Annotated in this window: 50 protein-coding genes and 1 tRNA gene (1 of these 51 running past the window's edge); 17 read left to right on the top strand and 34 right to left on the bottom strand. The window is 67.0% G+C overall.

The genetic code is table 11. The features are described from left to right. Positions 1–12 carry the 3' portion of an ABC transporter ATP-binding protein gene (locus G8760_RS24095; RefSeq protein WP_166355391.1) on the top strand. 1,752 nt of this gene lie to the left of the window's left edge, so the window shows 12 of its 1,764 coding nt (coding positions 1,753–1,764); the start codon falls outside the window, past its left edge; its stop codon occupies positions 10–12. A 444-nt stretch (positions 13–456) separates the two neighbouring features. Then, complete coding sequence (locus tag G8760_RS24090; protein WP_166355390.1) at positions 457–1,416, top strand: alpha/beta fold hydrolase; 960 nt, start codon at positions 457–459, stop codon at positions 1,414–1,416. A gap of 26 nt (positions 1,417–1,442) precedes the next feature. Here the strand turns inward: G8760_RS24090 and G8760_RS24085 are convergent, their stop codons facing one another. The 3 genes from G8760_RS24085 to G8760_RS24075 form a co-directional block, all read right to left on the bottom strand. After that, positions 1,443–2,138 carry a nucleoside triphosphate pyrophosphohydrolase gene (locus tag G8760_RS24085; protein WP_207782668.1) on the bottom strand — a complete coding sequence of 232 codons (696 nt, stop codon included), beginning with the start codon at positions 2,136–2,138 and terminating at the stop codon, positions 1,443–1,445. Then, the gene (locus G8760_RS24080; RefSeq protein ID WP_166355388.1) at positions 2,113–2,751 is read right to left on the bottom strand and encodes a SurA N-terminal domain-containing protein; all 639 of its coding nucleotides are present in this window, start codon (positions 2,749–2,751) and stop codon (positions 2,113–2,115) included. The genes G8760_RS24085 and G8760_RS24080 overlap by 26 nt, the downstream gene beginning before the upstream one ends. Positions 2,752–2,891: 140 nt before the next feature. Continuing rightward, complete coding sequence (locus tag G8760_RS24075) at positions 2,892–4,148, bottom strand: MFS transporter (RefSeq protein WP_166355387.1); 1,257 nt, start codon at positions 4,146–4,148, stop codon at positions 2,892–2,894. Positions 4,149–4,307: 159 nt separating this feature from the next. On the opposite strand from G8760_RS24075, the gene G8760_RS24070 reads away from it, so the two are divergent. After that, positions 4,308–5,288 carry an ArsR/SmtB family transcription factor gene (locus G8760_RS24070; protein ID WP_166355386.1) on the top strand — a complete coding sequence of 327 codons (981 nt, stop codon included), beginning with the start codon at positions 4,308–4,310 and terminating at the stop codon, positions 5,286–5,288. A 608-nt stretch (positions 5,289–5,896) separates the two neighbouring features. On the opposite strand, the gene mfd is transcribed toward G8760_RS24070, so the two are convergent. Both mfd and G8760_RS24060 read right to left on the bottom strand, forming a co-directional pair. Then, a complete protein-coding gene (gene mfd, locus G8760_RS24065; protein ID WP_166355385.1) occupies positions 5,897–9,508 on the bottom strand; it encodes a transcription-repair coupling factor in 3,612 nt (1,203 codons plus the stop codon). A gap of 174 nt (positions 9,509–9,682) precedes the next feature. Beyond that, positions 9,683–10,465, bottom strand: a complete 783-nt coding sequence (locus G8760_RS24060) for an SDR family NAD(P)-dependent oxidoreductase (protein ID WP_166355384.1) — start codon at positions 10,463–10,465, stop codon at positions 9,683–9,685. A 115-nt stretch (positions 10,466–10,580) separates the two neighbouring features. On the opposite strand from G8760_RS24060, the gene G8760_RS24055 reads away from it, so the two are divergent. From G8760_RS24055 to G8760_RS24035, 5 genes are all read left to right on the top strand, one after another. Further along, the gene (locus G8760_RS24055) at positions 10,581–11,234 is read left to right on the top strand and encodes an SDR family oxidoreductase (protein ID WP_166355383.1); all 654 of its coding nucleotides are present in this window, start codon (positions 10,581–10,583) and stop codon (positions 11,232–11,234) included. A gap of 106 nt (positions 11,235–11,340) precedes the next feature. Then, positions 11,341–12,651, top strand: a complete 1,311-nt coding sequence (gene cysC / locus G8760_RS24050; protein WP_166355382.1) for an adenylyl-sulfate kinase — start codon at positions 11,341–11,343, stop codon at positions 12,649–12,651. A gap of 207 nt (positions 12,652–12,858) precedes the next feature. Next, on the top strand, positions 12,859–14,259 hold the full coding sequence (locus G8760_RS24045; RefSeq protein ID WP_166355381.1) for a GumC domain-containing protein: 1,401 nt from the start codon (positions 12,859–12,861) through the stop codon (positions 14,257–14,259). Then, positions 14,256–14,705, top strand: a complete 450-nt coding sequence (pssD, locus tag G8760_RS24040; protein ID WP_166355380.1) for a PssD/Cps14F family polysaccharide biosynthesis glycosyltransferase — start codon at positions 14,256–14,258, stop codon at positions 14,703–14,705. The genes G8760_RS24045 and pssD overlap by 4 nt, the downstream gene beginning before the upstream one ends. Continuing rightward, complete coding sequence (locus tag G8760_RS24035; RefSeq protein ID WP_166355379.1) at positions 14,702–15,259, top strand: glycosyltransferase; 558 nt, start codon at positions 14,702–14,704, stop codon at positions 15,257–15,259. Before pssD ends, G8760_RS24035 begins: the two co-directional genes overlap by 4 nt. Here G8760_RS24035 and G8760_RS24030 read toward each other — a convergent pair. Further along, the gene (locus tag G8760_RS24030) at positions 15,225–16,196 is read right to left on the bottom strand and encodes a GDP-L-fucose synthase family protein (protein ID WP_166355378.1); all 972 of its coding nucleotides are present in this window, start codon (positions 16,194–16,196) and stop codon (positions 15,225–15,227) included. The genes G8760_RS24035 and G8760_RS24030 overlap by 35 nt on opposite strands. Before the next feature lie 238 nt (positions 16,197–16,434). On the opposite strand from G8760_RS24030, the gene gmd reads away from it, so the two are divergent. After that, positions 16,435–17,448, top strand: coding sequence for a GDP-mannose 4,6-dehydratase (gmd, locus tag G8760_RS24025; protein ID WP_166355377.1), 1,014 nt, complete (start codon positions 16,435–16,437; stop codon positions 17,446–17,448). A 747-nt stretch (positions 17,449–18,195) separates the two neighbouring features. Here the strand turns inward: gmd and galE (G8760_RS24020) are convergent. The 21 genes from galE (G8760_RS24020) to G8760_RS23920 form a co-directional block, all read right to left on the bottom strand. After that, entirely contained in the window at positions 18,196–19,179 is a 984-nt protein-coding gene (gene galE, locus G8760_RS24020; RefSeq protein ID WP_166355376.1) for a UDP-glucose 4-epimerase GalE, read from the bottom strand. A 20-nt stretch (positions 19,180–19,199) separates the two neighbouring features. Continuing rightward, complete coding sequence (locus tag G8760_RS24015; protein WP_166355375.1) at positions 19,200–20,714, bottom strand: oligosaccharide flippase family protein; 1,515 nt, start codon at positions 20,712–20,714, stop codon at positions 19,200–19,202. Further along, positions 20,711–22,039 (bottom strand): O-antigen ligase family protein, encoded by a 1,329-nt coding sequence (locus G8760_RS24010; protein WP_166355374.1) that lies wholly within the window; start codon positions 22,037–22,039, stop codon positions 20,711–20,713. The genes G8760_RS24015 and G8760_RS24010 overlap by 4 nt, the downstream gene beginning before the upstream one ends. Beyond that, positions 22,040–22,972, bottom strand: a complete 933-nt coding sequence (locus tag G8760_RS24005; RefSeq protein WP_166355373.1) for a glycosyltransferase family 2 protein — start codon at positions 22,970–22,972, stop codon at positions 22,040–22,042. Next, positions 22,969–23,400, bottom strand: a complete 432-nt coding sequence (locus tag G8760_RS30140; protein ID WP_166355443.1) for an adenylyltransferase/cytidyltransferase family protein — start codon at positions 23,398–23,400, stop codon at positions 22,969–22,971. Before G8760_RS30140 ends, G8760_RS24005 begins: the two co-directional genes overlap by 4 nt. 11 nt (positions 23,401–23,411) lie before the next feature. Then, positions 23,412–24,227, bottom strand: coding sequence for a CDP-alcohol phosphatidyltransferase family protein (locus tag G8760_RS30135; protein ID WP_211199006.1), 816 nt, complete (start codon positions 24,225–24,227; stop codon positions 23,412–23,414). Further along, on the bottom strand, positions 24,224–27,886 hold the full coding sequence (locus G8760_RS23990; RefSeq protein WP_166355372.1) for a fibrinogen-like YCDxxxxGGGW domain-containing protein: 3,663 nt from the start codon (positions 27,884–27,886) through the stop codon (positions 24,224–24,226). The genes G8760_RS30135 and G8760_RS23990 overlap by 4 nt, the downstream gene beginning before the upstream one ends. Positions 27,887–28,045: 159 nt before the next feature. Beyond that, entirely contained in the window at positions 28,046–28,852 is an 807-nt protein-coding gene (locus G8760_RS23985; RefSeq protein ID WP_166355371.1) for a hypothetical protein, read from the bottom strand. A gap of 57 nt (positions 28,853–28,909) precedes the next feature. After that, on the bottom strand, positions 28,910–29,638 hold the full coding sequence (locus tag G8760_RS23980; RefSeq protein WP_166355370.1) for an alpha-1,2-fucosyltransferase: 729 nt from the start codon (positions 29,636–29,638) through the stop codon (positions 28,910–28,912). A 343-nt stretch (positions 29,639–29,981) separates the two neighbouring features. Further along, positions 29,982–30,770, bottom strand: a complete 789-nt coding sequence (locus G8760_RS23975) for an alpha/beta fold hydrolase (RefSeq protein ID WP_166355369.1) — start codon at positions 30,768–30,770, stop codon at positions 29,982–29,984. Between the two features lie 184 nt (positions 30,771–30,954). Then, the gene (gene cysN / locus G8760_RS23970) at positions 30,955–32,244 is read right to left on the bottom strand and encodes a sulfate adenylyltransferase subunit CysN (RefSeq protein ID WP_166355368.1); all 1,290 of its coding nucleotides are present in this window, start codon (positions 32,242–32,244) and stop codon (positions 30,955–30,957) included. Continuing rightward, positions 32,244–33,152, bottom strand: coding sequence for a sulfate adenylyltransferase subunit CysD (gene cysD, locus G8760_RS23965; RefSeq protein WP_166355367.1), 909 nt, complete (start codon positions 33,150–33,152; stop codon positions 32,244–32,246). The genes cysN and cysD overlap by 1 nt, the downstream gene beginning before the upstream one ends. Further along, a complete protein-coding gene (locus G8760_RS23960) occupies positions 33,149–33,940 on the bottom strand; it encodes a 3'(2'),5'-bisphosphate nucleotidase CysQ (protein WP_246222671.1) in 792 nt (263 codons plus the stop codon). Before G8760_RS23960 ends, cysD begins: the two co-directional genes overlap by 4 nt. Positions 33,941–34,043: 103 nt before the next feature. After that, a complete protein-coding gene (locus tag G8760_RS23955) occupies positions 34,044–34,832 on the bottom strand; it encodes a DeoR/GlpR family DNA-binding transcription regulator (protein ID WP_166355366.1) in 789 nt (262 codons plus the stop codon). Between the two features lie 103 nt (positions 34,833–34,935). Beyond that, positions 34,936–36,165 (bottom strand): exopolysaccharide biosynthesis polyprenyl glycosylphosphotransferase, encoded by a 1,230-nt coding sequence (locus tag G8760_RS23950; RefSeq protein ID WP_166355365.1) that lies wholly within the window; start codon positions 36,163–36,165, stop codon positions 34,936–34,938. Positions 36,166–36,478: 313 nt separating this feature from the next. Beyond that, the gene (pth, locus tag G8760_RS23945; protein WP_166355364.1) at positions 36,479–37,066 is read right to left on the bottom strand and encodes an aminoacyl-tRNA hydrolase; all 588 of its coding nucleotides are present in this window, start codon (positions 37,064–37,066) and stop codon (positions 36,479–36,481) included. A 26-nt stretch (positions 37,067–37,092) separates the two neighbouring features. Then, entirely contained in the window at positions 37,093–37,737 is a 645-nt protein-coding gene (locus G8760_RS23940; RefSeq protein WP_166355363.1) for a 50S ribosomal protein L25/general stress protein Ctc, read from the bottom strand. A gap of 185 nt (positions 37,738–37,922) precedes the next feature. Then, a complete protein-coding gene (locus tag G8760_RS23935) occupies positions 37,923–38,864 on the bottom strand; it encodes a ribose-phosphate diphosphokinase (RefSeq protein WP_246222674.1) in 942 nt (313 codons plus the stop codon). A 32-nt stretch (positions 38,865–38,896) separates the two neighbouring features. Then, a complete protein-coding gene (gene glmU, locus G8760_RS23930; protein ID WP_207782666.1) occupies positions 38,897–40,357 on the bottom strand; it encodes a bifunctional UDP-N-acetylglucosamine diphosphorylase/glucosamine-1-phosphate N-acetyltransferase GlmU in 1,461 nt (486 codons plus the stop codon). A gap of 107 nt (positions 40,358–40,464) precedes the next feature. Then, positions 40,465–40,536, bottom strand: a tRNA-Gln gene (locus G8760_RS23925). Positions 40,537–40,559: 23 nt separating this feature from the next. Further along, positions 40,560–41,426: a helix-turn-helix domain-containing protein gene (locus tag G8760_RS23920; protein ID WP_166355361.1), complete on the bottom strand. Its 867-nt coding sequence runs from the start codon at positions 41,424–41,426 to the stop codon at positions 40,560–40,562. Positions 41,427–41,650: 224 nt separating this feature from the next. On the opposite strand from G8760_RS23920, the gene G8760_RS23915 reads away from it, so the two are divergent. After that, positions 41,651–42,682 carry an acyl-CoA desaturase gene (locus G8760_RS23915; protein ID WP_166355360.1) on the top strand — a complete coding sequence of 344 codons (1,032 nt, stop codon included), beginning with the start codon at positions 41,651–41,653 and terminating at the stop codon, positions 42,680–42,682. Between the two features lie 80 nt (positions 42,683–42,762). Here the strand turns inward: G8760_RS23915 and mgtE are convergent, their stop codons facing one another. Both mgtE and G8760_RS23905 read right to left on the bottom strand, forming a co-directional pair. Further along, on the bottom strand, positions 42,763–44,094 hold the full coding sequence (mgtE, locus tag G8760_RS23910; RefSeq protein ID WP_343074457.1) for a magnesium transporter: 1,332 nt from the start codon (positions 44,092–44,094) through the stop codon (positions 42,763–42,765). 120 nt (positions 44,095–44,214) lie between these two features. After that, a complete protein-coding gene (locus G8760_RS23905; protein WP_166355359.1) occupies positions 44,215–44,508 on the bottom strand; it encodes a hypothetical protein in 294 nt (97 codons plus the stop codon). Between the two features lie 311 nt (positions 44,509–44,819). On the opposite strand from G8760_RS23905, the gene G8760_RS23900 reads away from it, so the two are divergent. Next, positions 44,820–45,464 (top strand): TetR/AcrR family transcriptional regulator, encoded by a 645-nt coding sequence (locus tag G8760_RS23900; RefSeq protein WP_166355358.1) that lies wholly within the window; start codon positions 44,820–44,822, stop codon positions 45,462–45,464. Between the two features lie 48 nt (positions 45,465–45,512). On the opposite strand, the gene G8760_RS23895 is transcribed toward G8760_RS23900, so the two are convergent. Beyond that, on the bottom strand, positions 45,513–46,280 hold the full coding sequence (locus G8760_RS23895) for a methyltransferase domain-containing protein (RefSeq protein ID WP_211199004.1): 768 nt from the start codon (positions 46,278–46,280) through the stop codon (positions 45,513–45,515). A 211-nt stretch (positions 46,281–46,491) separates the two neighbouring features. On the opposite strand from G8760_RS23895, the gene G8760_RS23890 reads away from it, so the two are divergent. Beyond that, positions 46,492–46,986: a MarR family winged helix-turn-helix transcriptional regulator gene (locus tag G8760_RS23890; protein ID WP_246222670.1), complete on the top strand. Its 495-nt coding sequence runs from the start codon at positions 46,492–46,494 to the stop codon at positions 46,984–46,986. 18 nt (positions 46,987–47,004) lie between these two features. On the opposite strand, the gene G8760_RS23885 is transcribed toward G8760_RS23890, so the two are convergent. Genes G8760_RS23885 through trpS form a run of 3 tightly spaced genes read right to left on the bottom strand, consistent with a single transcriptional unit; the run spans position 47,005 to position 49,848 of the window. Beyond that, positions 47,005–48,126: a YihY/virulence factor BrkB family protein gene (locus G8760_RS23885; RefSeq protein WP_166355356.1), complete on the bottom strand. Its 1,122-nt coding sequence runs from the start codon at positions 48,124–48,126 to the stop codon at positions 47,005–47,007. Beyond that, positions 48,123–48,824: a 2'-5' RNA ligase family protein gene (locus tag G8760_RS23880; protein WP_207782664.1), complete on the bottom strand. Its 702-nt coding sequence runs from the start codon at positions 48,822–48,824 to the stop codon at positions 48,123–48,125. Before G8760_RS23880 ends, G8760_RS23885 begins: the two co-directional genes overlap by 4 nt. Before the next feature lie 4 nt (positions 48,825–48,828). Next, a complete protein-coding gene (trpS, locus tag G8760_RS23875) occupies positions 48,829–49,848 on the bottom strand; it encodes a tryptophan--tRNA ligase (RefSeq protein ID WP_166355355.1) in 1,020 nt (339 codons plus the stop codon). Between the two features lie 89 nt (positions 49,849–49,937). On the opposite strand from trpS, the gene pgm reads away from it, so the two are divergent. From pgm to G8760_RS23850, 5 genes are all read left to right on the top strand, one after another. Beyond that, complete coding sequence (gene pgm, locus G8760_RS23870) at positions 49,938–51,599, top strand: phosphoglucomutase (alpha-D-glucose-1,6-bisphosphate-dependent) (protein ID WP_166355354.1); 1,662 nt, start codon at positions 49,938–49,940, stop codon at positions 51,597–51,599. Between the two features lie 236 nt (positions 51,600–51,835). Further along, positions 51,836–52,936: a galactose-1-phosphate uridylyltransferase gene (gene galT / locus G8760_RS23865; protein WP_166355353.1), complete on the top strand. Its 1,101-nt coding sequence runs from the start codon at positions 51,836–51,838 to the stop codon at positions 52,934–52,936. After that, on the top strand, positions 52,933–53,898 hold the full coding sequence (gene galE / locus G8760_RS23860; RefSeq protein WP_166355352.1) for a UDP-glucose 4-epimerase GalE: 966 nt from the start codon (positions 52,933–52,935) through the stop codon (positions 53,896–53,898). Before galT ends, galE (G8760_RS23860) begins: the two co-directional genes overlap by 4 nt. Further along, entirely contained in the window at positions 53,895–55,007 is a 1,113-nt protein-coding gene (gene galK, locus G8760_RS23855) for a galactokinase (protein ID WP_207782663.1), read from the top strand. Before galE (G8760_RS23860) ends, galK begins: the two co-directional genes overlap by 4 nt. A gap of 146 nt (positions 55,008–55,153) precedes the next feature. Next, the gene (locus G8760_RS23850) at positions 55,154–56,134 is read left to right on the top strand and encodes a siderophore-interacting protein (RefSeq protein ID WP_166355351.1); all 981 of its coding nucleotides are present in this window, start codon (positions 55,154–55,156) and stop codon (positions 56,132–56,134) included. A gap of 59 nt (positions 56,135–56,193) precedes the next feature. Here G8760_RS23850 and G8760_RS23845 read toward each other — a convergent pair whose 3' ends face one another. Then, positions 56,194–57,024, bottom strand: coding sequence for a hypothetical protein (locus G8760_RS23845; protein WP_166355350.1), 831 nt, complete (start codon positions 57,022–57,024; stop codon positions 56,194–56,196). Between the last annotated feature and the right edge of the window lie 647 nt (positions 57,025–57,671).

Below are 57,671 nucleotides of genomic sequence, written 5' to 3'. Positions count from 1 at the left end.
CCCGGCCCGTAGTGTCGGCTGCCGGACCGCAACACTAGACCACCCAACACGTCGCCCACCCCGCTTTGTCACCTGATCTCCGTTTCCGCACCTGATCGTTCTCATGGCGACGATCAGGTGCGGAAGAGATGACGACGTCGCTGGTCGGCGAACCGAAACGTCGTCCGACGCCATCTCGCGATCCGGACCCAGAACGATCAGATGCACAACGCGGCTCTACACGTCGACTCGTGCACCTGATCGAAAGGTGTCCATATGCTGTGACGACGCGATCAGATGCTGCGTGTCCGTAGCCACCAGCGGCAAATAGCCCAGCGTCGACATCTGATCCTCTACCAGCCGGCGGTGCTGTTGGCACGGACGATGCTCGCACCCGACGACCGATGAGTTCCCACCGCCGTGGTTGTCCTCCTTCCATGGAGACAGATCCCGCCACGGAACCCGAGGAGGCGAGTGATGGGCAGGATCACGTCTAGCGACGGTACGTCGATTGCCTACAACCAAGTAGGAAGCGGGCCGCCCATCGTTCTCGTGGGTGGTGCGTTCGTCGATCGGTCGGAGAACGCGCCGCTGGCCACCGAGCTGGCCAAGAGCTTCACGGTGTACAACTACGACCGGCGCGGCAGGGGCGAAAGCGACGACACCCTTCCCTACGCGGTGGACCGCGAGATCGAGGACATCCAGGAGCTGATCGTCGAGGCTGGCGGCTGGGCGCACCTCTATGGCATCTCTTCCGGGGGTGCGCTGGTGCTCGAGGCCGCGGCGGCCGGGGTCTCGGTCGACCGGCTCGCCGTATATGAGGTGCCGTACAACCTCGCCGACGACGCGGCGTGTCTGGGAGACGGCCACCCGCCCGCTACCCGTCTGGCGACCATCACTAGGCCGACGCTGGTGGCCACCGGAGGCGCAAGCTCGGAGTCGTTCGTCGGCGGTGGCGGCGACTTCTTCGACCGCGCCGCGGATGCTATCACAGCCAGCCTCCCACGAGCGGAACGCCAGGTCATAGCCGGACAGACGCACATGGTCGACCCGAAGGCGCTCGCTCCCGCACTCGAACGATTCTTCTACGGCGCGATCGACGACGCGGTCCGTGAATACATCGATGCCATCGGTGCCGAGCAGCGGCCGCTGTTCGACCGGGTCCACCGGCTGATCCTTCAGACACACCCCGACGCCACGGTTGCGCTGTCGTACAAGATGCCCACGTACAAGGTTGGTCGCCGCCGGCTTCATGTCGGGGTGTGGCGTCACGGCGTGTCGGTCTACGGCTGGGGCCAGGGCACCGACGGCGGGTTCACAACCCGCCACCCGGACCTCGTGACCAGCAAGGGCACCATCCAGCTACGCGCCGACAACGCCATGGCAGTGCCGGACGACGATCTCCGCGACCTGGTGAGAGCCGCCCTGACGGATTGACACGAAAAGATCTCCGAGCGGGCCGACTAGAGAGCGGACTCGGCTTCGTGAACCGCGGCGACGTAGCGACGGGTGGCGTCCCGCAGCGCCTGCTCGGGGTCCACACCCACCGACCGGGCGGCCGCCACCACAGCCATGAGATGGTTACCGACGTCATCGGCGTCGGCCAGCTCCGGCACATCCGCGTCCGGCAGGCTCACCTCGACATCGGAGCGCTCCACCCGATGCATGAGCTTGGTCGCCAACGACAACGCAGGCTGCGCCAACGGAACGCCGTCGACGGCTGACGTGCGTTGCTTCTCGACACGCTTCATCGCTTCCCAGCGGCCCTCGACGTGGGCCGCGGTCGGCGCCTCGACGTCGCCGAACACATGCGGGTGCCGACGGATCAGTTTCGCCGCGATGCCACCAGCCACGTCGTCGATCGACCACGCTTCGGCATCGCGCTCCTCCGCGATCCGTGCGTGGAAGATGACCTGCAGTAACAGGTCGCCAAGTTCCTCGCGGAGGTCGGTGTCGTCACCTGCCTCGATCGCCTCGAGCGTCTCGTACGTCTCCTCGAGCAGATACGTGGCGAGGCTGCGGTGAGTCTGTTCGGCATCCCACGGGCAACCGCCGGGGGATCGCAGCCGGTCCATGACCGCGACCAACTCCAACAGCCGGTGACCCGGGGCCGACTGGTCAGGGACGGGCTGGTCAGTGGTCGTGGAGTCCACCATCATCCAGGTGGTCCTCGTCAACCGGTACCGACACCGACCCGGTGCCGGGCTCGAGGCCATCGATCCCCCACGTGCCGTACCGAGGGCTAACGTCGACGCCGATTCGCTCGACGGTGTCCTGCAGCAACAGCTGGACCTCGGCCTGGCTGCCTAACACCTGGGTGAGCCGCTCGGCGATGAGCGCCACCTGTACGTCGTCCCGGACCGAGTCTTCGGTGTAGCCCTGCTCGGCGAGGAAGGGAGTGATGTCGCTATCGGGGAACCCGGCAGCGAATTCGTCGAGGAAAGCGTCAACTTCGGACTCATGGATGGTGACGTCTTGCTCACGACCGGCCGCCTGGTAGACCTCCCGGTTGATCCAGCGGCTCAGCTCCTGACGTTGCAGCTCGGCGAGGTCGCCCCCGGGGTCGAGCGCCGGCAGCGGCAGTTCGAGTTCATCGATGGCGGTGTTACGCGACTCGACGATCTCGGTGACCCGGTCCTGCAGGTCGGACACACTCAAGCGGGAGTCACCCACCGACACGGCCATACCGACCTGGTCCGGGTCACAGGCCGGCAGCACGGCGACGACGGCCGCGGCGGCGGACACGGTCAGGACGCGACGAAAGGTCGACACAGCTGTTCCTTCTCAAACGTCGAAACGGGCCACTGGGCATCCTACTCACCAGGCCGGCGAACTCCGCTCAGAGGTCATGCGAACCACCCTTCGCGGCCTCGGCGCCGAGCCTAGGTCCACCATCCAGCCCGCCCACGGTTCTAGACCTTCTCGGCCGACTCGGGCAGCTCGCGGAGCCTGCGGACCGGCGAGAAGAACAGCGGCGCCCAGGCGAAGGCAAGGACCACCACTCCGGCCCACAGCGCCGCCCGCGCGCTGACCACTTCGCCGATGGCACCTGAGGCAGCGGCGCCCAACGCGAGCGCTCCGGTCAGCAGGAACCGCATGGTCGCGTTCTGGCGGCCGAGCAGGCCATCGGGGGTGACGCGTTGTCGGAAACTGACGAGTACGACGTTGTCGACACCCACCTTGTAGGCCAGCACCGACCATCCGGCCGCCGCCACCCAGAAAGCGGAGCCGTGATCCAGCATGGGCACGAACGCCGCCGCCGGCGCGACGGCTGCACCCAGCAGCCACAACATCCGTCCCAGGCCGAGCACAGCACCAAGCCTTCGTGCGGTCAGGGCACCGAGCAGTGCACCGACGCCACCCATCGCGAGGAACAGACCGAACCTTCCTTCGGCCAGTCCGAGGTCGCTGACGATGACGACCGGAAGCATCGTCAGACACATCTGCATGCCGAAGTTGGTCGCCGCACCGGCCATCGCTGCCGGCCGCAGGATGGGGTGGCGGAGCACGAATCCGAGTCCTTCACCGACCTGGCGCCAGAGTCCGTGCTCACGGTCCGGCCGGGGCGCTGGCTCGCGTTTGCCGATACCGGCCAAGAGCAGCCCGGACGCCACGTATCCAACGGCGGTGACCACCAGTGCGATCGGTGCGGTAGCCCATTGGACGAGGTAGCCGGCGCCGCCGCGCCCGGCGATATTGGCGACCGCGTCGAAACTGTGGAGGGCGGAGTTGGCGCTGACGAGCCGATCGCGGCCGACGACGTGGGGGAGATAGCTCTGGGCGGCTACGTCGAAGAAGACGGTGCCGATCCCGGCGACGAACACCACCACGTATAGATGAGGGAGGGTCAACGTGTCCATCGTCCAGGCGACGGGGACCGATCCCAACAGTACGGCCCGCACGACGTCGGCGACGATCATCACGCCGCGACGTCGGACTCGGTCGACCCATGCACCCGCCGGAAGTCCGATGAGCAGGAACGCGGCAGTGCTCAGCGTCGCCAGCAACCCGACCTGGCCAGGCGAAGCGTCCAGCGCCGACACGGCCACCAGCGGAACGGCGAGGTAGCCCACCTGGACGCCGAGCCGGCTCGCGGCGGCGGCGAACAGCAGCCGGAATGCGGGATCGCCGAACAGCGTACGGGCTGGCGCGGCCTCGGTGGTCACCATGGTTCTCAACCATCGATCCCCGCGCCGCCGTGCGATATAGATTTAGACTCAACTAAATCATCTAGCAACCGCCTCCCTCCATGATCATTGGCTTTTGGCTACCGGATCCGGTAGCCAGAAGCCAATGATCATGGGAGGGGACACCCTTGGGGATCTGTCATGCTCGAGCTCGCCTTCACACCACAGGACCTGGCGGCGACCCGGCTGGCCTTCTCACCGTTATGGGAGGCGGTCGCCAGCGTCCGCACCTTACAGAGGCCGGCGGCACACGCGTTGCACCTTCCCTGGGTCACCCGGACCCAACGACGATTGGCGACCTCGCTCACCGACGTCCAACCGTTCACCAGCCTCGTCCCGCCGCACCCACACCACCTGCCGGGTTTCCTGGCCCCCACCCCCACAACCCCCACACCCGACCTCGCCAGCGAGTTGGCCGCACTCCGCGACACGCCGGCGGCTAAGGTCCGGTCGTCGATCGAGGCCCTACGCCGGGTCCACCCGGAGCCGCACAACATACCGCTCGCCGACCAGCTCACCGATCATCCAGCGACCGGCCTGGCCACCCTCAGCTCGGCGATCGAGACCTACTGGACGCTGGCCATCGAACCGGACTGGACCCGGATCAGCAGCCTGCTCGAAGGCGACGTGCTCTATCGAGCTCGCGCGATGGCCGACGGCGGGGCACAACGGCTGCTCAACGAACTCGATCCGGCTATCCGCTGGGAAGATGACGTGCTGACGGTCGCACATCCATTGGTGTCCGACGCTCGACGGCTGGAGGGACGCGGACTAGTGCTGGTGCCGTCGGTGTTCGTCTGGCCGCGAGTGGCGTCGAAGACGAGCCAGCCCTGGCAGCCAGTCCTACGTTATCCGGCGCGGGGCGTCGCCACCCTTTGGGAGCAGGGCACACCGGCACCGGAGGCCCTACGAGCCGTCGTCGGCCGGTCACGAGCTCGGCTCCTCGTCGAGCTGAGTGCGCCGGCGTCGACCGCCGATCTCGCTCGACGTACCGCTCTCACCCCTGGCGGCGTCTCCCAACACCTCACCGTCATGCGGGACGCCGGACTGGTGGTGTCCCACCGAGTGGGTCGGGTCGTGCTCTATATGCGTACCGCGCTGGGGGATGCCCTGGCCGGTTAGGGCTCGCGTGGGTATTGGCGGCCCGCCGATCACCGGCGCGAATACGGCACGCCTGCCCGGCTTCCGCCGACATGATCAGATGCGTGAACCGTCGCCTGGCGTCCGGTAGTGCATCTGATCGTGTCGCGGTGGGCGCTAGGCGGATGTGCAGGGCTCGCGGGTGCCCGTTGTGAACGAGGGCAGGACCCTCGGCCGAAGGCTTGGTGCGCTGACCGCTTGTTGTGGTGGATGAAATGTCGCAATTGTGGAGGCCGTCAACGCACCACCCCGGGCCCTGGCATTCGGCTACCCCCGGGTGAGCCCCGGACAGCACCCTGGGCGAGTCGGCGGCCCCGGCGCCCCGCACCCCACCGCCGCGTCCGCCCCGCAGACGAACGCCGCATCCGATTGCAACGCCGCATCCGAATAGCACGGTGCTGCCCCGACCCGATCAGATGCACTACCGGACGTCATACGACGGTTTGCGCATCTGATCGCCGAGCGTCTCACATCGTGGAGACGATCAGACGCCGCTACCGCACGTCGACACTGGCCGTCGCCGCCCACCGTGCACCTGATCGTCGCCACAAGAACGATCAGGCGTCAAAACGGAGATCAGGTGCACAACGTCAGGGGGTGGGCTGGTGGGCGAGGATCTCGTCCACGATGCCTTCGACCCACGCCAGCAGCTCCATTCCGCGCAACGGTGGGCCGCCGATCGTCGCCGCCGCGGGCCGGGGCACCAGCACACTCTGAGCGGCCTCTTTGACCAGCGACTTCGGATGCAGCCTGCGTAGCCGGACCTGCTGCCAGTCGGCTAGCTCCACTTGCGCGAACCGGACGTAGTTGCCCTGCAAGGTGATCTCGGCCAGCCCGACGCGGCGTGCCTTGGCGCGGAAGCGGGCAATGGCCAGCAGGTTGTCGACGGGCTCCGGCGGCGCCCCGTACCGGTCTTCCAGCTCGTCGCGGACCGCCGATACCGCGGCGTCGTCGCTGGCTTCGGACAGCCGCCGGTATGCCTCCAGCCGCAGCCGTTCGCTGGCGACGTAGTCGTGCGGGATGTGCGCGTCGATGGGGAGGTCGACCCGGACCTCCGCGGTCCCCTCCTCCTGGTCACCGCGGAACTCCGCGACGGCTTCGCCGACTAGTCGGACGTAGAGGTCGAAGCCGACGTTGGCGATGTGCCCGGACTGTTCTCCGCCGAGCAGGTTCCCGGCGCCCCGGATCTCCAGGTCTTTCATGGCTACCTGCATTCCCGCACCCAGGTCGGAGTGCTGGGCGATGGTGGCCAGCCGTTCGTGCGCCTCCTCGGTCAACGGCGTCTCGCGGGGGTAGAAGAAGTAGGCGTAGGCGCGTTCCCGTCCACGCCCGACGCGGCCGCGCAATTGGTGCAGTTGCGACAGGCCGAGCCGCTCGGCTCGGTCCACGATCAGGGTGTTGGCGTTGGATATGTCCAGGCCGGTCTCGACGATGGTAGTGCACACCAAAACGTCGACTTCGCGCTGCCAGAACGCCTGGATCACCCGCTCCAAGACGTGCTCACCCATCTGCCCGTGTGCGGTCTCGACCCGGGCCTCGGGCACCAGTTGACGTAAGTGTGCGGCGACCTTCTCGATCGTCTCCACCCGGTTGTGCACGAAGAAGATCTGGCCCTCACGCATCAACTCACGCCGAATAGCCGCCCCGACCTGCTTCTCGTCGTACCCGCCGACGTACGTGAGCACCGGGTGCCGTTCCTCCGGCGGGGTGGCGATGACGGACATGTCACGGATGCCGGTGATGGACATCTCCAACGTGCGCGGGATGGGGGTGGCCGACATGGTGAGCACGTCGATGTTGGCCCGCAGGTGCTTCAGCTTCTCCTTGTGTTCGACGCCGAACCGCTGCTCCTCGTCGACGATCAGCAGGCCGAGGTCTTTGAATCGGACGTCGCCGGTGATCAGCCGGTGGGTCCCGATGACCACATCGACGCTGCCGTCGGCGAGCCCGGACACGATGCCGGCGGCCTCGGTGTCGCTCTGGAACCGTGACAACGCCTTCACGGTGATGGGGAACTGGGCGTAACGTTCGGTGAACGTCGAGTAGTGCTGCTGGCCGAGCAGGGTGGTCGGCACGAGCACACCGACCTGCTTGCCGTCCTGGACCGCCTTGAAAGCGGCCCGGACGGCTATCTCGGTCTTGCCGTAGCCGACATCGCCGCAGATCACGCGGTCCATCGGAACTGAACGCTCCATGTCCGCCTTGACTTCGTCGACGGTGGACAGCTGGTCGGTGGTTTCGACGTAGGGGAAGGCATCTTCCAGCTCGCGTTGCCACGGAGTGTCCGCCCCGAACGCGTGGCCAGGTGCTGCTTGCCGAGCCGCATACAGCTTGATCAGCTCAGCGGCGATCTCCTTGACCGCCTTCCGGGCCCGGCCTTTACGTTTGGCCCAGTCGGCGCCGCCGATCCGGTCCAGCGCTGGGGCGTCACCCCCGACGTATTTGGTGACTTGCTCGAGCTGGTCGGTGGGGACGTACAGCCGGTCCGCTGGCTGGCCGCGCTTGCCGGGGGCGTACTCGACGACGAGGTATTCCCGCACCGCCCCCTGAACGGTGCGGCTGGTCATCTCGATGTAGCGGCCGATGCCGTGTTGGTCGTGGACGATGTGGTCGCCGGGTTTGAGCTGGAGCGGGTCGACCTGGTTGCGACGGCGGCTGGGCATCCGCGCCGCGCCTTTCTCCGAGGCACGCTGCCCAGTGAGGTCGTCCTCGGTGAGCACCACCAGACGGGCCTGGTCGGCGACGAACCCGTGCTGGAGCGTACCGGTGGTCACGTGCACCACACCGGTGTCGAGGGCTGGGGGCAGTTCGTCCACCAGCCTGGCGCCGACGTCGGACTCTCCCAGCAGTTCGACGGTCCGGGCGGCGGTGCCGTGGCCTCCAGTGATGACGACGGCCCGCCCTCCGGTGGCCAACCACGCGCTGAGGTCAGCGATCGCGCGCTGCGTGTCGCCTCGGTAGGTGTCCGCCGGTCGGGCACCGATTTCGCGGGTCTCGACGGCGCCCTCGGCGACGATCGCTTCGCCGAGGTCGACCCCGTACAAAGCGGCGTCGAGGTCCTCTTCGGCGGAGGGTGCGGCAGCGCCCAACCCGAACGAACTCACACTCCACCACGGCAGTCCACGCCTCATGGCGTGTTCGCGTACCTCGCCCAGTGCGCGAAACGCGGCGGAGCCGAGGTCGATCGGAGCGGTACCACCGCCGGCCGCGGCGGCCCACGACGCGTCGAGGAACTCCTGGCTGGTGGCGACGAGGTCGTGCGCCCGGCTCCGGATCCGTTCGGGATCGCAGGCGAGCACATGAGTGCCGGTCGGCAACAGATCGACGAGCAACTCCATGTCGTCGACGAGGACCGGTGCCAACGACTCCATACCTTCGACGGCCACCCCGGAGGCGATCTTGTCCAGCATCTCGGCCAGCTCGGGGTGTTCGGTGGCGAGATCAGCGGCCCGTTTACGCACGGACTCGGTCAGCAGAATCTCCCGGCAAGGTGGCGCCCACAGGCCGTTCTCGGCAACCCCGGCGGAGCGTTGGTCGGCCACCGTGAAGAATCGGATCTCCTCGACGGTGTCACCCCAGAAGTCCACCCGGAGCGGGTGTTCCTCCGTGGGCGGGAAGACGTCGACGATGCCGCCTCGCACCGCGAACTCGCCACGGCGTTCCACCAGATCGACGCGGACGTACGCCGCTGCCGCCAACTGTTCGACGACGTCGTCCAACGCGATCTCGTCGTTGGCGCGCAATCGCACCGGGCGCAGGTCGGCCAGCCCCGCCACCTGCGGCTGCAACACGCTGCGGACCGGCGCGACGACGACGTTGATCCGGGTGTCGTCCGCTGCGGGGTGAACCAGCCGGCGCAGCACGGCGAGCCGGCGTCCGACGGTGTCGCTGCGCGGCGAGAGCCGCTCGTGCGGCAGTGTCTCCCACGCCGGATACTCCGCGACGGAGTCGGGTGGCAAGAGGCATCGCAGCGCCGTGACGAGGTCTTCGGCCTCGCGGCCGGTGGCGGTGACCGCCAGCACTGGGCGGCCGGCGCCGACGGTCTGGTCCGCCAGAGCCGCCGTGACGACGGGGCGCATCGAGGGCGGCGCGGTGAGGTCCAGGGCGGTGACGGACCCGGCTCGAGCGTCGGCTACCGCCGAGCGCAGGGCGGCGTCGCCGTCGTCGCCGAGCAGGGCATGAACGATGCTGGTGAGCGACATGGTCCTCGATGTCCGTGGGGGTGGTGGATGCGGTTGACGCCGGCTTCTGGGCGCGGGCTGCGGCGGGCACCGGGCGCGCTGAGGTGGCCCCGAATGCCGCGCGGCTGGGGTACCCGGCTCATCTTACGTCGTTCACCGTGGATGGTGCCCGTGCCTGTCGGGCGGCGCCACTGACTACTCGGGCTCGTCGAGCGCGGCCAGGAAGCCGGGGACGCCGGCGAGGAGTCCGCCGTCGACGCGAAGCACCGTGCCGGTGACCCATGAGGCGTCGTCCGAGGCGAGGTAGGCGACAGCCGCGGCGATGTCGGCCGGTTCACCGATGCGCCCGAGTGGGTACAGCTGGTCGAGGCGGGCCTGTAGCCCAGGGCTGTCTCGCAGCCATCCTTCCCATGCCCGGGTGCGCACCGTTCCCGGCGCCACCAGGTTGAACCGCACTCCCTGCGGTCCGTAGCGGATGGCCAGGTTCTGCGTCAGGTTGACTAGTCCCGCCTTCGCCGCGGAATAGGGAATGCTGCCGAAGGCCGCCAACCCGTTGACGGAGCCAACCGACACGACCGCGCCGCCATGGGGCGCCGCGACGAGGGCGGGCAGGGCCGCTTTGATACAGCGAACGGCTCCATACAGGGTCGGGTCGACCTGCTCGTCCCAGTCCGCATCGGTCAACTCCTCGAACGGCGGCCCGCCATTGATGCCGACGTTGTTGACCAGGGTGTCGAGCCGGCCGAAACGGTCCATCGTCGTGGCGATGGCGGCGTTCACCGACTCCACGTCGCGGACGTCGCACGACACGGCGGCGGCGGTGTCGCCCAGCGCACCCGCGGTCTCCTCGGCCACGGCACCGTCGACGTCGGCGATGACGACGTGTGCCCCCTCCTCGATCAGGCGACGGGCGATCGCCCGGCCAATCCCCCGGGCACCACCGGTGACAAAAACGACCCGGTCTCTGAACCGCTGCATGACAAGCCTGCCCTCCTGCACGCCACTGGCGGAGGGGGACGAGGACGCGATGCCGTCCAACGTCGATCACCACCGAATGGCACGCCGATCGCGATCATGTCATACGGTGTTCCGCATGCGGGTTGTGATTGCCGGCGGACACGGCCAGATAGCGCTGCGACTGGAGCGTCTGTTGACGCTGCAAGGACACGAGGCGATCGGATTGGTGCGCAACCCGGACCACGCCGCCGACCTCGCCGACGTCGGCGCTACCGCCGTCGTCCTCGATCTCGAACAGGCCACGGTCGCCGAACTCACCGCGGAGCTCAGTGGTGTCGACGCTGTGGTCTTCGCGGCCGGCGCCGGGCCGGGCAGCGGCATTCCGCGCAAAGACACCGTCGACCGCGCGGCCGCCGCCTCGCTGGCCGAGGCCGCCGAACGGCAGGCGGTGCGGCGGTATGTGCTGATCTCGTCGATGGGGGCAAGCTTCGACCCGCCGCCTGACACCGACGAGGTCTTCGCCGCTTATCTTCGGGCCAAACGCGCCAGCGAAGACGATCTCAGTACCCGTGATCTCGCCTGGACCATTCTCCGGCCCGGACGACTCACCAACGACGTCGGTACGGGGCTGGTGAATTTGCAGACCTCCGTCGAACCCGGCTCGGTGCCTCGCGACGACGTAGCGGCCGTCGTGCTGGGACTGCTCCACGAGCCGGCCACAGCTGGCACCACTCTTGAACTGGTCAGCGGCGACACCCCCGTCGCCGACGCCATCGCCCGCTTCGCGTGACTCCCCTCCCCATGATCATTGGCTTTTGACTACCGGATCCGGTAGTCAAAAGCCAATGATCATGGGGAGGGGAGTTCCGGCACACGACAATAGCTAGGCTGAGGTCATGATGGCCGATCCCACACCACCGACCGTCACGCCGGATCCGGTGACGCTGGCGCGGATCGAGTTAACCCTTCTTGGCATCGGACCGGCCATCGCATCGGTCCCGGTACCGCAGTCCCTCCGCGAACACGTCACCACGGGCGGCGAACTGATCGTGACCGACCTGGAGGGAGCGCCGGTCGCTCTGCTCCATGACGTCGCCGCACCAACCACCACCGATCGTGCGGACGCCGCCCCCGCGGCAGCGGGCGAGCAGCCGGCTGGTGTGGTCACCATCGCCGGCAGCGTGCGGGCCCTGTCGCACGACGACGAGCGGCCGACCGGACCGTATGCCGCGTTGCGCCGCGGTCCGGCCGAGATCCGCTTCGGCGGTTGGAGTGCCGTCGTCGGGCATCACCCGGTGGACGCGCACGCTCTCGCTGCGGCCCACGAGCGGCCGTTGCTGGTGGTGGTCATGGACGGCCCACGCCACATCCCTGGCCCTACCGGGGCTCAAACCACCCGGGCCGCCGTCGAGCTCCGTGATCGGCTCCGCCACGAGGGTCGAACCGTCGAGGTCGTCACGGTCCCAGCTCCACACTACGGTGACCACCGCGACGCCGAGCTAGCCGCCCACGTGGCCGAGGCGTATGGCGCCGACCTGGTGCGGCCCGATCAGCGTCCGGACCTGACGGCGCTGCGGGCCGGGCTCGACGGCGCGGCCGCCCTGCCGGAGGACGATTGGCCACCGGAAAGCCTGCGAGCATGGCAGCGCTGGCTCCCGCCACGGCCCGATCGGGGCCTCGTCCTGCTGTTCACCGGCCTGTCCGGATCTGGCAAGTCCACCGTCGCTCGCGCTGTGGTCGACCACCTGACCGAGTCCGGCGAGCGGACCATCACCCTGCTCGACGGCGATCTCGTGCGCCGCCATCTGTCCGCCGGTCTCGGCTTCTCCCGCGCCGACCGGGACCGAAACATCGAACGTATCGGCTTCGTCGCGGCCGAGATCGCCCGGCACGGCGGGATCGCGGTGTGTGCTCCGATCGCTCCGTTCGCGGCTACCCGGGACCGGATGCGGCAGATGGCCGAGGCGCATGGCGACTTCCTGCTCGTGCACGTGGCCACGCCGGTCGAAGAGTGTGAGCGTCGTGACCGCAAAGGCCTCTATGCCCGGGCCCGGGCTGGCGAGATCCCCGAGTTCACCGGCGTGTCAAGTCCATACGAGGCGCCGACCACCGCCGACCTCGTGCTGGACACCACTCACACCACCATCGAGGAGGCCCGCGATGCGGTTCTTCATCTGTTGGCGGCTGGCCGCTGGGTGACGTCATGACACCCTCCTGATCCGGTCCGGTGCGACGTCGGGTCGCCCCTCCACGCCACCGAGATGGCGCCCCGTCGGGGCCGGCCCAGACCTGGGCGATCACGCGCTCATTGCGTTTTGCTCTCGCCCGTCATCTAAGCTTGCAGGCAGCACATCCATGGGTGCAGAGGAACTCACCAGGGGGCCCGGAGGCCAATGGCGCCTAATCAACCGGCTATGCGGCTGTCGGACGTGGGAGACAGCATCCGCCGCCGATGGCGGGTGGTCACCGCGGCCGTGGTGCTCGCCGTGCTCGCCGCGGGCGGCCTCGGCATGATGTGGCCCGAGCGGTACACCGCCACGGCGGTGGTGTCGGTGTCTCCGATTACCCCGGACCCTTTCGGCACCGGAACGTCGTCGGCCGGCATCAACATGACCACCGAGCAACAGGTGGTCCGCTCAACCGAAATCGCCCGGGCCGCGGCCGAGCGGATGGAGCTGGTCCGGTTCGATCCGCGAACCTTGGTCGGCAACGTCTCCGTTACCTCTCCGTCCGACTCCCAGATCCTGCAGATCGCCTACACGGCCAGCACCCCGACACAGGCCGCCCGGGGTGCCAACGCCTTCGCCGAGGCCTACCTCGAGTCCCGCGTCACCAGCGCCGATCAACTCGCCGAACGTATCATCGACGCCCTGGAGACGCGGATCAACGAGCTCGTCGAGCAGGTCGAAGACGCCGACGACGCGCTGGTGGACGCCGCCGCCCAGCAACAGATCGTCGAGCTCCGCCAACAGCAGAGCAGCCTCGTCACGGTCACTCTCAACCCCGGCCGGATCATCGAGGCGGCCCGAGCCCCCGGCTCGCCATCGTCACCGGGGCTGCCCGTCGCCATCGCCGGCGGACTCGTCGGCGGCTTGCTCGTCGGCATCGCGCTCGCGCTGCTCCGCGACCGCAACGACCGCCGGGTCACCCACGCCGCTCGGCTACGCGAACTCCTCGGCGGGTGTCCCGTCATCGACGGCACGGCCGAACCCGATCCAGACGAGCCATACCGGCATGCCCTTCTCGAACTCACCCGCGCCCATCCACTGACCTCCTCGGACGGGCCGGTGCTCACCGCGATCGTCGGACCGGCCGACGGCCGGATCTACGAGGCCGCCACCAGCCTCGTGGACGTCGCCCACAGCCACCGCATGCGGGCCCGGCTGATCGACTCCGACCGGATGGACATGTCGGCGGTCGACGGCGGCTGGCCGGCGCGATCCGACGTCGCCACCGACTGGCCGGATGACGACCTCGTCGTCCTCGACCTGACCATGATCACCAGCCGGACCAGACGGGTGGCCATCGCCTTACGCTGCGACACGATCATCGTCGCTACCACCAAGCGCAGCCGTCACCGGCCCATCCAGGAGTTCGTCGAGCAGCTCACCGCCACCGACCGCGGCATCGACCTGGGCTTGCTCCTTCCGGAACGCTCCGGAAGCCGCAAGCCCACGCCGACCGAGTTCACCGCCGACAACGACGATGACCGCAGGCACACCCGCCGCTCGAAGGGTCGAGACTCGGCCGCTACCGGAGCGGACGAACCCACCGGTTGGCCGCTCTCAACCGGACAGCTAGGCTCCGACCGGTGAAGTTGCTCCTGATCGCCTCCACCGGCGGCCACCTCACTCAACTGCTCGCCCTGAGCGACTGGTGGAGCCAGCATCAACGGCGTTGGGTCACCTTCCGCAAGGCCGACGCCGTCGGGGCCCTGGCCGGCGAGCACGTCACCTGGGCGTACCACCCCACCACCCGGAACGTGGGCAACGCGATCCGCAATCTCGGACTCGCCGTCGTCACTCTTGTCCGGCACCGTCCCGACGTCATCGTGTCCACCGGCGCGGGAGTGGCGTTACCGTTCTTCGTCATCGCCCGCCTGTTGCGGATCCGCACCGTCTACATCGAGGTCTTCGACCGCATCGAGCAATCCACCCTGACGGGGCGGCTCTGCTATCCACTATCTGACGCCTTCGGCCTGCAATGGGAGGACCAGCGCGCCATGTACCCCGATGGTGTGGTCATAGGACGGACGTTGTGAACGCCGCGCTGCCCATGCTCTTCGTCACCGTGGGCACCGACCACCACCGGTTCGACCGGCTAGCCGAATGGGTGCAGCCGTGGCTGGACCACCGCGACGGTCAGGTGCGCTGCGTCTATCAACACGGGGCGTCGCGCGCGCCGTCGCAGGCGGAGCCGCTGGGCATCGTCAGCCGCGACGAGCTGCTCGAGCACCTCGATGCGGCCACGGTGGTGCTGGCGCAGGGTGGCCCCGGTTCCATCCTGGACGCCCGGGGCCGCGGGTTCGTCCCCGTGGTGGTGCCCCGCCTGGCCGCCCTCGACGAGGTGGTCGACGACCACCAGGTGGCGTTCTGCCGCCGGCTCGCCGCCGAGGGACAGGTCATCCTGGCCGAGTCACAAGAGCACCTCCACGCCGCGCTGGACGCGGCCTTCGCCGATCCGGCGACGGTGCGTCGCCCGGCAGACCCGTCACCCGCCCCAGAAACGGCCGCTCGGCTGGCCGAGGTGGTCGAGCAGGTGGTCAGCCGCCGTCCAGGGTTCATCGCGTGGCGGCGGCTACGGTCCTCCCGGTAGGGGAACCAGCGTCCAGCCACCACTGATAAGTGGCCGCGACACCGTCGCGCAGGCTGATCCGCGGCTCCCACCCCAGTTCCCGGATCCGGCTACCATCCATCAGCTTGCGGGGAGTGCCATCCGGACGGGCCGGATCGAACGAGATCTGGCCGTTGTAACCGATGACGGCGGCGACCGTCCCGGCCAGCTCGCGGATGGTGAGATCGGTGCCCGAGCCGACGTTGATGGGGCCGTCGGCGTCATAGTGGCGCAGCACCGTCAGGCAGGCGGCGGCGAGGTCGTCCACGTGGAGGAACTCACGCCGCGGTGTCCCCGTCCCCCACAGCACCACCTCGGGTGCGTCAGCTATCCGCGCCTCGTGGAACCGCCGGATGAGGGCCGGCAGAACGTGTGAACTCTCAAGATCGAAGTTGTCGCCCGGCCCGTAGAGATTGGTGGGCATCGCCGAGACGTAGGACCGGCCATGCTGGCGCCGGTACGCGTTGACCTGTTCGATGCCGGCGATCTTGGCGATCGCGTAGGGCTGATTGGTCGGCTCCAACGGGCCGGTCAGCAGCGAGTCCTCCCGGATCGGCTGCTCGGCGAGTTTCGGGTAGATACAACTGGAGCCCAGGAACAACAACCGGCGCACACCGGCGCGATGGCTTCCGGTGATGACGCTGAGCTGGATGCGCAGGTTGTCCTCGAGGAAATCAACCGGGTAGGTGGCATTGGCCATGATGCCACCGACGGTGGCGGCGGCCAGGACCACGGCATCGGGTGAGCACTCGCGGAGGAACGCATGGGTGGCCGGGCCGTCCCGCAGGTCGAGTTCCTGCCGGCTACGGACGACGACGTCGTACCCCTCCGCACCGAGGCGGCGGGCAATGGCGGACCCCACCAGTCCGCGGTGACCGGCGATGAACACGCGCGCGCCGGATGGCAACAGAACCCCCATGGCCCCACATTCTCGCACGCCTCGGACATTGCCGCTCAAGCTCGGCTGAAGCAACCCCCGGCCTGCCCGCAATCCCCGGTGATCGTCGCCGGAGATGCGGGAGGTTTAGGCGGCACGCTGGGAGGTCGGAGCCGGAGGAGCGGCCATTTGAGCTTTACGCCTCGCCGCAAAGGACATAAAGTACGCACGGTGGGGCGCAAGGGGGGCTTGCGCGCCGAACGCAAGGGGGGCTTGCGCGATGGCGAAGACCGCTGTCATCACTGGCATCACCGGACAAGACGGCTCATACCTAGCTGAGCTGCTGGTCGCCAAGGACTACGAGGTCCACGGCCTGATCCGGCGATCGTCCAGCTTCAACACCGACCGGATCGACCACATCTACGAGGATCCTCACGACGCAGACCGCCGGTTGATCCTGCACCATGCCGACTTGTCCGACGGGGTAGCACTGGTCAACCTACTACGCGACATCCAGCCGGACGAGATCTACAACCTGGGCGCGCAGTCACATGTGCGAGTCTCCTTCGACACGCCGCTGTACACGGCAGACATCACAGGCGCCGGGCCGCTGCGGCTTCTAGAGGCAGTCCGCGCCAGTGGTGTAGCCACCCGCATCTACCAAGCGTCGTCGTCGGAGATGTTCGGCTCGGCGCCGCCACCGCAGAACGAAGACACCCGGTTCCACCCGCGCAGCCCCTACGGCTGCGCCAAGGTGTTCGGGTATTGGACGACGGTCAACTACCGCGAGGCCTACGGCATGTACGCGGTCAACGGCATCCTGTTCAACCACGAGAGCCCTCGGCGCGGCGAAACGTTCGTCACCCGCAAAATCACCCGTGCGGTAGCCCGGATCAAAGCGGGGCTACAGGACAAGCTGTACCTGGGCAACCTCGACGCGATCCGCGACTGGGGTTACGCACCCGAGTACGTCGAGGCGATGTGGCGGATGCTCCAGCAGGACGAGCCCGACGATTACGTCGTCGCCACCGGTCAAGCCAACTCCGTCCGCGACTTCTGCGAAGCCGCGTTCTCCACCGTCGGGCTCGACTGGCGTGACTACGTCGCCTACGACGCCCGGTACGAGCGGCCGGCCGAGGTGGATGCCCTGATCGGCGACGCGTCGAAGGCCGAACGTGCGCTCGACTGGAAGCCGACGGTGATGTTCGACGAGTTGGCCCGGATCATGACCGAGGCTGACATCGCGGCGCTGGACGACGAACTCAACGGTCGCAACGTCCGCATCGACCGCTAACCCGCCACTTGCACCTGATCTCCGTTTTGACGCCTGATCGTTTTCGTGGCGACGATCAGATGCACGGTGGTGACGACAGCCAGGGTCGGCGCGCGGTAGCCGCGCCTGATCGTCTCCACGATGTGGGACGGTTGGTGATCAGATGCGTGAACCGTCGTATGGCGTCCGGTAGCGCATCTGATCGTGTCGCCGCGGCACTGTGTTGATCGGATGCGGCGTGGTCGGTGGCTGTCGGCGCGGTCGGGTTCTTCGAGGTGCGCCGATGAGGTCGTTGACCGTGATGGGCGTCGTCGGGGTGGCAGTGTGCTGTGGGGCGCGAGTGGGGTGGCACGTTGACGGACTCCACGTTTCGGGCATTTCGCCCATGGGAACGAGTGCTGAGCGTGCCATGCCTCGGCTGACGGTGCTGCGCTGGTCCGCAACGCAGCGACGCGAACCCAGCAAGCCCAGCAAGGCCTGTCGACGTCCATCTCGACACGATCAGATGCGCTACCGGACGCCATACGACGGTTCACGCATCTGATCACCAACCGTCCCACATCGTGGAGACGATCAGGTGCGGCTACCGGACGTCGGCGCTGGCCGTCGTCACCACCGTGCATCTGATCGTCGCCACGAAAACGATCAGGCGTCAAAACGGAGATCAGGTGCAAGTGGCGGGGAAGCCGGTTCAGACGCTCAACTGCGGGGTGAGCGGACGGCGAGGGCGCAGCACACGGTAACAACCACCCCCGTCGGTCAACGGCGTCAAAGGGGACTAGCTACCCTCATGCCGTGCTGTACGGCCTGCCACGCTGACACGATCATGTCGCTCAGGGAGCGCACCGCCGTCCAGTGCAATTCCTGGCGCGCACGCTCAACCGCGGCCACCACGGCGGGGGAGTCTCCCGGACGACGCGGCTCGACGACGGGCTGGACGTCTCGACCGGTGATGGCGATCGCCAGGTCGACCACCTCCCGAACCGACACACCGGACCCGGTGCCGATATTCAGCGCTTGGCCGGAGGTGATGTCGCCACGCTCCAGAGCACGAGCAGCCGCTACGTGGGCGTCCGCGACGTCGGCGACGTGAATGTAGTCCCGCACGCATGTGCCATCGGGCGTGGCGTAGTCGGCGCCGAAGATCTTCGGCGCCTGCCCGCGCTGGAGTGCGTCGAGTACCAACGGCACCAGGTTGGCCAGGTAGGTGTCAGCAAGGGCCGCCGACGCGGAGCCGGCCACGTTGAAGTAGCGCAGAGCGAGGGTGCGCATTCCGGTCGCGGCTCCGACGCCACGTACGAGCCACTCGCCGGCCAGCTTGGTCTGCCCGTATGGTGTTGTCGGTCGGCATGCCACGTCTTCGTCGACGGTAGTCGTGTCCGGTTCGCCGTAGACCGCGGCGCTCGACGAGAACACGAAACTCTGCACGTCGGCGGCGACGCACTCGTCGAGCAAGACACGCAGCGCCTCGACGTTCTCGCGGAAGTACCGCGACGGTTGCCGCAGCGATTCGTCGACCCGCTTCTTCGCTGCCAGATGCACCACGCCGGTGACGTGATGCTCGGTGAAGAGGCGTCGCACGCTCCCCTGGTCCAGGAGGTTCGCGGCCACCAGCCGGACGCCCGGCGGGACCCGCGTGGCGTTGCCGGTGGAGAGGTCGTCAACGGCGACGACCTCCTCGTCTGCGGTGATCAAACTGTTGATGACATGGGCGCCGATATACCCGGCGCCACCCGTCACGAGCCAACTCATGGTCTTTGCCCCCTGTTGTTTCAGCTGACCAGCGCACCCCCGCGCCGGTTTCGAATCGATGACACAACCGTGTCGAGGCCGAGCCGGCGACGCAGCGCCCAGCACAGCCCGAAATAGACGAGGCCACCACCTACGGCCATCGCCGCAAGGCCGGCCCATCCGTCGTCCAGCAGGACGCGCAGGACCAGCCCGCCGCCGCCGAAAACCAACACCGGCAGCAGGGCAGGCAACATCAGACTGGCCGGTGGCACGTGGACACCCATCCCCTTGTGCACCTGCCATGCGGCCAGCGACGTGTCGACGGCGACGGTTACCGCCCACGCCACGGCCGCGCCGACCACTCCCCACATCGGAACCAGCAGCAGGTTCAGGCCGATGTTGACGGCCAGTGCCGTGGATTTGTCGGCCAGCTGCCAACTGCTTTTGCCACCCATCAGCAGCACGGTCTGGACCATCCCCGCCGCGGCCGCCAACGCCATGGTCAGGCTCATGATGGTGAGCGCGTTCCCGCCGGCGGCGAAGCCCGGACCGAAGATGGCCAGCACGCCGGGCGCGAAGCAGGCCAGCATCAGGTAGAAAGGCCACGACACAAGCACCATCGCCCGGGTGACGACGATGTACAGCCGTCGAGCCTCGAGTACGTCACGCCGGGCCAGTGCTGCGCTGACCATTGGCGCCACCGCCACCCGCGCCGCCTGCTGCACCACCTGACCGGCCCGGACGCTGCGGCTGACGACGGCATAGATGCCGGCCTCGGCGGGCGAGAGGAACGCGGCGACGATGATCACGTCCACCCATTCGAGAAGGATCTCCACCGCTGCGGAGACGGCCCGGGCACTGCTGAACCCCCAAAAACGGCGCCGCAGCACAGGTGTCGGCTCGACGTCGGTGTCGATCTGTTCCCGGGTCCGGCGGGCGAGTTGACGCGCCAGCAGGGCGACCGCGATCACGACGACGATGGGGAGCGGTGCGATCCACGCGCGAAGCACGTCCACGAGGCCCGCGCCGGCCAGCAGGGCGCCGCCGATCAGCATGAACCGGCCGGCCGGCAGGGCGACGTTCTGCAACACGGTGAACGTCGCCACGCTGCCCAGTCCCCGGGTAGCACCCAACACCACCGCTAGTAGCGACGCCAACACTACGAACGGGATCAGGGTGCGGACGATCTCCACCATCGGCACGTCCGGCGACGCCGTGAGCAGGCCGGCCAGCCGCGGAGCGAGCATCCATGCCAGGACTGTGAGCACCACCCCCACCCCGACGACGGGCACGATCGCGATGCGGACCAGTGGCCGCAGTTCGCCGTTCCGGCCAGTGGCCACCGCGCTGGAACAGAACCGCACCAAGCCGGTGTCCGCCCCCAACTCCAGAATGTTGGACAGAATGATGAAGATGGCGACGATCTGAAAGAAGGTGCCGGTGCCGTCGGCACCCAGACCACGCCCAACGATCACTCCGATACCGAAGTTGACCCCGGCGCCGGTGACCGCACCCACGAGGCTGATCGCGCCCGCACGGGCCAGGCCGCCACTCATGTCGACCCCCGGGCGCCGCTATACCGCTCCCGCAACAGCAAACCCGCCACCAACACCACGGCCAGCATCTGCATGGTGTCGAGTCCGTAGAAGAAGATCAGTACCGAGGCGGTCACCAGGCAGCTGTGCATCCACAGCCGCGCCGTGTCCGGCACCGACCAAGTACGCAGGGTGGCTCCCCACAGGAAGATCAGGAACAGGGCCAGGCCGACGAACCCGTAGGAGAACATCACCATCCAGACGTGTCCCTGGGTGCCAACGGAGATGCCATGCACCAGCGACGGCCGCGGTGCACCCCAGCCGAGCAGGGGTGACTCCAGGGTCCGGGTGAACGTCTCGGTATAAAGCGAGGCCCGCCCGCTCGTGGTATCGCTGTATTCCTGCCGGGTGGCGATCGAGTCCAGCAGCCCGGCATAGAGGAGTACGCCGACCACTAGACCACCGCCGGCGACCACCGCGAACATGGCCTTGAGCTGCCCGCGCCCCGCGAGCCGCACCACGACGTACCCGACCGCCACCCCGAGGCCCAGGAACATCCCCCGGTTCGACGACGCCAGCGCCGGCACGATCGCGGCGACCAATGCGACCACGACCAGCCGCCGGGCACCCCGGGACCGGAAGAAGCGCAGGCCGGCGATAGCCAGCGGGGTCAACAGCACCAGCGCAGTGCCCCAGCTGTTCGCATAGGGGAACGGCGCGGCCGGCCGGTTGAACGGCTCCGGCGCCCCCCAGGGCCGTTGCACCTCTGCGAACGGCGGAAACACGAGGTCTTGTACGTATTCGTTCCCGGCGAGCACACCGGGCAGCAACATGCCGACCGGTGTGGTGAGCCGGACCTCCGGCCAGAGCATCCCTAGATAACCGCCGACCACCACCGTGCACCACACGGCTACCAGACCGGCCAGCACACGCCGTGTGGTCAACTGTTCGCGGGCGCTGACGACGTAGATAAGGACGACGGCGATCGCCACCAGGTTCGCGAACCGCAGCCCGTACCCCAGCAGCCGCAGGGGCGAGTCGAGCATCAGAGCCGCGGGAACCACCCACAGCACGAACGCCAGCCACGGCAACATACCCGGGACGAGTGTCTCCCCGCGCCGCACGATCAACAGCCCGGACATGATCACGGCCAGTCCGATGGGGGCGAACGGCGACAGACCCAGGGCCCAGTACACCGGGAACCCCCACAGCAGGGCCTCGACCGGCCAGGCCGGCAATGGCCGCCTCAGGTCCGCCGGTGGCTGGGCGACCCGTGGCCGACTCGGCGCCGGGCGTGCCCGCCGCGACGGGTACGCGACCCTGGGCAGCACGAAGGGCGTGGACATCTACAGGCCCCGCCCGCGCTCCTGCACCTTGTCCAGCAGCCACTGCGCCGGCACCACGCCGGTGGCGACCGCCAGCGCGCCGTACGCGCGCAGCTGTGCGGGGTTGTGTGCCAGAGCCCGGCCGGCCCATCGGAGCGCGGGCCGGCGCCGCGACCGCGCAGCGTGGGCAAAGGCGATCTGGCCCTCGATCCGGGCCCGGCCACGGCGCTCACCGGCGAACTCCGGCACTCGGTCCAGGATGTACGTCAACCCGTCGCTGATCATGTCCCATTTGCCGGCGAAGTACGACGGCCGTGCCCAGTCGACGCGCACCAGCGGCTCCGGGACCGCGATGACATCACCGGTCCGGGCCGCGCGCAGCAACAACTCGTAGTCCTCGCCGTACGAACCGGGTAGTGCCTCGTCCACGAAGCCGATGCCGCCGAGTAGATCGGCCCGCCGGAACAGCAACGACGACGGATGGATGGCGGTGACCCGGGAGCGCAGGAAGTCCTGGAACGTGGTCCGCGCCGGCGCCAGCCGCTCGTGTTGCGTCTCGCCGCCGTCGATGACGATGCTGGTGGCCACACAGCTGGCGGCCGGATCCTCGGACCATAGCCGGACCTGCCGGACCAGCTTGCCGGGCAGCCAGACGTCGTCGTCATCGCAGAACGCCACCAGTTCCCCCACGGCCGCGTCGATGCCGGCGTTACGTGCTCCGGCGAGGCCGGGCGTGCGGGTATTGCGGATGAGCTTCAGTTCTCTGTGCGTGCCGTCCGCTTCGACGTCCACTGGCTTCGGCTCACCACGGTCGAACACGACGACACACTGAATGGGGCCTGGATAGTCTTGGTCGAGCACGGCGCTGACGGCCCGCCGGAGCAACACCGGCCGGTCGACGGTGGCGATCACCACACTGATTGGTGGCCACCGGGTGGTGGCGTCGGCGGTCACGAGCCGCCACCGGTCACCGTGGCCAGGTAAGTCCGCAGCAGCGTGCTGGAGGTACGCAGGGTGTACGGGAAGTACACCACTTCCACCCCCAGCTCGGCCATGGCCCGTTCCAGCCGTTCACCCTTGGCGGTGCCGCGCCAGTCATCCCCCTTGAAGATCAGGTCGAACTGCCGCGCTCGCCACGCGATGGTTTTGTCCGACGAGGTGTCCGGCACCACCTCGTCGACGTACCGGATGCTGCTGACGATCTGCACCCGTTCGTCGTACGGCACTACCGGGCTGTGGTTCTTGACCTCCTCCACGACCTCGTCAGTGACCACCCCGGCCACCAGATAGTCGCAGCGTGCCTTGGCTTGTCGCAGGATGTTGAGATGGCCGATGTGGAACATGTCGAAGACGCCCGGAACGTACCCCACGCGCGGCGTCACCGTCTCGTCGGTCACGAGACCCCCCTTGTGCTTGTTGCTTCGTGCAGAGCTGCCTGCAACCGCCCCATCTCGCGGAACCGCCGCACCAGTGAGGCGAAGGCAAGCAGCATGTTCATCCCCAGCAGGCCCACGTAGGCCCACGTGAACACCCAGGGCCAGGCCAGCAGGACGAAAACCAGGTTGATCACACCAGGGTCGGACGGTAGCTGGATCAGCGACCGGCCGCGTTGACCGCCGTCGGCATCGGTCACCGGAACCAGGCCGGCGCGTGGGCCATCTCGGTGCCGCAATTGTTCGGCGAGCATTTGGCCGAAGAACCGGACCGTGGTGGTCAGCAGGAAGAGCATCGGCAACACCAACACCCACCCGGGCAGATCGGTGAAGCGGTACAGCGACACCAGGATCGCCAGGTGCAATGCTGGGTTGCGCACGGCGTCGACGACATGGTCGAGCCATTCGCCGCCCGGCCCGCCGGTGCCGGTCAGCCGGGCCAACTGGCCGTCGGCGGAATCGAGCGCATAACCGGCGACCAGCAGGACCGTTACAACGGCCGCCAACGCGGGTGTCGGGCTGACGGTCACCACCAGCGCCAATGCCACCGCGGTACACAGTGCGCTGAGGACGGTCACCTGGTTGGGCGTCAAACCTGCCCGGTAGGCCGCCGCGGCGGCATACCGGCCGAGCCGCCGGTTGACATACCGCGTGTACATCGGCACACCGGCCTGGCTCTTCTGCGCCCCGGCCAGCCGGGACAGCGCAGCACCGAAGGTGCTCCGCTGCCGGCCGGTCGGTACCGCAGGTGGTGCGGTGTGCTTGCCTACCGTCACTGCTCTGCCACGAGTCCAAGGTCGAAGCTGACGTCAGGCGTGCTCCGATAGTTCAGGTGAACTTCCGCGGCCACGACATTAGCCCCCTCGACCAGGAGGTCGGTCGGGACCGTGACGGTAATCGCGTTGGCCACCGCGGTGTTGGTGCGTGGTGCCGCGGTGGCGTAGGTGTTGCCGGTGATGGTGCCGCCCGGCATGTTCCACCGCCCGACCTCCTCACCGTTCATGTACACCACCACACCGTCGTCGGCGCGGGTCAACAGCTCCACCTCGGTGAGGTCATCGGGATCGTCGACGTCGAACTCGTGCCGGAAGTACGCCGCCAACGGCCGCGTCGTCCCCGACGGCACGTCGATGTTCGTCTCCACCGACGCCGACCCCCAGCCGAGGACCGCCGGCCCTTCAGCCCAGCTGGACGCGTCGAACCCAGGTTGCGCCCAGTCAGCGTCCACCGCCGTGGACTCGTACCGCCACGACCAGTCCGAACCCTTCTCGACGAGCACCACCGGCTCTGGTGGTGGCGGCTCGCCCTCATCGGTCCGGGCACTCACCACCGTCGGATCGGACGTCCGGCCGAACGTGTCGACGGCCCGCACCTCCCAGGTGTATTCGGTGTCCGGCGCCAGCCCCTCGACGAGGTGGGACAACTCCGGTAGGTCGACGTCGACGTCGTCCGCTCCCGTTCGGGTGATCCGATGGGCGACGACGTTCTCGTCGCTCGGCTCGTCCCACTCCAGCAGCACCTCGTTCTCGCCCTGCGCGATGGCGGTGGCCGTTGGCGCCGCCGGCGGCGAGATCTGCGACTCCGACTCGGTCAGAGTCAGATCGAAGCTCGCGTCCGGGGTGCTGCGATAGTTCAGATGCACCTCGGCGGCGACGACGTTGGCGCCGTCCTCCAACAGGTCGCCCGGGATCGTGACGGTGACCGGGTTGGCGCGAGCCGTGTTGGTGCGTGGCGCGGCGGTGGCGAAGGTGTTGCCGGTGATGGTGCCGTCCGGCATGTTCCACCGGCCGACCTCCTCACCGTTCATGTACACCACCACACCGTCGTCGGCCCATGTCTCCAGCTCGACACTGCTGATCTCGTCGGCGTCGTCGACGTCGAACTCGTGCCGGAAGTACGCCGCCAACGGCCGCGTCGTCCCCGACGGCACGTCGATGTTCGTCTCCACCGCGGCCGACCCCCAGCCGAGGATCGCCGGGCCGACGTTCCAGCTCGACGCGTTGAAGCCTGGCTGTGCCCAGTTGGCATTCACCGCTGCCGACTCGTACCGCCACGACCAGTCCGAACCCGCTTCGATGAGCACGCCGGGCTCGGGCGGGAGCGGGTCGCTGAGGTCGAGCACGGACGTGCTGGCCGAACGGTTACCGGTGGCGTCGACGGCCCGGACGAAGAAGCGGTCGTCGTCGCCGAGGTCGGACGGCACCTCGATGGTGGTGTCGGAGGTGACGAAGATGACCTGCCCGTCCCGCATCAGCTCGTACTGCGCGTTACTCGACGACGAGGCCCCCCAGGTCAGCCGGACCGTGTTGTTGTCGATACGTTGCCCGGACAGGCTGCTCGGCGCCGCCGGTGCGGTGGTGTCCCGCGCCGGGAAGCGGGCGAACCCGCCGGTCCATTGGTTTCCACCATTCTGGTTGATCGCGGTGGTGAAGTCTCCGCCGATCCAGACCGTACCGTTGCTGTCGCCGAAGATTCCCCATGCGCCGTGGCCACGATCGGTGCGCATGATCGGATTGAAGTCCGGGATGATCTCACCGGTCTCCTGATCCCAAGCGGACACCCAGCCGATCTTGTCGGCCTGGGTCCAGTCCGTGCCGACGCCCGGCCAGAAGAACGCGTTCGAGTAGTTCCAGTCGTCACAGTGACAACCGGCGTAGACGACCCCGTCCACCACCGCCATCGCCTGGAAGTCACCACCGGCTTTGGTGATGTTGCCCGAGAGTCGCTCGAAGGTGGCGGTGCTGAAGCTGAAGACCGAGTGCTCCGCGCCACCGACCCACACCCGATCGCCCGCTTCGCGGATCGCCTGCTGGTAGTTGGTGCGGTCAGCCGGGCGGCTCCACGTCGGTGTCCAGGCCGGCTCGGCCAGCGGCGCACCCGACACCGTGCGCACCGCCGCGGCCCGGAGGGCGGGTTGACCGTTGGAATGGCCGAAGTAGCCGGCCGCATACAGCCGCGAGCCGTCGGCACTGGCATCGACATCCACCGCCGTGCCGTCGAAGTTCGGGTTCCAGTTGACGTCAGGCGAGCCGTCCGTCACCGAGAACCGCGCGCCTGAACGGGCGTAGATGGGGCTGGTGACGCTACCCCCCGACATGTGGGTGAAGGCACCACCGGCGTAGAGCCAGTCACCCTTGACCGACAGGCTGCGCACGCTCAGGAACCCCGAGGTGAGCCGGTTCTCCATATCGACGTGCCACGACGGATCGGTAGCCCCGGTCATCGGGTCAAGCGCCACCATACCTCGCGCCGTCTGGCCGTTGACCTGGCTGAACTCGCCGCCCGCGACGAGCCGTCCATCGGGTAACACCGCCAGGGTGTTGACCTGATTGTTGAACGTCGGGCGGAATCCAGAGATCCATTCGCCGGTGTCGACATGGAAGGCAGCGAGATAGGACTGCTCCACCCGGCCAGCGCCGGACGAGTTCCGTTGCACCCACCGGAAGTTGCCGCCGACGTAGACGTAGTCGCCAATCTGGGCGAAGTCCTGTACCTCGGTGGCCAGCTCGCTGCCGCTGCCATTGGCGCGTCCCACCACGCCCCAGGGTGTTGGCAACACGCCGTTCTCGATGATGCCGGGCAGTTCGTCCGCCGGGCTGCCCGAGTCCGGCACGTCGGGGAAGTCCAGATCGTCCAGCTTCAGCCGGGGCCGCAGGAACATCTGCGTGAAGGGCCGCGCCTGACCGGTTCCGATCGAGTTGGACCACAAATACGACGTCGACGAGGTGGTCCCGCTCACCTGGTTGCCGTACGCCCAGCCGGCCGTCCAACCTTGAGCCGCCGTCTTCGTAGTGATGACCCGGTTGTACTGGTTGTTGGTGCCGAAGCTGCTGGTCTGCCCCCCGGAGCCGGTAGAGGTGCCGAACCGGAAGCTACCCACCCGGTGCTCCGCCGGGAACGTCCACACCCAACGGTCACGGTTGGCGAAGTTGAACCGGGCTTCCTGCCACTGGGTGCCGCCGGTGTTCATGGCCCGGCGCAACCGGATACCGTCGGGCACCTGGTCGACTCGCCCGCCGTCCAGCAACCCGTCGATGACCCTCGACGACAGCTGCCGCACCTGGAACGCGTTCGGCCCATTAACAACGGAACGCACCTGCGCGGTGGTGCCGAGACCCTCGTACGTGTTGCGCCAGCCCTCCCGCCCACGGCCGATCAGCACCCAGCCACCACCATCGGTGGTCATGTCGCAGTAGAACTGCTCGGGCGCCTTCAACGTGGGTGTGATCAGCCAGTACACGCCGTCCTGGGCGGACGGTGTGTTCTGTTTGATCTCCCAGCACGACGCTGCGGCCGTGAACTGGGTCTGCCCATCCGGTGCGGCAGCCGCACCCGACTGAGCGGACACCGCGACCAGCATGGACGCGGTCAGCGTAGAAACAGCGAGCACGCGGGCTACACCCGCGAATGCCCGCCGTTGCCGGCGGATTGCCATGACTTGCCCCCCAAGCCTTTACACCCTCGCGGCGGATGATATCCCATAAAGGGTTGCTCTGTCGCCGCATCCGGTGTCCGGAATGAAATTTTTGTGGTCTTTACGCGTCGTGCCTAGCAGTCCTTGCGCGTCGTGCCTAGCAGTCCTTGCGCGTCGTGCCTAACAATCCGCGTCGTCCGGTAACCCGTGGTCGACAACCAGCCACGTACCTTCGACACGTTGTACTCGGTACACGTGCAGAGTGCGGTCGGAGCCGGAATCGGCCGGACCGCGAACAGACTCACCGGAATCGTCCACGATGTCGATGGCGGACGTGTCCAGGCAGGCTTCGAGCTCTACCGTCTCTGGAGCCGTCGACACATCCACCTCGCCGGGCTCGACCTCGGCGATACGTACCTCACCACGTTGCCGCCACTCGATGTTGCCGAACTCCGTGACAGCCGCCTGTACCTCGCTTAGCGCCACGCCGTCGGCCACCCGGGCCACCCGGCCCAGGTCGGCCTGCGGGTTCTGGTACACGACGTCGGCCTCGGCCAGGTACTCACCGAGCACCTGCTCGGCGGCCCGGACGGCGTCGGCGGGATCGATCGGGTCGGTGTCGTCGTCCGGCAGCGATGTGGTGTCCGGATCGGTCTCTGGCTCATCGGACGTGCGGTCGTCGTCACCGTCGGCTTCGTCATCCTCGTCTCCGTCGCCGCGTGGGTCATCGGTGGCATCCGGTGCGATGGTGCCGTCGGCTACGTCAGGTGTTGGCGTGTCGCGTGGCGCCGGCTCAGCCGTTGGGTCGATGTCACCAGCCCTCGGGTCGTCGTCGCCGCCGGCCCGAACGGCCAACACCACGCCAACGACGATCAACAGTGCCGCAAGGCACGCCAAAGCAGCGCCGCGTGGTCCACGCCACCACGGCTTCCTTGTGTCCGCGCCGCCCGCTGACTCTGCGTCGGCGGCCGGGACGTCCTCAGCCATCCGTTGTGCCCCCTGCTCCCGAACTGCTCTCCACCGTCGGGCTGACGCTCGCCGGCCCTACTGCCTGACCCACTCCGTCGGCACCAGGTCCTCAGTTCCGGTGCCGGAACCGGCGAACCACTGGTCCGGCGCGACCACCCTGGACCCCTCACGTCCCAGCCATCCAGCCCACCAGCTGAACGAGCTGTTCGCGATGATGCGCGCCGAACAGGCCGCCATCAACGCGATCTCACCACCTGCGGAACGGGCCACGCCAGCCGGACAGAACTCGTCGTCCGGACCGGCCAAGTGCTGCCTGACCCATGGGAGGTCGTCACTAAACCAGATTCGTCGAGTGTGCCCCGACTTAGCCACCGTGTCCAGTGCACGCTGGTAGAAATCGATGCCGAGGACCCCATGATAGGCCGCTGCCACCGGGTTGGTGACGTAGTCGCCGCGGCGTACATGCACCGCCACGGTGCGGGAATCAGCGGCCAGATCAGTGCGCAAGCGCTGGCCGGCAGGTGTCAGCTGCTCGGCCAGATAAGCGTTAACCGTTTCCCGGACCACGGGAGCGACGTCCTCGAAATACCGATAGGACTGGAAGTACCCGAGAATGTACGTACCGGCGCGACCACCGGCCACTACGCGGTCCCGAACAGAGGAGTCATAACCAAAACCCTGCTCGGCCACCAGCAACGGCAGCGGCCCTCCCCGCAGCACGCTGGCTCGTTGTGCCGCCACCATCGCCAACCCGACGAGGCGCGGCACCCGCGGCAGATCGGACACCAGAGAACCCAGCATCATGGGCCGCGCTCCGCGACAGCGCACCGTGTCCAGCCGTATCCGGACACCCTGACGACGCAGGGACATCGCGAACGCCCACTGGAACAGTTGATTACCCAGCCCACCCTGTAGCGATAGCACCGCTCTAGCTTTCCTACCCCCAGACACCCGAGAACTGTAACCGCATGCGAGGCCGGCCGCTCGCCAACGCCCTCCACCCCGGTGATCGTTGCCGGTTTTCCGCCCTCCACCCCGGTGATCGTTGCCGCAATCGTGTCGTGATAGCGACCCAATCATGATGATGATCACGGGACCGATGGGCTGAAAACCGGCAACGATCACCGGGGGTAGTCGGTTCGCAGCGCTAGCCGGTCCATTGCTCGGGGTCCCGCAATTTGGGCGGCAACCGCTGCTCACTCACCCAACTGCGCACCATGGCGTTGAACAACTCCGGATGCTCCGTGTTCCAGGCCGCCCCGGATTCCGGCGCGTACTTCGCCATACCCGCGGTGAAACGCGCAGCTAATGGCCGGAGCGACAGAAGAATCTGCCGGCTCTCATGTTCACCCGCCACCGCGAGCAAGGCACATTCGACCTTCTGACCACCCGCGGGGAGGCGGAAGTTCACGATCTCGTCAGCGATCTTCCGCTGCGCCTGCCTGGCCACCGCCGCAGGCGCCGCCCGGGCTCCGGTTCGGTCGCCGTTGTTGGCCGGACCTCGATCGCCCGCGGGAAGCAACGAACCCAAGCTGGTGTAGCGAGCGAGCAGCTGACCTCGCTGCCACATCCGGGTGCCGAACGAGGCAGGCAACACGCTCACTCCCGAGACCACCGCACTCGCCACCAACTCGGGATGGCGCATCACGAGTCGTACCGCGACACATCCGCCGAGAGACATGCCGACCACACCAACCGCGCCGGCTGTCTCACGCTTGATCGCATCGGCCACCTGATCCGCCGTGTCTTCCATGGACGCCCACGGCACTGCGGAACTCCCGCCATGCCCGGGCAGATCTACGACGTAACACCGCAGGTCTTCGGTGAGATCTCGCACCTGGGATTGCCAGCTCTGCCCGCCTTCAGCTACCGCCCCATGCAGGAAGACCACCGGATATCCCTCCGGTGGCCCGGCCACCTCCAGATGTAGGCCCACGGCATAAAGATTAACGATCACCGGCTGATCTCAGTAGCCCCGAGAGCATGGATCATCCGAAACTCTCGGTGTGACGGTGGAAGGTAGTACCCGCTATAGCCGGTACTACCTTCCACCGTTGAGCGGAAAACCCTCCACCGTCACTCCGCAATGCACAAGCAGGCGCTAATGTGTCGCGCGGGCTCTAGGTCGCGCTAGTGATCATCCCAGCGCCGGCCGTCCGGTTCGTTGCCTCGTCGACGAGGATGAATCCGCCGGTGGTGCGGTTACGGCGGTACTCGTCGGCAAGCAGCGGCACGGTTGTGCGCAACCGCACCCGGCCGATGTCGTTGAGCCCCAACTGGCTCACCGATTCGTCCCGGTGCAAGCTGTTCACGTCGAGCCGGTACTGCAACTCCTTCACCAGCACCCGTGCTGATCGGGTGGTGTGTTTGATGGCCAGCTTCTGGCCTGGCTGCAGGGGTGTGTCGGTCATCCAGCACACCATCGCGTCGATGTCCTGCGCGACCATCGGCTGGTTGTGCGGCCGGCAGATCATGTCGCCACGAGACACATCCAGCTCATCTTCTAGCCGGACCGTGACCGACATCGGCGAGAACGCCTCACCGACCGGCCCGTCGGCCGTCTCGATCTCGGCGATCCGCGACGTCAGACCGCTGGGCAGCACCATCACCTCGTCGCCCTTCTTCAGCACACCACCGGCGATCTGGCCGGCATAACCCCGGTAGTCAGCGTGCTGGAGCGACTGCGGCCGGATCACGTACTGGACAGGGAAGCGTACGTCGACCAGGTTGCGGTCGCTGGCGATGTGGACGTGTTCCAAGTGATGCAGTAACGACGGGCCCTCGTACCACGGCATGTTCGCCGAACGCGACACGATGTTGTCGCCGTGCAGCGCGGAGATGGGCACCACCGTGAGGTCGGGGATATCCAGTTTCGACGCGAAGCAGGTGAACTCGTGTGCGATCTGCTCGAAGACCTCTTCCGACCAGTCCACCAGATCCATCTTGTTGACGGCGAGGACGAGGTGTGGCACCCGCAGCAGCGACACGATGAACGCATGCCGCCGGCTCTGCTCGACCAGCCCCTTGCGGGCGTCCACCAGCACGATCGCGAGATCAGCGGTCGAGGCGCCGGTGACCATGTTGCGGGTGTACTGGATGTGCCCCGGGGTGTCGGCGATGATGAATTTCCGGCGCGGGGTCGCGAAGTAGCGGTACGCGACGTCGATGGTGATGCCCTGTTCACGTTCCGCCCGCAAGCCGTCGGTCAGCAGCGCCAGGTTGGTGTACTCGTCGCCCCGCTCCTGGCTGGTCCGTTCGACGCTCTCCAACTGGTCGGTGAAGATCGACTTGGAGTCATACAGCAGCCGCCCGATCAGGGTGCTCTTGCCATCGTCCACGGACCCGGCGGTGGCGAACCGGAGCAGGCCCATGGTGGACGACGCGGGCGTCTTGGTGGCCACGGTCTCCATCAGAAGTACCCCTCCTTCTTCCGGTCTTCCATCGCTGCCTCGCTGACGCGGTCGTCACCACGGGTGGCGCCACGTTCGGTGAGCCGGCTGGCGGCCGTCTCGTCGATGATCTTCTCGATGGTGTCGGCATCGGACCGCACCGCCGCGGTAAGCGAAGCGTCGCCGACCGTCCGGTACCGGATCCTCTGCACGGACGTCGGCTCGTCGGTGCGGGGCCGGCAGAATTCGTTGGCCGCGAAGAGCATTCCGTCCCGCTCGAACACCTCACGTTCGTGCGCCAGGTAGATCGGCGGGACCTCGATACGCTCCCGGCCGATGTACTGCCACACGTCCAGCTCGGTCCAGTTGGACAACGGGAACACCCGGATGCTCTCACCCAGATGGATCCGGCCGTTGTACAGACTCCACAGCTCGGGCCGCTGATTCTTCGGATCCCACTGGCCGAATTCGTCGCGGAAGGAAAACACCCGCTCCTTGGCCCGGGCCTTCTCCTCGTCCCGGCGGGCACCGCCGAACAGCGCGGTAAACCGGTTCTTCTCGACCGCCTCGAGGAGCACCGGCGTCTGGATCCGGTTGCGGGAACCGTTGGGCTCCTCCGCCACCAATCCCCGGTCGATGGCGTCTTGTACCGACGCCACCACCAGATTGACGCCGAGTTCGGCGACCCGTCGGTCGCGGAACTCGAGCACCTCCGGGAAATTGTGCCCGGTGTCGACGTGCATGACAGGGAACGGGATCGGCGCCGGCCAGAACGCTTTCTCGGCGAGCCGGAGCATCACGATCGAGTCTTTGCCGCCGGAGAACAGGAGGGCTGGCCGTTCGAGCTCGGCCGCCACCTCTCGGATCATGTGGATGGATTCGGCCTCGAGGATGTCGAGCTGGCTGAGCTGGTAGTCGTGAAACGTCATCTTTGGGACCTCGGGTCGACGGTTACCAGGTCGGATGCGGCGTCTGAACACGCCGCCAGCAGCACGTCGGCAAGCTCCGGCCGAGCTACCAACAGGTCGGGCAGATAGGGGTCGGCGTTGTTGTAGCGTAATGGAGAGCCGTCCAGCCGGCTGGCGGATAATCCGGCGGCCAGGGCTACCGCCACCGGAGCAGCGGAGTCCCATTCGTATTGACCACCCGCGTGTATGTAGGCGTCCGTCGCCCCGAGCACCACCGACGCAACCTTGTAACCAGCGGATCCCATCGGCACCAGCTCGGCGGAGAGTTCGCTGGCCGCGGCTCGAGCGAACTCCGGCGCACGGGTGCGGCTCACGGCTATCCGCCGCGGGCGCTCGCCCTGCTCGGGCACGGCAGGCGGATTCTCCGATGACAGGACGGTTCCGTCGGCGGGTAGGGCTACCGCGCCAGCGACGAGCCGCCCGCCGGTGTCGTCCCGCTCCCACAACGCCACGTGAACCGCCCAATCGGACCGGTTCTCGGCGAACTCTCGGGTGCCGTCCAACGGGTCCACGATCCACACCCGATCGGCCTGCAGCCGGCGTTGGTTGTCGGCGCCTTCCTCACTGAGTACGTCGTCATCTGGACGGTGCCGGGTGAGCTCAGCCAGGAGAAATTCGTGCGCGGCCCGGTCTCCAGCGGCACCGAGGCCACCGGCGCCGGCCGTTTCCGGCGACTCCCGTAAGGCGAGCAAGAGTGCGCCCGCCTCACGAGCGAGGCGGGCGGCCAGCGCCGCGTCGGTGTCGGTCACGGATCTCCTCAGCTACACACGTTGAACACTCAAGGTTAGGCGCAATGGTCGCTACATCCGGGCCCTGTTCACAATCTGGGACGAATTGTCCACGATATGGACGCTACCGTCTTTCGCTGGCACCACTCGGCACCAACCGGACCTCTGCGACCCGCTCCTCCAGGATCCGGCGCCCTTCGTCCGGTAGCGCCTCATCGCTGATCACCACGTCGGCCTGATCCAAGGCCGCGATGGTACTGAGGCCGACCGTGCCCCACTTCGTATGATCGGCCAGCACCACGAGCCGTCGCCCGGCCGCCACCAACGCACGGTCGGCATCGGCTTCGAGAAGGTTCGGCGTCGTATAGCCGGCTGAATCGTCCATGCCGTGCACACCCAGGAACACCACGTCGAGGTGGAGTCGTTCGAGCGCCGCCACCGCCAGTGGCCCGACCAGCGCATCCGACGGTGTGCGCACCCCGCCGGTGAGCACCACGTTCTGGCTACTGGTGGCTGCGCCATGGAGGACATCGGCCACCCGCATCGAATTGGTGACGACGGTCAGGTCTCCAACCCCCCGCAACCGGCGCGCCAAACTCCACGTGGTGGTACCCGCCGACAATCCGATCGCACTGCCTGGCGTGATCATCTCAGCCGCCGCGGCTGCGATCGCCTCCTTCTCGACGGGCTGGCGCAGCGACTTGACCTCGAAACCTGGCTCCTCGGCACTGGCAACCCGCCGAGTGGCACCACCGTGTACCTTTTCCAGGCGCCCTTCCCGGGCCAGCACATCGAGATCGCGCCGGACGGTCATCTCGGAAACATCCAGGCTGCGCGCAAGGTCGACTACCCGGGCGGCGCCGTTGCGGCGGACCTCGTCCAGGATCTTCGTGTGCCGTTCAGCCGCGAGCATCCGTCCTCACAATAGTGAACGATCTCGCGGCGGACGACACAGCGGTGAACACGGCTTCGAGGCCGCGCCCAGGGCGCGGCCTCGTCACGGCCCAACGTCGGTGTTAGTAGGCGCCAGAGCCCCGGGCGACGGCCCGTCCGGTGCGCCACAAAACGTGGGCGTCCAGCCCCAACGACCAATTGTCGACGTAGCGTAGATCCAGCCGGACGGTCTCCTCCCACGTGAGATCGGACCGGCCACTCACCTGCCACAATCCGGTCATCCCCGGAACCACCAGCAGGCGGCGCGCTTCCGTGGCGTTGTACTGCGCCACTTCCTCGGGCAACGGCGGTCGCGGCCCTACCAGAGACATCTCGCCGCGGACGACGTTCACCAATTGCGGAAGCTCGTCCAACGAGTACTTTCGCAGCAGGCGGCCCACCGGGGTGATCCGTGGATCGTCACGTATCTTGAACATCAGACCGTCGCCGTCGGCGTCCTCCATGAGTTCCAGGCGCCGGGTTTCAGCGTCGGCATACATGGTCCGGAACTTCAGCATGGTGAACATGTGCCCACCGCGGCCCACCCTCGACTGGCGGAAGATGACCGGGCCCGGGCCCGAACGCCGCACCGCGATCGCCACACCGACCAGCACCGGCAGCAGCATCAGCAGCAGCACGCTTGCCGCCATGCGGTCCACCAGCGACTTCAAGACATTCGGCAGACCGCTCGGGCGCCCCGTCCGCACGTGCAGCACTGTGGCCGCTCCGGCTCGACGGATGGCCAACCGTCGGGTGGTGACGTCGACGGTGCCCAATTCGCTGACGAGCCCAATAGAATGCTCGCTCAACGCCCAGCTCAAGACACGTAGCCGGTGACCGCTGAACTGAGACCCGGGAGCGAGACACACCGTGTCAGCTCCAACTTGCCGGGCCGCATCGAGCACTGCCGCCACCAGCGTGTCGTCATCGACCGGATGCAGTTCCGCACCGGCCTCAGACAACCGCACCACCTGTGGCACATCTTCGACCAGCGGGTTTCCGTCCTCGACACACGCGCCAACCACCACATACGGATGCTCGGTGTCGGTCGCCAGCCGATCGACCAGGCCGCTGACCTGCGCGCCGGGCCCGACCGCAAGCGTTCGACACACGGCCTCGCCGCTGCGTCGCAATGCCTTAAGCCGGCGACGGACCACCTGTCTGACGGTGAGCGCGACGGCGAGAACCGCAGCCGAAAAGGCGGCGAACCACACGTGGTTAGTCATCGGGACGCCACGACCGCTGATGAGCCCGAGCAGCACGTAGCCGCCCACGGCCCAGACCGCGCCCGCGGCGACGGACTTGGCCACCACCGTGTTGGCGTTGATGATGCGTTGATGCCACGGGAACGGCCACCCAGCCGGGCTTCTCCCGGCTCTAGGCCTCCCGTAGTCCCCTGTCCTTGCATGCCGGTACCCGCGCACGCGAGTACCGATCGGCGATAAGCCGACCGTAGCCATGGCCCCCCCAAGGCTGAAAGTCAGCGCCAGAACTTCCACGTAACGAAGTTCAGTGCAGCTTGGTGGAACTATACGGGGGGATGGCGATATACGCTAGTCCGCCGGTCATAGTCGTGTCGCCGACCGGTCATCTGCCGGCCACTCGCCGTATGCCTAGAGGTCGCGGTCAGGCATTGAAGTGGTTCTGCGCATAACTCAGCCCATCGGCCACGACGGCTTCGACGGCATCCGCCGCACGGTCCACCTCGAACTCCAGATCACGGCGTTCACCTGCGGAAAAGGGTTTAAGCACATACGCAGCGGCATCCATGCGACCGGGCGGCCGGCCAATACCGACCCGGACCCGGATGTACTCGCCGGTTCCCAGACTGGCCCGGATAGACCGCAACCCGTTGTGGCCGTTGTCACCCCCACCACGTTTGATCCGCAGCGCACCGAACGGCAGGTCGAGTTCATCGTGAACAACAACCAGCCGCTCCGCGGGTGTCTTGTAGAAGTCGCTGAGCGCAGCCACCGGCCCCCCGGACTCGTTCATATACGACCGGGGAACCGCCAGCACCGCTCGCACCGATGGCGGACCGCCCACGTGCGTCTCCGCGACATCGGCGCGGCGGCGGCGAGCCGCCTTGAAGGCAGCACCCGAACGGGCCGCCAAGTGGCTCACCACCATCGCGCCGATGTTGTGCCGTGTTCCGGCATACTTCGGCCCTGGGTTGCCGAGCCCCACCACCAGCCAAGCGTCGCTGGAGCTCACGTCTACTCCCCGACCGGCTAGCCGGCTCAGGACTCGTCTGCGGCCGAGTTCTCCTCAGTGGGAGTAGCCGACGCCTCGGCAGCCTCGTCTGCCGCGGCCTGCTCGGCGGCGGCGTCATCCTCAGCCGCCACGTCCTGCGACGCGATGATGTTGACAACCAGAGTGTCGGGGTCGGCCGCCAGGCTCGTCCCCGCCGGCAGCACAAGGTCGCTGGCATGGATCTGGGTACCGATGTCGAGCCCATCGATGGACACGGTGACACTCTCCGGCAAGTGCGTCGCCTCGGCCTCGATGGAGATGCTCGGGCTGTCCAGGCTCACCCTGGTGCCGGAAATCGCATCACCTTCGAGAATCACCGGAATGTCGACGGTGACCTTCTCGCCGCGCTTGACGAGCAGCAAATCCACGTGCTCGATGAATCCCTTCAGCGGGTCACGCTGAATGTGCTTCGGCAGCGCCATCTCGCTGCCGCCGCCGGCGATGTCCAGGGTGATGAGGGCGTTGGGGTTCTTCAGCGCCAGCATGGTGTCGTGCCCTGGAAGCGCTAGGTGGATCGGATCGGTGCCGTGTCCGTAAAGGACCGCCGGCACCTTGTCAGCGCGACGCAGCCGACGCGCGGCGCCCTTACCGAACTCGGTGCGCAGTTCGGCTGCAATCTTGACGTCGGACACGGTGAAACTCCTCCAGGCGAGCGTGCGATGAGCGTCAACAGATAGCGTCACGGCGACGAGAGCGCGCCAACAACGCACCGCGTCGATCACGGAGCCCGCCATAAGGCGCCCTCGCCGAGGCAACTACGCGAGTGTACTCGCCTTACGACGGTGGACGCGAACCAGGTGGCCGGATTGCCGCGACACTAGGCGTTGCCGTTGAACAGACTGGTGACCGAGCCGTCCTCGAAGACCTCACGGATCGCCCGCGCCAACAATGGCGCGATGGACAACACGGTGAGGGTGTCGAAGCGACGCTCGTCGGCGATCGGCAACGTGTTGGTGACCACAACTTCGCGGATGCTGGAGTTCTTCAGGCGGTCCACCGCCGGACCGGACAGCACGGCATGCGTCGCGGCCACGATCACCCTCGCCGCTCCGTTGGCGATCAGCGCCTCGGCGGCCTGGGTGATGGTTCCGGCGGTGTCGATCATGTCGTCGACGAGGAGGCACGTACGCCCCTCGACATCACCGACTACCTCGTGCACCTTGACCTGGTTGGCGACGTTGGGATCGCGACGTTTGTGAATGATGGCCAGGGGCGTACCCAGCCGGTCGGCCCAGACGTCAGCCACCCGCACCCGTCCCGCATCGGGCGACACAACGGTCATGTTCGCCGTCTCGTACTGCGACGCGACGTGGTCGGCGAGAATGGGCAGTGCCCACAGGTGATCAACCGGGCCGTCGAAGAACCCCTGGATCTGCGCGGTGTGCAGGTCGACCGCCATCAGGCGGTGTGCTCCAGCTGTTTTGAACATATCCGCCACCAGCCGGGCTGAGATCGGCTCGCGACCTTGATGCTTCTTGTCCTGCCGGGCGTACCCATAGAACGGCATCACCACGGTGATCCGCTTGGCCGACGCCCGCTTGAGCGCGTCAACCATGATCAACTGCTCCATGATCCACTCGTTGATCGGCGCCGTGTGACTTTGGATGACGAAGGCATCGCAGCCACGCACGCTCTCGTCGAAGCGGACGTAAAGCTCGCCATTGGCGAACTCGTGTGCACGCATCGGGGTGAGGTCGACTCCAAGCCGCTCCGCCACCTCGTCGTTGAGCTCAGGGTGCGAACGACCCCCGAACAGCATGAGCGTCTTCGTGCCACTTGCGCGTAGGCCGTTCACCGGTCGCTCCCCTCGACGACGTCACTATCAGTTTGCCTCGCTCGCGCCTGGCGAGCAGCCTCATCTGAGGCGGTGCCGGACCGCTTACGATCTACCCAACCTTTGACGTTGCGTTGACGCCCCCGGGCGATGGCGAGATCGCCGGGTTCCGTCGCCGACGTCACGGCGGAACCGGCCGCCACGTAGCTACCGTCAGCCAGGTCAACGGGCGCTACCAACACCGAGTTGCTCCCAACGAACGTATGAGCTCCGACCGATGTGTGGTGTTTATCCACGCCGTCGTAGTTGGCGAAGATGGTGCCAGCGCCGATGTTGACGCCATCACCAATGGTGGCATCGCCGGCGTAGGTCAGGTGCGGAACTTTCGCACCTTCACCGATGTCGGTGTTCTTCGTCTCGACGAAACCGCCGATCTTGCCTTGGCTACCTAGGCGGGTGCCCGGCCGCAGATAGGAGTACGGTCCGACGCTGGCGAGTTCGCCGATCTCCGCACCAACCGCATGTGAACGCACTATGGCCGAGCCGGCACCCACGACGGTGTCGCGCAGAGTGCAGTCGGGACCGATCTCCGCGCCTTCACGCACCACCGTCGCCCCATGCAGCTGGACACCTGGGCGCAGCACGACGTCGCGCTCCAGCGTGACCGTGACGTCAAGCCAGGTAGAGGCGGGATCGACGATGGTAACGCCGGCCCGCATCCAGCGCGTGGCGAGTCGACGGTTGAGCTCGCGATGCAGGGTGGCGAGTTGCACGCGGTCGTTGACACCTTCGGTCTGCCACGGATCGCCGGTAACGAGCGCACCAACCCGCCGACCATCGGCGCGGGCCAATTCCAGGACGTCGGTGAGGTACTGCTCACCCTGGGCGTTATCTGTGGTGAGGCGGCTCAACCCGGCCCGTAGGACGTCGGCGTCGAAAGCATAGATTCCGGAGTTGATCTCCCGGATCAGCCGGGTCGACTGGTCGGCATCTTTGTACTCGACGATGCGGACCACAGCACCGTCCGAGTCCCGCACGATGCGGCCGTAGCTGGCTGGATCGTCAACCTCCGCGGTGAGAACCGTGACGCCATTACCCTCGGCGGCGTGCTGACCGATGAGCTCTTCGAGCGTGTCGCCGGTCAACAGTGGGACGTCGCCGTACGTCACGACGACGATCCCGTCGAGCGGCGGCAACACCTCTAGCGCACAGCCAACAGCATGGCCGGTGCCCAGCTGTTGCTCTTGCACCGCGGCTGCGGCTCGCGGCGCAACCTCCGCGAGGTGGGCGACCACCTCGTCACGCCCATGGCCGACAACAACCATGAGGTGATCGGGGTCAAGAGCATCTGCGGCGGCGACGGCGTGCCCGATGAGGGTACGTCCGGCGAGCTCGTGTAAGACCTTCGGGGTGGACGACTTCATCCGGGTACCCTCGCCAGCGGCGAGGACAATCACGGCAGCGGGACGCGTAGTCACGCGGGCGCGCTCCTGAGCATCGGTGGGCGGGACGTGCACGACGATACTCCCCCGTTGCGCGCGGCACGAACCCCGACGTCACGTCTCATCGAGATTCGCACACCAAGCTCCCGGGAGAGGATTCGAACCCCTACCTACAGGCACCAAAAGCCCGCGTGCTGCCATTACACTACCCGGGATAGTGGCTTCAAAGTCGTGACAGTCACGAAGAACCACGCCCCGAGTTTACTGTACCGCCGGAGAGCGTCGCGCATATCCCTCGCCAGATTCCAGCCATCGCGCGATACTCCCCTGCGCTGCGCCGAACTCGGACAACCAGACATCCTCGATAGCTTTCACCAGTATTGCGGCGAACCGTCCTCGGATTGTGCTTCTTCAACGTCGCCCGCGAAAAGCGCTCGACCGGCACACCAACGACGTCGGACCAGTACTTCTCAGCCTCCGCCACGTCAGCCGACTCGTGGATGTGGACCCTGAAGACCAACCGCTCAGTGCGCACACCCAACAGACGGAGCCACTTCAGGTGCAGGAGGATGACCTCTGGGTCACTGTTGATGAACCCGAGCTGTTCAGTCTGCCGCCATGGCTTCGCTTTCTCTCCCTCTGCCCAATAGAGGGCGGCGCCTACCAGCAGCAACTCACGTTCGCTGATGTTGCCGATCTCGGCCACCATCCCATCGACGACCCGCTTGCGCTCGACAGCTTGCCGTTGGTTGTACCGGTCCCACCGGGCCCGCGCCGCACGTTTAGCACGCTCTTGACGCTCCGGCGTCGGCTCCCACGCCACCTCCTTGGTGACCAACCAGGCCGTGCTTCGCGCGATACCGAGCTCGGCGGCGATCTCCGGCACGGAGTGTCCGTCTCGCCGCAGCGCAATGGCTCGCGACCGGACGTCGTCGGAGACCCTCGGACGCGAGCGCCCCAAGCCGTACACACCAAGGGCTCGACTGATAGTGGTGGCGCCGACCCGAAGCTCGGCCCTGATCTGGGCATAGGTGGCGCCGGCCGCACGCATTGAGCGGATCTTGCGCGCCACGTCGGAATCGCCAACCACGGAACCCTGACTCATGACTAGAAATAATACAAGCTCAACACATCAAAAACAAACACATGTTCTAGTACGCCCTGGACACTCGAACCCTACCCGGGAGCCGCCGGGTGATCACACGAACACGCGAATGCACCAACAAGGAACCCACACCGTCCCCCCAGACACGAACAACTTCCCGACCTACGGAGTCGTAGGTTACGGTTGCGTAGGAAAGGTATCCCTAACACCGGGAGGAACCGTCCATGGCTCCCACCGAGACCGTCTCCGAGTCCGCCGACCCTACGGTGAACTACCAGCCGGAAACCTCCTCCGCTTCAGCGGGGGAGCTGACCCCATTCGGCACCCACGTCGACGACGTACCTTCCACGGGTCGACGCGTCGTGCTGGCCCTGTTCATCGGGGTCCCGTTCCTCGCTCTGCTCGCTGCCATTCCGCTGGCCTGGATGGGCGGATTCCTCGGCTGGCTCGACATCGTGCTCGCCGTGGTGATGTACGCGATCGCCGGCCATGGCATCACCGTCGGCTACCACCGGCACTTCACCCACCGCTCGTTCAAGGCGAACCGTGGCCTGAAGATCGCCCTGGCCATCTCCGGCAGCATGGCTATCGAGATGCCAGTACTGCGGTGGGTCGCCGACCATCGGCGGCACCACAAATACGCGGACAAAGAAGGCGACCCGCATTCGCCCTGGCGATACGGAACCAGCGTTCCCGCGCTGATCAAGGGGATGTTTTTCGCCCACATGGGCTGGATGTTCGACGTCGAACGGACCGACCAGCGCAAGTACGTGCCGGACCTTCTGAACGACAAGGACATCCGCCGGGTCAGCAAACAGTTCCCCCTGTGGGTCGCCGTATCCATCCTCTTGCCGCCAGTCATCGGTGGACTGGTCACGTGGTCATGGCACGGCGCGCTCACCGCGTTCTTCTGGGCCACGCTCGTCCGCATCGCCCTGCTGCACCACGTCACTTGGTCGATCAACTCAATCTGCCATGCCCTCGGCGAACGGCCTTTCGAGAGCCGCGACAAGTCCGGCAACGTCTGGTGGCTGGCCGTGCTGTCGATGGGTGAGTCGTGGCACAACCTGCATCACGCCGACCCCACCAGCGCGAGGCATGGTGTCCTCAAGGGGCAGATCGACTCCACCGCGCGGATCATCTGGATCTTCGAGAAGTTCGGGTGGGCGTGGGATGTGCGATGGCCAAGCAAGGAGCGGATCGACGGCAAGCGGGTAGACGACTACGGCGGCGAGAAGACACTCATCGCGCCCTGACACCCGCTCGCCCAACACGCACCTACCGCTGACCTCCACCGCACGACAGGGGTGGCGGTCAGCACCGGGCCACGGCTGCGTCAGATGCCGAGGATGATGCGGGCGGTCAAGAAGTAGATGATCAGCCCGGTAGCGTCCACGAGGGTCGCCACCATGGGCGCTGACACAACAGCCGGGTCGATGCCGAGCTTCTTCGCGAGTAATGGCATACAACCGCCGACGATGGCCGCCCACGTACAGACCATCAGCAGCGACACCGCTACCACCATCGCCAGTTGGAAGTCGGCGAAGAAGGTGCCGATCCCGATGCCCACGATCGCCAGCAGAACTCCGAGCAGTGCCCCGACCCGAGCTTCCCGCCACAACACGATCGGCAGATCACGCGGCCGGATATCCCCGAGCGCCAGCGCACGCACAACCGACGTCGCCGACTGCGATCCGGTGTTTCCGCCCGTGCCGGTGATCATAGGAATGAACAATGCCAGTGCCGTCACCTCAGCGAGGTTGTCCTCGAAGAAGTCCAACACGTTGATGGTCATGATCGCGGCGATGAAGAGCAGCATCAGCCAGGGCGCCCGCCTGGTGGCCAGTATGCGGATCGTGGCCAGCAGGTAGAGCCCGGCCAACGGCTCCGACCCGGACTGGCGGTAGGCGTCCTCGGTATCGGCGGCCTCGATCAGCTCAACGGCGTCGTCGATGGTCAGGAGGCCAAGTAGGCGATCTTCGCTGTCGACGATGGGCAGGTCCAGCAGGTTCGCATCCCGCATCAGCCGGGCGGCGTACTCGGCATCGTCGGTGGCGCGAGCAGACACGTAGTCGGTCTCGGCGAGGTCTCCCATGAGGTGATCGGTGGGTGCGGTGACCAGGTCACGTAGGGAGGCGACCCCGATCAGGCGGCGGCCGTCGTCGACGACGGCCAGCGTATAGACCGTCTCGGCCGCGGCACCCTTCGTACGGACCACGTCCAGGGCGTCGGCGACGGTGAGGGTCCGGTGCAGCGCGACAACCTGAGGGGTCATTCGCCGGCCGACGGAGTCCTCGGGATAGCCGAGGAGTGCCGCGGTCATCTGCCGCTCGTGCGGGCTGAGCCCGGCCAGCACTCGCTTGGCCACCTTCGCCGGGACCTCGTCGATCAGCCGTGCGCGGTCGTCTGGGTCCATACCTTCGACCAGTTCGCGGAACGCACGGTCACGGAGGCCGGCCAGGATCTCCTGCTGGTCGGCGGGGTCGAGTTCCTCGAATACCGCCAACGCCTTGCCCTTGTCGAGCAGCCGGAAGACCAGCGCCATACCGGCGGAATCCACCCGCGCCAACTCGTCCGCGATGGCGTGCGGCTGCTGAGCGCTCAACCATTCCTTCAGATAGGGCAGGTCCTGCTGCTTCAGCATGTCGATGAGCTCGTCGCTCACAATTCACCGCCTCGTCTTGATTCGTGATTCCGTGACGCACGAGATACCGCCAGCACACCACTCTTCCGCAACCGCGCCCGGATAGCGGCCCGCCACGGCGGGCGGGTAGGTGAATGGGGAGTGTCATCCGGCCTCGGTCCGCGCCGGCCCCGCGAGAGCCAACTGGCCCGATGTCGGTCTAGCACCCTGCGCGGGATGCCTGTTGCCGGATCTGTTGTCCAGGTGGTGGCTCGCATGGCGGCGGAAGACGTCGATGTCGGCACATCGGTCGACGACGACAACGCAGCGAGGCGCCGCCTTGGCGGCAGAGACGGTGACGAAGACCTCCCACGCAGCGGCACTAGGCCGCAGCGGGAGTGCGGCAGGTGCTGAGGCCGGGGGCGCAGCCGGTGCGGCGACTATGGTCGGGATCCGCATCGGCCAATGGTGATCGGCTTCGCATCGCCCCCACCTCCTCTCCGATCCGGCGAACAGCTCGGCGACGCCCTTGCGCTCGGCCGCGGGAATCCTCATACCGGCCGCAGCGTCCGAGGCCGCGTCTCACATGGTGGGAGATTCGGCGCCCAACGTCCGGGCAGTCAACCTTGCCCAGGGTACCGGCCAGCGGGCGACCCGGTCAAAGTACCCGACCAGCCATCATCCTGCCGGCGGAGCACCCCACCGGGCATGATGGGGCTGTGGAGACTGAGGATGGCCAGAAGCCACGAGGGACGGGCTCTCGGATACGGATGACCGGCAAGCAACGCCGCGAACAACTACTCGACATCAGCCGGTCGTTGTTCGCGGAGCGAGGCTTCGACGGTACCTCCATCGAGGAGATCGCAGCCCGGGCCCGGGTATCGAAGCCGGTGGTCTATGAACACTTCGGCGGCAAGGAGGGTATCTACGCGGTGGTGGTCGACCGCGAGATGGAACGCTTGCTGAACAGCATCACCACCGCCCTGGAATCGGCGAGTCACCCCCGGGTGCTACTCGAACGTGCGGCTCTCGCGTTGCTCGACTACATCGAGGCCTCCACCGACGGCTTCCGGATCCTCGTCCGCGACTCGCCCGTGACGCAGCCGATCGGGGGCTTCTCCAGCCTCATCTCCGACGCTGCGAGCCAGGTGGAGTATCTCCTGGCCGCGGAGTTCGCCGCACGTGGGCTCGACACCGAGCATGCACCGATGTATGCCCAGATGCTGGTGGGTATGGTGGCGTTGACCGGCCAATGGTGGCTGGACGTCCGCAGCCCCGACAAGTCCGAGGTGGCGGCGCACCTGGTCAACTTGGCGTGGAACGGGTTTGCCGGACTCGAGCCCGCGCCCGGCCTCAACGGCCTCGAGCGCCTCGGCGGGCCCAGGGATGTTCCGGCACTACCAGCCGATGAGTGAGAAGCGGGCACCGGGATGATCTCGGGCCATGCATGCGGTTCATGCCGCTCATCGGCGAGCGACGGCGAAGATTCGGCGATAAGGCAGCACGGTCCCGTGCTGGCCCTTTGGGTAGGCGCCGTGCAGTCGAGCACGGAACTGCTCGATGAACTCATCGCGCGCCGTGTCGTCGAGTTGGGCCAACACCGGCCGTAGGGCCGAGCCGCGCAACCATTCGAGGACGTCGTCCGGCCCATCGAGTTGGTGGTAGTACGTGCTCTCCCACACCTCGGCGTCCAGGCCGAGGTCCAACAGCGCTGCCAGGTAGGCCAGGGGCGGGTGGGCGGCTGGCCAGGTCACCTCGAGCAGCCCCGACCACCGCGCCGTGCCGGCGAGGTCACGCAGTTCGACATGGCTCGGCTCGTCGAAGTTCGCCGGCAACTGGAAGGCCAGCCAGCCGGTCGGAGAGAGGAATGAGACTAGGCGCGACAGCAACTCGAGGTGGCCAGGCACCCATTGGAGTGTGGCGTTGCTCATCAACACGTCGAGCGGCCGGCCAGGTTCCCACGTCCGGAGGTCGGCTTCGACGAACTCCACGCCCGTGTGTTGCCGGGCCCGTTCGATCATTTCCGGCGACGAGTCGACACCGACGATATGCGCCTGCGGCCAGCGCTGGGCCAACCCGGCGGTCAATTCACCTGGCCCGCAGCCGAGGTCCACGACCTCGCGGGGCTCCACCGCACCCACCTGCGCCACAAGATCGCGAAACGGGCGACCGCGCTGGTCGCCGTAGATCAGATACTGCTGCGGGTCCCACATCACGACGCCCTCTCTCACCCTTTATCGCAGGGTGCAAGCTCCATGACGCCGTCGGTCCTGGGTCGACGTGCCCTCCCGCACGAACGCTGACGGGCACTCCGCGTAGAGCTTGTGCATGGGAGCGGCAGGTGACGCAGTGTCGTGCGCAAGACTTTTATCTTGGCGTCAAGATATATACTTTCAAGCTATTCCCTTGAAGTCAAGATTCTTGATGCGTACAGTTGCCGCTGTGACGACCGACGAGGTGGATAGGCTCGTCGAGGCCTGGCGTCGCGAGCGCCCTGACCTCGACGTCAGCCCGATGGAGGTACTCTCGCGCGTCACCCGTCTGGCGCGTTACATGGACCGGGCTCGCCGGGCCGCATTCGCCGCCCATGGGCTGGAGCCATGGGAGTTCGACGTACTCGCGGCGCTGCGCCGATCCGGCCCTCCATACGAGCTGTCACCCGGAACACTGCTCGCACAAACCCTGGTCACCAGCGGCACCATGACGGCCCGGGTCGACAAACTCACCGCCCGCGGGCTGGTCACCCGCCGGCGCGACGACCACGATCGCCGGGCCGTCCAGGTTGCACTCACCACACAGGGGCGGACGGCTGTGGACGCCGCACTCGAGGGACTACTCGCGCATGAGCGAGACATCTTGGCCGGCCTCCCCCACCAGGACAGAGCCGCCTTGGCCGCCCTGCTACGCGCCGTCGTCCTGCCGTTCGAGGAGCACTAAGCACCAGCTGGAGCCTAATCAGGCGTCCGGGTCTCCCCCCATCACGGCGCGGACTGTGCGCACCGCTCGACGGCCGACCACTATCACCCCGACTCCGACGACACCCAGCAGCGCACCGGCCGCCACTCCCACCGCCCGGGCCTGCCCGGCCGATGGGCTCAACTCCACCCCACCGGCCGCACCACGCCCACCGCTGTGCCGAGCACCACCCACCAGAGGACCACCATCGCCGGACCTGGACCCATCGGAAACGTCGTCACCGGTGCCGGCAGAACGCTCATCCGCCTCCAGATGATCGATGGCGCTCTCGGCGGTGAGCGCGGCCAACACCATGAGCAGCCGGGTGACGACGTAGATCCAGAGGATGATCACCACCGGCGTAGCGAACGCGCCGTAGGCGTTCGCCATGCCAGCACCCACCACGTACTCGACCAGGAAGGTTTTGAGGACCTCGAAGACCAATGCACCGAACAGCGCGGTCAGGGCCTGCTGTCGCATCGGCACCGCGATCCTGGGCAACCCGGCCAACAAGTAGGCGAACAACACGGCGTTCACCCCCACCGACACCACCCAGCTGAACACCTCGAGCAGCCCGGCGGCGCCGCCGCCGTCGATGCCGAGCCAATCGAGCACGGTCTCGGCCATCCGCCGGACCACGACGCTCGTCGCCCATGAGGCGGCCAACAGCAGACCGAGCCCGACGAGGGCCGCCAGGTCAAGGAGTTTACGGACGACGACGTTGCCCGGCTGGTCGTCCATCCCCCACATCGACCGAACGGCAGCCCGGACGGAATCCACCCAGCGCAAGCCCGCGAAGATGAGGAACACCGCACTGATGGCACCGATCGCGCCCGCGTTCTGATAGAACCGACCGACGTTGAGACCGAGATCGGGGAAGTTGTCGTTCACCAGCTCCTGCACCGTCGCGATGCCTTGGGTGCCGGAGACCCGGCTGGCTACCGACGCCGCGAGCAGGATCAGCGGAAACAACGAGCTGAACCCGTAGAAGCTCGCCGCGCCAGCCAGCCGGTCTCCCCGAAGGTCGCCGTAACGTTTCCAGGCCCGCACCGGGAGAGTGGGTTGCAGTCGGTGCCACAGAGCTTCGCCCCAGTGCCGCGCCGACTGCAGCAGCGCCTTCACTCCGGCCGGCTCCTCGCCCCCGGCCTGTCTCCACCTCCGTCACCACCGCTCGGGGCGTCGGGCCGCGCCCCCACCCCAGGATGCCCACTGGTCAGCCGACGAGCGGCCTCCAGCCGGCGCTCCCCGCCCCTGCGTTCGGCGAGAACGTCCCCATCGGGCGCCAGATGAAAGTCTCGTTCCCGCCGCCAGAACCCGTCAGCGCCGTGTTCGTACAGGCTGAAGGCTATGGCGTCGAAGACGGCCTCGTACCCGGCAAGGGTCTTGAACGCGTTTCTCATCGCCTCGTCGGGCAGGTAATGCGCCACCGTGACGTGCGGGTGGTAGGGAAAAGAGAGTTCGACGGGTAACGGGCCGGTGCGGATGGCCATAGACAGCCGTTCACACGCGGAGATTCCTTCCGCCAGCGCGACGAACACCACCGGCGATACCGGCATGAAGGTCGCCGTGCCCCGCAGGTGCACTCGGAAACGTGGGAAGCTCGCAGCCACCGCGGCCAGATGTTCCTGGACCTGGACGTAATGGTGATCCGATCCGTCTTTGATCTCGGTAGGTGGTACGAGCGTGATATGTGACGGGATAGCGTCGGCCAGTGGGTCACCAAACGAGCGCCGCCAGTCTTGCAACTCGCTGCCGTATGGCTCCGGAATGGGCAGAGCAACGCCGATGGTGCGGCAGTGATTCTCCCCTTCGATGGTCACCGTCTCACCGCGCCGTCGCTGGCTCGAGGAACCCAACCTTGCGGTATACGTCGTGCAGTGTTGGGGCCGACACCTCGCGGGCTTTGGCCGCACCCTTGGCCAGCAGGGCGTCGAGCTCCGCAGGATCGTCGAGGAGCTCGCGGACCCGCTCCTGGAATGGGATCACGATGTCCATCACCGCCGACGTGACCTCCTTCTTCAGATCACCGTACCCACGCCCATCGAAATCTTGCTCGATCTGAGCGACCGGCCGTCCGCTCATGGCGGACAGGATCGTCATCAGGTTGGTGACGCCAGGCTTGTTTTCCCGGTCGGCCACGATGTCCCGGCCGGTGTCGGTCACCGCGCTCTTGATCCGCTTCTCGATGGTTTTGGGATCGTCGAGCATCTCCACGAGGCCGGATCCTGCCACACTCTTGCTCATCTTCGCGGTGGGATCCTGCAAATCGTAGATCTTCGCGGTGGTTTCCGGGATGTAAGGCTCCGGGAGAGTGAAGGTGGCGCCGAACCGCGAGTTGAATCGTCCGCCGAGATCTCGAGTCAGTTCGATATGTTGACGCTGATCCTCGCCGACCGGGACTTGGTCGGCCTGGTAGAGCAAGATGTCCGCGGCCTGCAGCACCGGATAGGTAAACAGACCCACGGTGGTGGCCTCGGCGCCCTGCCGGGAGGATTTGTCCTTGAACTGGGTCATCCGGCTCGCCTCGCCGAATCCCGTGATGCAGCTGAGTACCCAGGCGAGTTGAGCATGCTCGGGCACGTGGCTCTGCACGAACAGCGTGCTCCGCTCTGGATCGACGCCCCCGGCGATGTACTGGGCGGCCGTGACCCGGGTACGTTCGCGCAGCTGAGCCGGGTCATGACCTGCCGTGATCGCGTGTAGGTCGACGACGCAGTAGAACGCGTCGTAGTCGCCTTGCATGGCCGCCCACTGTCGGAGTGCACCCAGATAGTTGCCGAGATGCAGGGATGCGTTGGTGGGCTGCATGCCGGATAACACGCGCGGGCGACGTTTCGTGGTCATGCTGCCTATTCTGGCAGCATCCGGCGTTCCGTGAATGATGAGTGTGCCGCACACTTGTGTGCCAACGGATACGACGGATCGAGGAGCCGATGACCAACCACCCCCGCGCCGGTCAGCCGGCTGGAGCCACCGACCTCATCGATGTCGCTCAGGTCGTCGTCGCCTACTACACCCGCCACCCGGATCCGGCCGAACCTGGACAACGCGTCGCGTTCGGCACATCGGGGCATCGTGGCGCGGCTGCCGACACCGCGTTCAACGACGACCACATCGCCGCCACCACGCAGGCTATCTGCGACTACCGCGCCAGAAACGGTATCGTCGGACCGCTGTTCCTCGGCAAAGACACACACGCGTTGTCCGAACCGGCGTGGGCCACGGCCGTCGAAGTCTTCTCGGCGAACGACGTCATGCTGCTGACCGACGCTGGCGGCCGGTACACCCCCACACCGGCGGTGTCACACGCCATCCTGCGGCACAACGCCGAGCGTTCGTACGGTCCCGCCTATGGGGCCGACGGCGTCGTCGTCACTCCGTCACACAATCCGCCGTCCGACGGCGGGTTCAAGTACAACCCACCCGATGGGGGCCCGGCGGGGTCCGACATCACGAGCTGGATTCAGGACGCGGCGAACCGCTACCTCGAAGCCAACCTGGCCGGTGTCCGGCGGATTCCGCTGACCCGCGCGCTGTCCGCGGAGACGACGTCCACCTTCGACTTCCTCGGACACTACGTCGACGACCTTCCTTCTGTGATCGACATCGACGCGATCCGTTCGGCCGGAATCCGCATCGGCGCCGATCCGCTTGGCGGCGCCTCAGTCGACTATTGGGCGGCGATCGCCGACCGGCACGATTTGAACCTTCAGGTGGTCAACCCACTCGTCGACCCCACCTGGCGGTTCATGACGCTGGACTGGGACGGCAAGATCCGGATGGATTGCTCCTCTCCGTCGGCGATGGCCGCTTTGATCGGCAGGATGCGTGACACCGCCAATTTCGACGTCGCCACGGGGAACGACGCCGATGCCGACCGGCACGGAATCGTCACTCCGGACGCTGGCTTGATGAACCCCAACCACTTTCTCGCGGTCGCCATCGAGTACCTCTTTAACAACCGGGTCGACTGGCCTGCCTCAGCCGGAATAGGTAAAACTCTGGTCAGCTCGTCGATGATCGACCGGGTAGCGGCGTCCCTCGGGCGGCCCTTGGTGGAGGTGCCGGTCGGCTTCAAATGGTTCGTCCCGGGATTACTCGATGCCTCGGTCGGTTTCGGCGGCGAGGAATCGGCCGGGGCCTCGTTCCTTCGCCGTGACGGTCGCACCTGGACCACGGACAAGGACGGGATCATCGCATGCCTGCTGGCCGCCGAGATCCTCGCCGTTACTGGAGACTCACCGAGCCGGCGGTACCAGCAGCTGGTCGAGCGGCACGGCGCGCCCGTCTACGCCCGGGTCGACGCACCCGCTACCCGCGAGCAGAAAACCGCTCTGGCCAGCTTGTCACCTGACCAGGTGACGGCCACCGAACTGGCCGGCGAGCCGATCACGGAGAAACTCACCCGCGCACCCGGCAACGACGCGTCGATCGGTGGCCTGAAGGTCGTCACCGAGTCCGGCTGGTTCGCCGCGCGGCCGTCCGGCACCGAGGACGTTTACAAGATCTATGCGGAGAGTTTCCACGGTGCCGATCACCTGCGGCAGGTCCAGGACGAGGCCCGCGCCGTCGTCGACTCCGTCCTGTCTACCTAGTGCACCGGAGTTCCGCGCCTGATTGATGGTCGTCGGTACAGCGACGCCGACCTGGCTACCTCGGCCCTAACTGCGGTCGCTCGCTCGAAAACCACCCGCCATGTGAAGCCTCTACCCCTGTCAGATATTGTTTGATTATGATTTGAATTGTTCGATCCTGGGAGAGGTAGCCGATCTGCATCTCCCACCACCACGACGCGACATATATCGGGAGCTACGGGCATGGACGACCTACGGTGAAACGGACCCGCACCCAGCTGGCGGACGGCCGGGAACTCTTCTACTTCGACCACAACGACCGCCCAGTCCGAACGCTGACCGACCCCCGGCCGTTGCCTTCGGTCAGCACCACCTCGCAGATGCGCCATGATCCGCTCCTCGACGAATGGGTCGTCATGGCTTCGCATCGACAGCAACGCACCCACCTGCCGCCGGCTGACCGCTGCCCGCTGTGCCCGTCCCGCGACGGCAAACAGACCGAAATCCCCAGTGCCGACTACGACGTCGTGGTGTTCGAGAACCGCTTCCCCAGCCTCTCGACCATGGCCACCACCACGCCCGCCGGCAGCCCACTCGTCCCCGCCCGGCCCGCGACCGGCCGCTGCGAGGTGGTCTGCTTCAGCAGCCGACACGACGCCTCATTCGCCACGCTGGCGCCGGCGCAAGCCCGGCTGGTGGTCGACGCATGGGCCGACCGCACCCGTGAGCTGTCCGGCCTACCTGGCGTCGAACAGGTCTTCTGCTTCGAGAACCGCGGAGAGGAGATCGGCGTGACACTCTCCCACCCACACGGCCAGATCTACGCCTACCCATTCGTCACTCCGCGGACCAGCCGCATGCTGGCGGTGGCCGGCCGGCACACCAGCAACCAGCGCGGCGATCTGTTCGCCGACGTCCTCGCCGAGGAACGCGCCGGTCCGAGGGTGGTGGTCGAGTCCGAGCACTGGACCGCCTTCGTCCCAGCGGCGGCGCGGTGGCCGGTTGAGGTCCACATGTTCCCGCACCGCCAAGTGCCGGACATCCCCGCCTTGAGCGATGCCGAACGCGACGATTTCGTCCACGTCTATCTCGACGTACTCCGCCGGTTCGACGCGTTGTACTCCGCGCCGCTGCCCTACATCGCGGCCTGGCAGCAGGCCCCAGTGCGTGTCGGCCGCGATCAGGCCTACCTCCACCTCCAGCTCTTCTCGATCCGGCGGGCCGCGGACAAGTTGAAGTACCTCGCCGGCTCCGAATCAGCTATGGGAGCATTCATCACCGACGTCCTCCCGGAGGAGGTCGCCGAGCGGTTGCGACGGGCCGAGCCGTCGTCGGCCCTACCGGAAGGAGAACGGTGAGATTACTCGTCACCGGCGGAGCCGGATACATCGGCTCGGTGGTCAGCGCCCAGCTGCTGGCCAACGGACACGATGTCGTCGTGCTTGACGATCTCTCCACCGGCCACGCCGACGCGGTCCCCAGCGCAGCCACCTTCGTCGAGGGCGACCTCCGGCGGGCCGGCGACCTTCTCGGCGGGGGTTTCGACGGTGTGCTCCATTTCGCGGCGAAGTCGTTGGTCGGCGAATCAGTCACGCGACCTGAGCTGTACTGGCGGAACAACGTCGTCCGCACGCTGGATCTGTTGGAGGCGATGCGCCGCCACGACGTACGACGATTGGTGTTCTCGTCGACGGCGGCCACCTACGGCGAACCCAGCGTCACACCGATCCGCGAGGACACACCCGCGGTGCCCATCAACCCCTATGGGCAGAGCAAGCTGGCCATCGACCATGCCATCGCCGGCGAGGCCGTTGCCCATGGGTTGAACGCGGTCAGCCTGCGGTATTTCAACGTGGGCGGCGCCCTCGCGCGGTTCGGCGAACGGCACGCCCCGGAGACCCACCTCATCCCCAACGTCCTCGCCGTTCCGGCCGGTCATCGTGCCGCCGTCGATGTCTTTGGCACCGACTACCCCACCCGCGACGGCACAGCGGTCCGTGACTACCTGCATGTCGAGGACTTAGGGAGAGCACACCTGCTGGCCCTGGATTGGACCGGGCAGCGCTCCGCCGCGGGCACCCATCGGATCTACAACCTCGGCACCGGCACCGGCTACACGGTGCGCGAGGTGATCGACGCGGTCCGGCGCACTACCGGCCACGCCGTGCCGGCCGTCGACCGCGACCGCCGGCCAGGCGACCCCGCGGTGCTCGTCGCCGCCGCGGACCGGATCGAGGCCGAACTCGGCTGGCGGGCCGAACACGATCTCGATCGTATCGTCGCCGATGCCTGGGCGTTCGTGAGCGGAGCTCGGCCGTGAGTTCCCATCCGGACACTGTGGTGGCGTCGGCGCCGGGACGCGTCAACCTGATCGGCGAGCACACCGACTACAACGGCGGGCTGGCCCTGCCGATGGCCATCGCCCAGCGGGTCACGGTCACGCTGCGCCCACGTCGGGACCGTATCGTGGGGGTCACGTCGGCGGCCCCGGGGATGTCGCCCGCCGAGTTCCCGGTCGACTCCGAACCGGGCCAGGTCGACGGTTGGGCCGTGCACGTGGCCGGCGTGTTCTGGGCGTTGCGTACGGCCGGTCGGGTCGTGCCCGGCGCCGACGTCGAGATCAAGAGCGACGTTCCCGTTGGGGCCGGCCTCTCGTCGTCACATGCCCTGGAATGTGCGCTGCTGGTAGCGCTGGACCGCCAGGCCGACCTCGGCCTCGACCGCACCGATATCGCCAGGCTCGCCCAACGCGCCGAGAACGGCTACGTAGGCGCACCCACGGGGTTGATGGACCAGATGGCGGCTATGTATGGGCAGGAGGGGTGCGCCATTCTTTTCGACGCCGATCAGGTCAGCGCCGACCCCATCCCGTGCGACCTCCCGGCGGCCGGGTTGGCCCTGTTGGTCGTCGACACGAAAGCACCCCACCGGCATGCCGACGGTGAATACGGAGCACGGCGACACAGCTGTGAGGCCGCAGCACGCACGCTGGGTGTGTCGTCACTGCGCGCCGTGCAGGCCGATCCAGTCGAGGGGGTGCTCACCCAGCTCGAAGACGAGATCACCCAGCGCCGGGTCCGGCACGTGCTCACGGAGAACAACCGGGTGCTCGATACCGTCCGGCTGCTTCGCGCCGGGCGGATCCGCGACATTGGGGCGTTGCTGACCGCGTCACACGTATCGCTCCGCGACGACTACGAGGTCACCGTGGCGCAGTTGGACGTCGCCGTCGACGCGGCACTCGCGGCCGGTGCGCTGGGTGCGCGGATGACCGGCGGCGGGTTCGGCGGTTCGATCATCGCGCTGGTCGACGCCGAGCGGACGGCACCGGTGACCGATCGGATCCGGGCCGAATTTGCCGCCCGGGGCTTCACCGCACCACAGGCCTTCACCGCCGTGCCATCGGCAGGTGCCGGCGTCGATCAATGATCGGATGCCGGCTCGTGGGACCTGACAACGTCGGCGCGGGCGCTGCTCGCGCCAAGTAGCTTGCACAGGGCCACACATACGGTTAGGCTCCCCTAAGTTAGCGTCGCCTATACTGAGCAGTGCCATAGAGCATCAACGGGGACCTCATGACGATCACCGCCGCACCTGCGGACACGCGCGTACCGGGCCGCACCACCCGCTCCGACCCGACCGCGCCACCGTGGCGCCCGTTCCGGGTGGTCGTCGCCCGGCGACAGCAGCTCAGCCCGTCGTTCCTGCGCATCACCTTCACCGGCGACGACCTCGACGAGTTCGGCCACGACGGCCCGGACCAACGCATCAAGCTCTACATTCCACGCGCTGGCCACACCGTCCCGGACCTTTCCCCAACCGACTGGTATACCCAGTATCGTGCGACCGACCCGGCCCAGCGCGGTTTCATCCGCACCTACACCATCCGGGCGGTCCGGACGCAGCTCAGGGAACTCGACGTCGACTTCGTCCTGCATGACGCCGGCAACGATCACTCCGGCCCAGCCGCGTCGTGGGCGGCCAACGCGAACGTCGGCGACGAACTCGCGGTGATCGGTCCCAACCGCGTCTTCCCGGGAGACTGCCGGGGACACGAGTGGCACCCGCCGTTCAGCGTCCGCGACGTCCTGATCGCCGGAGACGAGACCGCCGTGCCCGCTATCGCCGGTATTCTTCACCAACTCCGCGACGCCGGCTCCACCTCACGCGTCCGGGTCCTACTGGAGGTGCCCGGGCCCGACGACGTTCTGCCGCTGCCGGCGCCGGAGCACGCCACCGTGACGTGGCTGCCTCGCCGCCGCCCCGACGGCATGGTCGCTCCTCACGGGCACCTCCTGGTCGATGCGGTGCGGAACACCGATCTCCACCCGGCTCCCTCCAGCGGTGCCGATCTCTCCACGGTGGACACCGTCGACATCGACCTGGAGATCCTCTGGGAGGTGGCCGCCAGTGCAACCAGCCCCGTCTACGCGTGGGTGGCCGGTGAGGCCGGCGCGGTTAAGGCGATCCGGCGCCACCTGGTCAGCGAACGCGGCATCGACAAGTCCGCCGTCACGTTCATGGGGTACTGGCGGCTCGGCCGCGCCCTCGACTGACGCCGCCACGGACGCGGTGACCGCGACACACCCCACGGGGTCACGTCACTGCCGTACACCTACCGCCGACGGAACATCAGGTCCGGGTAGTCGACGTCAACCTCTTCAATATCGACGTCGAACCCGGCGCCGTCGTGATCTCCGCCGATGTCTCGCAGGCTCACGCAGATGCCGGTAGTGCGGTCGACCATCACCCGGTGTGCGTCGGCCGGCGCCGGCAACGGTTCCGGCAACGGGCCTCCTTCCTCTCTGAGCAACGCGATGGTTACGTCGCTGAACAGAAGCGCACAACAGGTGCAACGCGGGTTGTAGGTCCGCGCGGACCGAACGGTGGCTACGAGTGTCGGCCGGCCGCGCCGCTGGGTCTCGGCCAGGTCCAGGATGTCGACTCCGGCCGGCTGCTCCGCGCCGGTTTCCACCGGCCCATCCGGCTCCATGCCGTCAGCGAGTTCGACGGGATCCAGCATGGCCACCCAGACGTAGTTCTCGTACATCGGATCGTCGAACACCACTGTGAAGTCATCGGGTCGACGCGCTACGAGCCCGTCCGGCCGCCAATCCGGCTGTGGCGCGAGGGGATCCCGCGGTGTCCGGAACACCGGTTGCGGCGGCTGCTTTGGGTTACGGCCCAAAAGCCGGTTGACGGCGCGACGTGGACCTGACTCCTCTACCACCGTTATGTAGCCCCGGCCGCGGCCAACCTCCGATGTTTCGTCCACGAAATACGGCTCGTGCCCGGGCTGCTCCACCCGCATAAGACCGGGCCGCCGGATCCACGCGCGGACTTGCGCGTCGTCATCACCGCCGACCATGGTGCGGGTCAGCCGAACCGACGACCACAACCACGGCGACGAACGCGTCAGCGCTCGCCACGTTTCCACATCGATCACATGTGCGACGCTACTCGCCGGGATCACCACATGCGACTGGGTTTCCAGCCGCAGGCGCCCGGGGGCGCCCGATCCCTGTGCGACCTAGCGCACTTCGCTACCGCCAGATGGTGTTAAGCGCCGGATTCGGGCGTTAACGCCATCTGGCGGTAGCGAAGTCCGGGACAGGGCGGCACGGTCTTGACCACAGCGGCACGGTCTTGACCACAGCGGCACGGTCTTGACCACAGCGGCACGGTCTTGACCACAAGGGAACCGTGTTGATTGCCAGGACGGCCACAAGGAGGCTTACTGCGGCCTCCGCCCCGACACAAGGACGCTTACTGTCGCCAGAGCGACCACAAGGACGCTTACTGTCGCCAGAGCGACCACAAGGACGCTTACTGTCGCCAGAGCGACCACAAGGAGGCTTACTGCACCCACCCGCGCGCCGTAAGGAAGCTTATTGTGCCCAGCACCGAGGGGTATCGCCCCGGGGACGCAGCCGACGATCAGATGCACGACCCGTTCCGCAAGGCGCTGTCCTGTTTCGGGACATCGCTGACAGTTGATGTCTCGGGACATCGCTGACACCTGAATTGTTGTGGACTGTGTGTTCATGACGGGGAGAGTGGCAGCGATGGATATCAGGATGGCCGCGGCGTTGG

It is taken from the genome of Phytoactinopolyspora limicola, assembly GCF_011320225.1.
GTDB lineage: Bacteria > Actinomycetota > Actinomycetes > Jiangellales > Jiangellaceae > Phytoactinopolyspora > Phytoactinopolyspora limicola.
This window is presented reverse-complemented; position numbering and strand designations above follow the sequence as displayed.

What these genes read in the sequence shown, in the direction of transcription:
- G8760_RS24090 (WP_166355390.1), top strand. Translation starts at nt 457, where the DNA reads ATGGGCAGGATCACGTCTAGCGACGGTACGTCGATTGCCTACAACCAA.
- G8760_RS24085 (WP_207782668.1), bottom strand. Translation starts at nt 2,138, where the DNA reads ATGATGGTGGACTCCACGACCACTGACCAGCCCGTCCCTGACCAGTCG.
- G8760_RS24075 (WP_166355387.1), bottom strand. Translation starts at nt 4,148, where the DNA reads ATGGTGACCACCGAGGCCGCGCCAGCCCGTACGCTGTTCGGCGATCCC.
- G8760_RS24070 (WP_166355386.1), top strand. Translation starts at nt 4,308, where the DNA reads ATGCTCGAGCTCGCCTTCACACCACAGGACCTGGCGGCGACCCGGCTG.
- mfd (WP_166355385.1), bottom strand. Translation starts at nt 9,508, where the DNA reads ATGTCGCTCACCAGCATCGTTCATGCCCTGCTCGGCGACGACGGCGAC.
- G8760_RS24060 (WP_166355384.1), bottom strand. Translation starts at nt 10,465, where the DNA reads ATGCAGCGGTTCAGAGACCGGGTCGTTTTTGTCACCGGTGGTGCCCGG.
- G8760_RS24055 (WP_166355383.1), top strand. Translation starts at nt 10,581, where the DNA reads ATGCGGGTTGTGATTGCCGGCGGACACGGCCAGATAGCGCTGCGACTG.
- cysC (WP_166355382.1), top strand. Translation starts at nt 11,341, where the DNA reads ATGATGGCCGATCCCACACCACCGACCGTCACGCCGGATCCGGTGACG.
- G8760_RS24045 (WP_166355381.1), top strand. Translation starts at nt 12,859, where the DNA reads ATGCGGCTGTCGGACGTGGGAGACAGCATCCGCCGCCGATGGCGGGTG.
- G8760_RS24030 (WP_166355378.1), bottom strand. Translation starts at nt 16,196, where the DNA reads ATGGGGGTTCTGTTGCCATCCGGCGCGCGCGTGTTCATCGCCGGTCAC.
- gmd (WP_166355377.1), top strand. Translation starts at nt 16,435, where the DNA reads ATGGCGAAGACCGCTGTCATCACTGGCATCACCGGACAAGACGGCTCA.
- galE (WP_166355376.1), bottom strand. Translation starts at nt 19,179, where the DNA reads ATGAGTTGGCTCGTGACGGGTGGCGCCGGGTATATCGGCGCCCATGTC.
- G8760_RS24015 (WP_166355375.1), bottom strand. Translation starts at nt 20,714, where the DNA reads ATGAGTGGCGGCCTGGCCCGTGCGGGCGCGATCAGCCTCGTGGGTGCG.
- G8760_RS24010 (WP_166355374.1), bottom strand. Translation starts at nt 22,039, where the DNA reads ATGTCCACGCCCTTCGTGCTGCCCAGGGTCGCGTACCCGTCGCGGCGG.
- G8760_RS23990 (WP_166355372.1), bottom strand. Translation starts at nt 27,886, where the DNA reads ATGGCAATCCGCCGGCAACGGCGGGCATTCGCGGGTGTAGCCCGCGTG.
- G8760_RS23985 (WP_166355371.1), bottom strand. Translation starts at nt 28,852, where the DNA reads ATGGCTGAGGACGTCCCGGCCGCCGACGCAGAGTCAGCGGGCGGCGCG.
- G8760_RS23980 (WP_166355370.1), bottom strand. Translation starts at nt 29,638, where the DNA reads ATGATGCTGGGTTCTCTGGTGTCCGATCTGCCGCGGGTGCCGCGCCTC.
- cysN (WP_166355368.1), bottom strand. Translation starts at nt 32,244, where the DNA reads ATGGAGACCGTGGCCACCAAGACGCCCGCGTCGTCCACCATGGGCCTG.
- cysD (WP_166355367.1), bottom strand. Translation starts at nt 33,152, where the DNA reads ATGACGTTTCACGACTACCAGCTCAGCCAGCTCGACATCCTCGAGGCC.
- G8760_RS23955 (WP_166355366.1), bottom strand. Translation starts at nt 34,832, where the DNA reads ATGCTCGCGGCTGAACGGCACACGAAGATCCTGGACGAGGTCCGCCGC.
- G8760_RS23935 (WP_246222674.1), bottom strand. Translation starts at nt 38,864, where the DNA reads ATGCTGTTCGGGGGTCGTTCGCACCCTGAGCTCAACGACGAGGTGGCG.
- G8760_RS23920 (WP_166355361.1), bottom strand. Translation starts at nt 41,426, where the DNA reads ATGAGTCAGGGTTCCGTGGTTGGCGATTCCGACGTGGCGCGCAAGATC.
- G8760_RS23915 (WP_166355360.1), top strand. Translation starts at nt 41,651, where the DNA reads ATGGCTCCCACCGAGACCGTCTCCGAGTCCGCCGACCCTACGGTGAAC.
- G8760_RS23905 (WP_166355359.1), bottom strand. Translation starts at nt 44,508, where the DNA reads ATGCGGATCCCGACCATAGTCGCCGCACCGGCTGCGCCCCCGGCCTCA.
- G8760_RS23900 (WP_166355358.1), top strand. Translation starts at nt 44,820, where the DNA reads ATGACCGGCAAGCAACGCCGCGAACAACTACTCGACATCAGCCGGTCG.
- trpS (WP_166355355.1), bottom strand. Translation starts at nt 49,848, where the DNA reads ATGACCACGAAACGTCGCCCGCGCGTGTTATCCGGCATGCAGCCCACC.
- pgm (WP_166355354.1), top strand. Translation starts at nt 49,938, where the DNA reads ATGACCAACCACCCCCGCGCCGGTCAGCCGGCTGGAGCCACCGACCTC.
- G8760_RS23850 (WP_166355351.1), top strand. Translation starts at nt 55,154, where the DNA reads ATGACGATCACCGCCGCACCTGCGGACACGCGCGTACCGGGCCGCACC.